Raw genomic sequence first — 57,671 nt, forward strand, 5'->3', positions numbered from 1 at the left:
TTTTTCTTGTCAGAGGTTGATATAAAATTACTATGAATCAAATCTTGGTCAAAATTAATATCTGCCATCAATAAGATATTGCCCTCGTTATCTATATAACTTCCTTGTTCCTTTATAGTGCCTCCACTTGTTTCTATCTCGTTGGTTGAGTCAAAGCTTAGATTTAATTCGGTTACCCCTATTTGCTCAAGAGTTTTAAGCTCATCCTGAGAAGTGACGCCATCAATATTGGTATCTTGCCAAACTCTTAATTCACTAAAACTGGCATCATCCTTATTGATCACACCATCAGAGTTAGTATCTAAATCTGCCAGTGCTGCAAAACCATGCTTAGCGATCGTTCCGTTAGTTAATACAGTCTGATCCCCGAACATTTCTTTGCCACTATTAATCATGCCATCATTATTGATATCTCTAACTAAAAACCCATCTTCACCCGATAACCAACCTGTAGCGGTTTTGATTCCATCACCATCGTTATCAAACATGACGCCTTGTTTATCATTTTCAGCAACGGTACCGATTACCCCATCTTTATTGAGATCTAACACTAGCGGATCGTAATACGCTACTTGATATTCTGATTCAAAATTACCATCTTGGTCTTTTTGCAAGTTTGGAAGAAGAGAATTCAGCAATATTGTGTTGCCACTGAGATTAAACATCGTTTGCTCAGTTAGCATATGAGAAAATGGCTCGTCTGAGTTCTTATCAGAATCTACTATAAACTGACCGCCTGCCCTTCTTTCTACGTTATAGCCTTCAGCGACTATCTTTGAGGTAAAGTTATCACTAGTGATGATGATGTTGTTTCCATTGTATTCCATATAGTTGCCAAGACCATCTTGCCACTTGACTATGATATCTGATTTATCATCATTGTCTCTTATAGATAATATTTTCCAGTCATTATCTAATAAATTATCATTTCCTAATAGAATTTGACCTTTTCTATCCGTGTCAATAATATAATTAGTTTTACCATCCTGAAGGGTGGCAAGATCAAAGTAATAAGTATCATCACCTTCTCCGCCGTAAAGATAGTCTTCACCTTGACCTGCTATTAGAAAGTCATCACCCTCATCACCATATAGCTTATCATCTCCTGAACCACCATAGATAACGTCAGCGCCTTGACCACCTCTAATAATGTCATCGCCAGACTCGCGACCAATTGGATTGTTATAGTCTGCATCATCTCCGTAAAGATTGTCTGCACCTGTGCCGCCTAAAATGTTGTCATTACCTCCACCACCGTAAACCGTATCGTTACCGCTACCGGCATCGATAATGTCATTGCCATGGAAGGCAAGATCCAATGTCTGTGAATCCCCTTCTATATAGTCATCACCGTCTCCGCCAAATATAGTATCAGAGCCACCATCTCCCCAAAGATAGTCGTTGCCCTTGCCACCCTTTATCGTATCATCATTATGGTATTGACCATTAATATCATCAGCGTCTCCTGAGATGATATCGTCACCATCTCCGCCATCGATATTATCTCGGCCACCGTCCCCACTTATCCTATCATTGCCATTGCCGCCATTAATTATATCATCGCCGTGCCATTGACCTGATATATCACTTTCAGCCCCATCACCACGAATATAGTCGTTGTCATTACCACCGTTTAGAGTATCAGCACCACCCATTCCATATATACTATCCTCTCCTTCACCGCCATCAATGACATCTACCCCGTGCCATTGTCCACTTACTTCTGCTTCTATAGCGTCGCCAACTAAAATGTCATCGCCACTGCCACCGTTGATAACATCATTGCCGCCTTGTCCCCATACTTTATCGTTTCCTTTTCCGGCTTCAATATTGTCATCTCCATGGAACTGTCCCGATATTATAGTTTCATCATAATCGCCCGAGATGATATCATTGCCCTCTCCACCATCTATTGAGTCATTCCCTCCTCCTCCGTAGATGTAATCTTCACCAGTACCACCTAATATCTTATCATTACCATGTTTAGGCGCATCTGCTGAATCATGGATAAAGAAGTCTATATCACCATGTAATATATCGTTATCCGCCCCACCGTCGATGAAGTCGTCGCCACCTTCGCCATAGATTACATCGTTGCCAGCACCACCTAAAACAGTATCATTTCCAAATATGGTTAAAGGATTGATATATAAGATATTTTCATTAAATTCACGATAGTTATAAATATAATTAGTTGTTGGGTTAATCATATTCTTAAATGCATCTTTGACTGATGCTATGTCTTCATGCTGGGTGTATAAATCACTGTCCGCGTAAATTACATCGTTGCCGTCATTACCTTCTATATAATCCGTCTTACTGCCGCCAAATATCCTATCATCACCGTCTCCGCCATATAAGCGGTCTTCGCCACTATATGAGGCACGCCACTCATGCATTAAATCTGTATATTCTTGAGAGCTATAATATTCAAGGAACGCTGTAATATCGACACTGGCTCCATAACCATTTTGATATATCTCACTGCTAATATTGATATTATCGCCTAATATTAAATCGTTATCTGCGCCACCATATATTTCATCTGACCCACCTTCTCCAATAAGAATATCATTTCCCGCGCCGCCAGAAATCATATCATCAGCATGATAAGCTAAATTAGTTGCTAGATACTCTGTGTTATATCGACTACTGGCTATCAAGCTACCATTCGCGAACATCTGATTATAGCTATAGGTGTGATCGTTGAGTAAAGCCTTATCCAATTCAGAATGTGCATTTTCGTAGGCTTCTCTACTTTGGAAGTCTCTATACATATCATGAGCATAACTCTCGCGTTGATACTCAGGGAGAAAAGTTTTGACCACAATTCCATCGCCATGGATTAAATCATTTCCCGCGCCGCCAGAAAGCTCATCAACATTGCCGCCTCCAGTAATACGATCATCCCCGTCACCGCCAGATATATAGTCATTTCCATAAAAGCCATATACGCTATCATTACCGGCACCGGCATCGACAAAGTTAGACCAATTACCTAATATTTTATTGTTACTATCATGTGCTAATGAGTTGACCAGCTTAAGGTTCGCTGGAGGTATGTTTGTGTAACCGTCATAAGGCTCTGGTAAGCTCCAAGACGCTAAAGGAGCGTTATCTACCCAAATATTATCATCTTTATTACCTCCAATAATGGTATCAGCACCGCTACCTGCTTCTACTTTAATCTGAATGTTCTGATCTCTAAACGTAATGAAATCACCTTTTTTGCCACCTTTGATGATGAGTTGTCCTGACCCTTCGTAATTAATCTGTGTTGACGAATGTATCAGATTAGGCATATCCATAATGACAGTGCCATCTGTTTTTCCTGTAGTTAGCACTGGCGCATAGTCGACAATATTGACAAGCGGTCTACCATCTGCTTGATCAAGCTCAATACCTAGGTCACCATCCTTCCAGTCCTTAACCGTTACCGAGCCTCCAACCCCATTTATTTCCCAAATTTTTAGGTCATAAGTACCTTCAGTCGCTGTATTGGCATTGCTGAGTCGTTGGATATAGAAGTCGCCTCCTGAGCTTTTGTAAAGATCCTCACTCATCATTTGAGACGCATCTACGATTTTACCTGACATTTTTATGACGCCTGCGCCGTCTGAATCATAGATAGTGTTAAAGCCGTAGCTTTTGTTACCGTCTGTAGGGTCAAATTGAATATCATAGGTGTCAAAGCCCTCATCACCTTGCAAAATGTCATTACCCATAGTACGAATTAAGGTATCATTATCACTGCCACCGATAAGTGTATCGTTACCTGAACCGCCATCTAGAATATCGTTATCTGCACCACCGTCTAGTGTGTCATGACCACGACCACCTTTCAAAACGTCATCGCCACTGCCGCCAAAGAGAGTGTCGTTGCCTTTTGTTTCGCCAAATCCTAAAACTCCATCATTTTCGTTTTCAGAATCACCATACAATATGTCATTACCGCTGCCGCCAAGTAGGATGTCATCGCCATCACCACCGATTAATGTATCATTTCCTTGATTGCCCTCTAGGTAGTCATTACCTTTGCCTGTACGGATTGTGTCATCGCCTCCGCCACCAAAAATGTAATCATCTCCTAGCCCACTATTGCTACGTAATACATCTAAATCAGAATTGTCTTCATCTGAACCAAAAATAATTGCATTTTGAGCCAATCCACCAGCATTTAAAGCAATACCACTGTCCAAATCTAGGAATGCTGGTCTAGCTCCATCAAGTTGCGCCTGCTTAGAGCTAAATAAAGCCTCCAGCATTTGTGCTCTTTTCTCAATATATACGTCTGTCATGCCATCTGGATTGTCCAAACTATATAAGCTGTTTTTTGCTGCTACCGTATCTGACACATCTACGCTGACGAATGACAAGGCGCTCAGCGCAGCACGGGTATTTTCACCTGCACTGTCTTTCCGCTTAGCAAGGGCGATAATTTCATCTAATTCAAGTTCGTACAATGAGGTGGTATCTAAAGGTAGTGCAGATCCGAAATAAGCACGAGCATTGTCTGCAAATGTCTCGTCTGTCGTGGGCACGGTTATATGATCCCCCAACTGTGCACCCATTAACATGTCTAAAAAGGCGTTTTTACCTAACTCGTCAATCATCTTGAATGCAGCTAATAGCTCAGGATTACTCGTACCTAGCCATGCATTATAAAATGCATCATTTAATTCACCCGAAGCAAGGAACGCAATATTTGTTTGTCCAAGAATTACAGCATCTGTGATTAATTGCTTTGAAGCATTTCCCGTTGGCTCAATTTCAGATAGAAGTAGATTTTTTGTAAATTCAGCTGCTCCTGCTTTAAATGCCGCATCAAAGGCAATTTTGGCATAGAGCACATCACGCCAGTCGTTCATACTATCTATTTGTTTCCGCTCTTCGCCAATACTCATTAGACGCCCTGTTTCATCACCGCCTAACGGACTAAACAATAATGCACCTGCCCAAGCAGCGTTTTTACCGCCCAACTCAGGATCAGTAGGATGTGGTGGAGCTGCGGTATCATCAGGGTCACGGGAAAATAAAACTTGACCAACCCCCGTGGCATCGGCGAATCCAATACGCTCTAAATCTGGTACGTCACCTCTTAACCACTTATCATCATCAGCCTCTCCCAATAGGTCTTTTAAAAGCTGCTGCGCTACTTGATTAGACGCGGCTTGCATTTGAGCATCATCGAACTTAACACCGTAGCGCAGCTCGCCTTGGGTATTACTATAGGCGCGAATCATTGCCGAATACATACCCCGTCCAGCATTGGCTTCAGCCGCTCCATCTAGCCATAATATAGTAGGGTTATTTTCAGGGATGGCATATTCTGTTACGAGCAATGTACGCAAATGACTGTAAATCTGCCAATAGCCAATCTCACCTTGAGCTGCCTGCACGCCCATGGCAGCAATAGCTTGAATATCATGTTCTCTTAGTGTCGTTATACGTTCGCTCATACTCTTATTCCTCTATCATCGTTGTGGGTTGTGTTGCAACAATCTCTAATTGACTGACAACGGCTTCTACAGCGATTGGACAAATCCGTTGCCATTCTTCTTGCCATTTAATTTGGTTATCACCTTTGTGCTCTATTCGGGTTAAGGCGCCAAATAAAATTCCATTCCAGATAAATGCACCTGCTTTATCTGGATCTGTCTTTGACTTTTCACAGACTTCGTCATAATTAGACGTTATCGCTATTCCTCGTTGATAAGCTAAATTATTGACTGAATGCATTCCGAAATACACACCATTACGAGCTTCAGGTGGCGCTACGTAATATTTTCTAGTCATAATGTCATATTCGATGTAACTGTGCTGCCATGTGTACTCAATCGTGAACGCATCAACGCCAACTTTTAGATAATTACTTGGTCCCTTAATGACTTTATTTCCAAGCTTAATGTAGTGATATTTTTTACCATTGAGCCAATCATTTTCTCTTTGCTCATTAGGAAGCCAATCATCTTCAACCATCGCGCGGCAACGCTCCCACTTACCGTTAAACTCAATCTCTTTGCCTCGTTCTGTCAAGGGCAGATGAGCCATTGGCATGGGGCGTGTTGTGGTGATCATCTCCTGACACTTAGCGATTCTGCGCGCTTCGCGCTCTTCTGGTGTACTGCCGTCACAGCTGCTAAGTAGCGACAGTCCTAGCAGTAGGATGGTCATGACTCTGAAATATCGTTTTTTTCTTATTATTGATGGCTTCATTGACTTGCCTTAGCTTTGATTCTTTTGATAGCTAGTATTGATAAAGGTATTAAAATTAGAATAAGCACTGAAGATAGTAATTATTTTTTTAGTTAGAAAGGTGGGATATACATCCGGATGCATGAAATAATTAAATTTATATTAATAAATGTTTACACTAATGTCTACTTTTTATTTTAATCTACATTGACTGGTGATAAAACCATTTAGGAATCGAATAGAATTATCGTTATTTATCAACGGTATTCTGATTCAAGATATGGTGGAATATTGCATTTACGTTAACAAAGAGACTGGGTCAAATAACTAACTTAAATAGGTTATACTTGGATAGTTTATATGTGAAATTGTGAAGTTTTGGTGTATGCCTCAGCAGCATAGAATATCGTTATCTGCACCACCGTCTAGTGTGTCTTGACCGCGACCACCTTTCAAAACGTCATCGCCACTGCCGCCAAAGAGAGTGTCGTTGCCTTTTGTTTCGCCAAATCCTAAAACTCCATCATTTTCGTTTTCAGAATCACCATACAATATGTCATTACCGCTGCCGCCAAGTAGGATGTCATCGCCATCACCACCGATTAATGTATCATTTCCTTGATTGCCCTCTAGGTAGTCATTACCTCTAAGCCCAAGTAGTTTGTCATTACCTGCACCGCCGAAAAGATAGTCTTGTTCGTTACCAAAGTTACCTTTGACTTCTAAAATATCACTGCCATCACCTCCAAAAATCACTTGTGGTGTATAACGTGTAATACCATTGTTTCCAGTACCAGCATCAATATAGGTATTTTCAATTTCAAAACCTGCTTCAATATCTATAAATCCTTTACGAATACTATGATTATCGGTACGCAGCTCTTGTAAATAGCTTTGGAGCATCTCTGCACGCTGCTGGATATATACGTCAGTCATGCCATCTGGATTGTCCAAACTATATAAGCTGTTTTTTGCTGCTACCGCATCTGACACATCTACGCTGACGAATGACAAGGCGCTCAGCGCAGCACGGGTATTTTCACCTGCACTGTCTTTCTGTTTAGCAAGGGCGATAATTTCATCTAATTCAAGTTCGTACAATGAGGTGGTATCTAAAGGTAGTGCAGATCCGAAATAAGCACGAGCATTGTCTGCAAATGTCTCGTCTGTCGTGGGCACGGTTATATGATCACCCAACTGTGCACCCATTAACATGTCTAAAAAGGCGTTTTTACCTAACTCGTCAATCATCTTGAATGCAGCTAATAGCTCAGGATTACTCGTACCTAGCCATGCATTATAAAATGCATGGCTAGGCTTGCCGTCTGCTTCGAAAAACGCTATGTTAGTAGCTGTTAAGATGTTCGCATCAACAGCTTTTTGTAAAAAATCCTCAATCAAAAATTGGTTTTGACCAGCAACAAATGCCGCATCAAAGGCAATTTTGGCATAGAGCACATCACGCCAGTCGTTCATACTATCTATTTGTTTCGGTTTGTCGCCAATACTCATTAGACGCCCTGTTTCATCACCGCCTAACGGACTAAACAATAATGCACCTGCCCAAGCTGCGTTTTTACCTATTGGATCAGGATTATTAGGTTCAGGTGGGGCTGCGGTATCATCAGGGTCACGGGAAAATAAAACTTGACCAACCCCCGTGGCATCGGCTGCCCCAATGCGCTCTAAATCTGGTACGTCACCTCTTAACCACTTATCATCATCAGCCTCTCCCAATAGGTCTTTTAAAAGCTGCTGCGCTACTTGATTAGAAGCGGCTTGCATCTGGGCATCATCGAACTTAACACCGTAGCGCAGCTCGCCTTGGGTATTACTATAGGCGCGAATCATTGCCGAATACATACCCCGTCCAGCATTGGCTTCAGCCGCTCCATCTAGCCATAATATAGTAGGGTTATTTTCAGGGATGGCATATTCTGTTACCAGCAATGTACGCAAATGACTGTAAATCTGCCAATAGCCAATCTCACCTTGAGCAGCCTGCACGCCCATGGCAGCAATAGCTTGAATATCATGTTCTCTTAGTGTCGTTATACGTTCGCTCATACTCTTATTCCTCTATCATCGTTGTGGGTTGTGTTGCAACAATCTCTAATTGACTAGTAACCGCTTCTACTGCTATTGGACAAATCCGTTGCCATTCTTCTTGCCATTTAATTTGGTTATCACCTTTGTGCTCTATTCGGGTTAAGGCGCCAAATAAAATTCCATTCCAGATAAATGCACCTACTTTATCTGGATCTGTCTTTGACTTTTCACAAACTTCATCATAATTAGACGTTATCGCTATTCCTCGCTGATAAGCTAAATTATTGACTGAATGCATCAAGAAATACACACCATTACGAGCTTCAGGTGGCGCTACGTAATATTTTCTAGTCATAATGTCGTATTCGATGTAACTGTGCTGCCATGTGTAGTCAATAATAAATGCATTAGTTGTAAGGTGATCCGCTGGTCCTTTGATGACTTGGTTTCCAAGCTTAATGTAGTGATACTTTTTAGTATTGTTCCATGCATCTATCTGTTCATTAGGAAGCCATCTATCTTCAACCATCGCGCGGCAACGCTCCCACTTACCGTTAAACTCAATCTCCTTGCCTCGTTCTGTCAAGGGCAGATGAGCCATTGGCATGGGGCGTGTTGTGGTGATCATCTCCTGACATTTAGCGATTCTGCGCGCTTCGATCTCTTCTGGTGTACCGATTTCAGCGCAGCTTGCAAGCCGGAATAAGAGGAACAGCAAAATCAGAAAGAACAGTAACCACAGAGTAAGTTTGATTTTAGCTTTGATAATCTGATTCCTTTAACGTTGTTACAGTTAGTTGGTGGCAGTTTATTCAATAATTTTAGACTAGACTCCCTCTTTATACGGGTCTTGCTTTTGTTGTTGCATACAGCCTCCTTGCCGTAGAATGGTCATGACTCTGAAATATCGTTTTTTTCTTATTATTGATGGCTTCATTGGGTTGCCTTAGCTTTGATTCTTTTGATAGCTAGTATTGATAAAGGTATTAAAATTAGAATAAGCACTGAAGATAGTAATTATTTTTTTAGTTAGAAAGGTGGGATATACATCCGGATGCATGAAATAATTAAATTTATATTAATAAATGTTTACACTAATGTCTACTTTTTATTTTAATCTACATTGACTGGTGATAAAACCATTCAGGAATCGAATAGAATTATCGTTATTTATCAACGGTATTCTGATTCAAGATATGGTGGAATATTGCATTTACGTTAACAAAGAGACTGGGTCAAATAACTAACTTAAATAGGTTATACTTGGATAGTTTATATGTGAACTTGTGAAGTTTTGGTGTATGCCTCAGCAGCATAGACTATCCTTATCTGCACCACTGTAAAGCTGCTGCGCTACTTGGTTAGAAGCTGCCTGCACACCCATAGCAGCAATAGCTTGAATGTCGTCTTCTCTTAGTGTCGTTATAGGTTCGCTCATACTCTTATTCCTTTATCATCGTTGTGGGTTGTGTTGCAACAATCTCTAATTGACTGACAACGGCTTCTACAGCAATTGGACAAATCCGTTGCCACTCTTCTTGCCATTTAATTTGGTTATCACCTTTGTGCTCTATTCGGGTTAAGGCGCCAAATAAAATTCCATTCCAGATAAATGTTGCTTTAACATCACTGACTGCTTTATTTGCGATATTATCGCAAGCAACATCGTAATTTGGTGCGCGAGATACCGCGTGTTGATAAGCTAAATTATTGACTGAATGCATCAAGAAATACACACCATTACGAGCTTCAGGTGGCGCTACGTAATATTTTCTAGTCATAATGTCATATTCGATGTAACTGTGCTGCCATGTGTAGTCAATAATAAATGCATTAGTTGTAAGGTGATCCGCTGGTCCTTTGATGACTTGGTTTCCAAGCTTGGTATAGTAATATTTTTTACCATTGAGCCAGCCATTTTCTCTTTGCTCATTAGGAAGCCATTTATCTTCAACCATCGCGCGACAACGCTCCCACTTACCGTTAAAATCAATCTCCTTGCCTCGTTCTGTCAAGGGCAGATGAGCCGTTGGCATGGGGCGTGTTGTGGTAATCATCTCCTGACATTTAGCGATTCTGCGCGCTTGATGCTCTTCTGGTGTACTGCCGTCACAGCTACTTAGTAGTAGTAACAGGGCAGAGAGTATTAGAGCATATGAAGTTTTGGTTATTTTGTGCCTCAGCAGCATAGACTATCCTTATCTGCACCACTGTAAAGCTGCTGCGCTACTTGGTTAGAAGCTGCCTGCACACCCATAGCAGCAATAGCAGCAATAGCTTGAATATCATGTTCTCTTAGTGTCGTTATAGGTTCGCTCATACTCTTATTCCTCTATCATCGTTGTGGGTTGTGTTGCAACAATCTCTAATTGACTAGTAACCGCTTCTACTGCTATCGGACAAATACGTTGCCATTCTTCTTGCCACTTAGTTTGATTATCCTTTATATACTCTATACGAGTTAGTGAACCAAATAGTATGCCGTTCCAGATAAATGCACCTACTTTATCTGGATCTGTCTTTGACTTTTCACAGACTTCATCATAATTAGACGTTATCGCTATTCCACTTTGATAAGCTAAATTATTGACTGAATGCATCAAGAAATACACACCATTACGAGCTTCAGGTGGCGCTACGTAATATTTTCTAGTCATAATGTCGTATTCGATGTAACTGTGCTGCCATGTGTAGTCAATAATAAATGCATTAGTTGTAAGGTGATCCGCTGGTCCTTTGATGACTTGGTTTCCAAGCTTAATGTAGTGATACTGTTTACCATTGAGCCAATTATTTTCCCTTTGCTCATTAGGAAGCCATTTATCTTCAACCATCGCGCGACAACGCTCCCACTTACCGTTAAAATCAATCTCCTTGCCTCGTTCTGTCAAGGGCAGATGAGCCGTTGGCATGGGGCGTGTTGTGGTAATCATCTCCTGACACTTAGCGATTCTGCGCGCTTGATGCTCTTCTGGTGTACCGATTTCAGCGCAGCTTGCAAGCCGGAATAAGAGGAACAGCAAAATTAGAAAGAACAGTAACCACAGAGTAAGTTTGATTTTAGCTTTGATAATCTGATTCCTTTAACGTTGTTACAGTTAGTTGGTGGCAGTTTATTCAATAATTTTAGACTAGACTCCCTCTTTATAAGGGTCTTGCTTTTGTTGTTGCATACAGCCTCCTTGCCGTAGAATGGTCATGACTCTGAAATATCGTTTTTTTCTTATTATTGATGGCTTCATTGACTTGCCTTAGCTTTGATTCTTTTGATAGCTAGTATTGATAAAGGTATTAAACTGAAAGACCACTTAACGCTCCCCCAACCCCTCTGACAGCGTTTTCGTAATAGGCTTCGTCAAATAAGACAATACCGTCCGCTCTCTTGCCTTAATGTCGACAGAAGCCGTCATTCCGGGTTTAATGACAATCTCATTTTGACGACCTTTAAATTCAGAATCATTAATGACGATCAGCACACGGTAATACGGCTCTTCTCCTTTGGACGTTTGCTCCATGAGCGTATCGGGGCTAATATAATTTACTGTCCCATTCATCGCCCCAAAGATTGAGTAATCATAGGCATCCAGCTTGACACTTGCCTTTTGACCTTTTTTAATATAGGCAATATCTGCCGTACTTACCTTGGCCTCTACGATTAAATCACTGCTGGTCGGCAGTATTTGCATGATAATCTCGCCAGGCTTTACCACACCGCCAATAGTCGTCACATTGATGTTTTTAACTATTCCTTCTGTTGGTGCCATTAACCGCTTTTCTTCTAGTACTTGAGTGCGGTCTCTGAGCTGCTCAATTTCAGCATCAAGCTCTTCTTGAGTTTTTGTCATTTCAGCTTGAGCGTCTTCGAAGTATTTATTGCGCTTATTGTTAATCTGAGCCTCAATATCGGCAACTTGTCGGCGCAGCTTAATGACATCGGCTTGGCTGACATCACCATATACCAGTAATGGCTCATTCATATTCAGCTCCTTTTTTGCCAGTACCAGTATCCTCTCAAGAGACGCCACTTCCTCATTGATTGCTTGACGACGGCGGTTGTAAAGCGCGGTTTGGTTTTGTATGTACTCAGGGTAGCCCTGAACGTCTTTTGAGAAGGTCAGGGCGCTTCCAAATACTTCGGCGTTTAATCGCGCCAATTTCGTTTTGAGTGCCGCAGCTTTAGCCGCCGAATTATCAAGCGCAGCTTTGGCGCGCTCTTCTTCTAAAGTAAGCAGTAGCTGACCTTGCTGAACCGCTTCCCCCTCAACCACTGCAAGCTCTGTTAACACGCCGCCCTCTGACGCCTGAATTTCTTGAGTGCGCGCACTGGCTATGACGGTAGCTTTGGCGCGGGTCACTTGATTGATTTTGGCAACCGACGCCCATATGATTAATACGACAATACCGATCAAAGCCATCCAAATACTCAATCTTGAGCGATTGACCTTGAGCGTTGTGGGTGTGTATCTATACTCTTGCATGTCGACTAATCTTAAGCCTCTATATTATTTTTAGTAGTTATAGAATGGATTTTTGAGCATTCATTCTCTATTTCGATATCATGTATGGTTGAGCTGAGTCTGATTCGGTGATGGGTACGGGGCCGTTGCGCTGTTCATTGGTCTTTTTTGGGGAGGCGTTTGATTTTGCTGTTCGTTTTGCATGAGCTTATTAAGAACGGCTTGTTTTGGGCCGTCGATAATAATGCGTTGGTTATCCATGATAATGAGCCTATCAACCAAGTCTAATAATGCGGTCTTATGGGTGGATATGATGAATGTTTGATTGTCTGTAAGCTCTTTTTGCAGCACTTGCAAACAGCGCTGTTCTTGCCGGTTATCCATTGATGCTGTAGGCTCATCAAGTAAAAATACGTTAGGCTTGGTGAGCAGTAGGCGGGTGAAAGCCACCAGCTGCTTTTGACCTCCAGATAAGCCGCGACCCCCTTCACTAATGGGCAAATCAAGACCGCTGGAGTGGCTTGAGACCAAGTTTATCAGTCCTGTTTTTACTAAAGCGTCTTGTAAGACATCATCATTCGGCGCTGCCATGCCAATGAGCAAGTTTTCTCTCAATGTTCCTTGAAACAGGCGGTGGTCTTGTTGTAAATAGCCCAAGCGTTCACTCAAGGTCTCGCGACTGATTTGATGAATATCTAGCCCATCAAGCAACAATCGCCCTTTTGTAGGAGCATAAAGCCCTGCAAGGACTTTTAGCAAAGTTGACTTTCCTGAGCCTATGGGACCCAATATTGCAATGCGCTCTCCGGCACGAATGGTTAACTGCTTGATATCAATGGCAGGTCTGTCATTGTTCTGATAATTAAATACCAACTCGTCGCACTGGTAAGAGCCCTTGATACGACTGGGCGATAAGGGATAGGCAACGCCTTGGTTGTCTTGCTCTAATGAGAATAACGATTCGATGTTGAGTTTGGCGGCTTTAGCATGAGAGTGTTGCACCAAAAGATTGGGGAGCGCCATCACAGGCGCTAATATTCTGCCACCTAAGATTGAGCAAGCAATGAGTCCGCCCATGGTCATATCACCTTTCATGACAACAAACGAGCCCACTATAACGATACCAACATAGCTGATTTGCTGAAGCATTTGCGTGGAGTACGTTAAGTTGTCATTGGTATGCTTCATGTCCAAGTCGTTTTTTATCGTGACATTCATCACATCAAGCCAACGGGATAAAAACTTCCAGCTGCCCGCCCCTGCTTTTATGGTTTCCACCCCCTCTACGGCTTCTACCAGTAGTCCTGTTTTGTAATATGACGCGCTAGCACCTTCAGCCGCTATTTTATCAATTCGCTTACGTGCGATTAGCCCCATCGATATGGCGATAACGGCGGCTATAACAGGCACAAGCGCAACATATGGTGAGCCGATAAGCGCAATTAAGCTGATAAAAATAAGGGTCATTGGCAAATCAACCAAACCAAACAGCGTGCTTGCGGTAAAGAAGCTGCGAATCTGCTCATACCCGCGAAGCTGAGCTGCCATCGAGCCCACAGAGCCTGGCATCTTATCGATGCGTACTTTTAACAGCCGCTGAAACACCTCCCGAGATAAGTTTTGATCGAGGCCGACGACCACTTTATCCATAATTCTTGAGCGCGAAAACTTCATAAACGCTTCAAATATAATGATTAAAAACACCCCACTTGCCAAAATAATCAATGTATATTCGCTGCGGGTAGGAATGACCCGATCATAGACCTGCATTGAAAACAAGGATACGGCTAATGCCAGCATATTTATTAAAAAAGTGGCAATTACAGCTTCAAATAAAATGCCTTTATAGTTCTTTAAATCAGTTTTAAGCAGTTCTGCAAAAGAGGAGGCTTGCTGTTTGAGTTGATTCTTTTTTAAACGAATGCGAATAATGGTGAATAGTTCATCCGTATGCGAGTGAACGCGGCTATGTTCTTGTCTAAAGCTCCAGTATCCTTGAGGTGTTTGACTGTCAATGACGCCCCAGCCCATGTCTGCCCGATAGGCTAATAACGGTAAAAAGGCGGCATCAGGCTGCTTTAGTACTTCTGGTGCGTCATCTATGCCTATGTCTTGTAACATGGCTATCACATCATTTAATCTGTGCGAGCTTTGATTGTGACTAAAAGCTAGGTTGTGATGGCGGTTAACCACGTCTTGAAGACGTATGTTATCTATTGGATAGCTTTGTTGACTAAGCAGGTGTTTAATGGCGTCAGCTAAGGTTTGGGTCAGCTCAATGGGGCTGATTTTTAGGTATTGCTCATTACCATCGACTGATTCAGACTTTATAGCGAGCACTTGTTCATTCATAATCTTGACCAACGATAGGATTAATCCTGCTATCTTCCATAGCTGTGGCTAACTGAGTGTCCATGGGCTCTTCAATCTCTTTTGGCACCTCATTAGGGTTTAGGCGCTGTCTTTTTTCAGTTTGCTTGCTAAGCCATGCCTTTACAGGATCAATGGGATTAAATAGTGTCACGGGCTCTCGGTTATGGGCAAATTGTTGCCAGTTCATAAGACCAAATTCCACTTGTAACTTATAAAATGTCCCGAGCATATCTGAACGGGTTTGTGCCAGCTGTATTTGATACTCATTGTGTTCGCGAACCGCATTTAACACCTCAAGCCATGATTTACGTCCTGCGATAAACTGCCTGCGATAAGAGCCCACCACAATTTGCGCCCCTGCGGTCGCAGCAACTAATGAGGTTTCTCGATTTTTAGCACTGATGAATTGTTGATACAGTATTTGAATCTCTTCTATCACGCGGCGGCGAGCAGTTTCTTGATTTTGAATGAGGCTGTCTACTTGGGCTTGTGAGGCACGAGCTAATGCAAGGTTAGAAAATCCGGCTCCTGGGTCATAGCTAAGCCCTATAGAAAACCCGCCAGAGGTTTCATTATCTTCAAGATAGTAACCGTGTTCGTATTGCGCATAAACCGTAGGATACTTTGATGCTTGTTGTGAAATGACTGCTTGCTTTGCAGACTCAATTTGAAAATGCTCTTTTACAACTGTAGGGTTATGAAAACCGGATTGATTAAAAGCCAACTGCTCAAAATGAGCGGACTGGCGTTTGGCTTGCTCCACTAACTCTTTAATATTAGGAACACCACCTTGAGGTAATGCTCGACCAATAATTTGCTCTAGTCTGGCTTTAGCAATTCGCTGCTGTTCTACCGCAGCTTGATAGGCGTTTTGCTCTTGTAAGATACGATTAGTCACCAAATCAAGCTCTATACGAGCTGATACCCCCTGACCGACACGGCGCTGCATCATCTGCTCAAACTCATTAAGCTCATCCAACCCTTTGAGATGAACAACTTGCTTAGCAATTGCTTGAATATAGCTTTGCCAAGCATCAATAGTGTTCTTTGCGACTTGGTTTTGCTGCTCATAAATACGCTCTGTCGCCGCTTTATCGTTAAAAACAGCCTGATTGACGTTTGCTGTCAGCTTACCGCCTGTCCATAAAGGCTGACGAATTCGAATTTGTGAAGTTAGGTTATTTTCACCATATCCGGCAGAAATACTTGGCGTGGGAAATAAATTAAGCTTTGCAGCTTTCACATTTTCAAGCGTTGCTTGTTGCTCAAATTTAGCCGACTCTATAGAAGGATAGGTTTGGATTGCCTGAGTGATTAAATCCTCCACTTTCATAGAGGGTTCAGCGCCATGACTATAGAACGCTATCCAAAGACAACTTAAAATGACGCCTTTGAAGACGCCATTTGGATAGAATTTGTTGTATTGATAAGGGAGCAGCATAATTTGCCAGTCTTTTCTAGAATTGAGGTTATTCGAATAATGGTCGAACAACTGTCAGTTTCCTATGATTTTTGGAAAGTATAAAGCAATCAGAAAGAAAAAAGAACCAACTATTGACTCAAATGGTAAAATAGTTGATAAACTCTTCTTGCTTTGACGATGAGGTCAAATTGATTAGTAAATTTACATATTGAATTTATTTTTTTAAATACAAATAGTATCTTTATACGACGACATCTTTGTTTGTCTAACATTGGGCGGCAACTGGCTTCTGTTAAGTTTAAGCTTGGCTAGAAGTACCAAAGTCTCTACTACTGCCCATTTTCTGTTCATCTTGTTATAAATTAAGAGGCGCAAAATAAAGTTGATAACATTTTTTAATTGAAAAAATAATTAAGTTAAACTGTAACTACTAGAAAATAGAGCTTACTCATAATGGTAGTATCAAAAAATAAAGTTCGATTATTAGCCGCCTTATTATTTTCTATAATATTTCATGCGGTAATTATTTCAATTCTCTATTTAGAATCAAAAAATGTTAAAAATGATGATAAAGGCATAAGAGTTAGTGGCTCAGAACCTAATATTGTTGATTTTCAGCAGTTAAATAACTCTAAAATTGATGAAAATACTGCAAAATTAGAAGTAAATACACAAGATACTGAGAATAAAGAAATTTCTGAAAGCAAGGAAAGCAATCCTTTGCAAGATAAGCTCATAACAGAATCACAGGTAGAAGTTGTAGAGAGCAAGACAGATAATAGTATCTCGACTGAAGTCAGCATAGATCCTAATATATCCACTAACATTAAAGGTCAGTCTACCTCTCAAGATATGGACAATCAGTTACAAACCCATTATTCAATCGAAAACGAAGTGACCGAAGATGAAAAAATATTAAGAGATGAAATAGAGCGAATAGATACGCAACTTAGTATTGTTATTCATGAGGTGAAGAAACGTAATCAGCAAAATATAGATCAAATGCGACAACAACAAAATTATACTGATGTTTACTAATATAGATTTCTCCCTGTCCTTCTCTATCAAAAAATTAGGGACGGTAGTAGATAAGTATTATTCTAGACTGCTATTACGAAGACAACCCGTTATAAACTAAGTAAAAAAGTGCAACGAAGGCTCTTAGTTTTTTTCGCAGCTAAAGTAACGACACGGACAGCCGCAGATTTGCTCCATATTCAGCCTAACACTGCTGTAATTTTTTATCATAAAATAAGAAACCCAACCCCCATCCAATCCCCCGCCAATCATATACGCCCCAGCGCCTGAAACAGGGTCTAAAATGGTGTAGCCCGTACCTTTCCAACCATTAAAGCTCATCTGAGTGTCATGAACCGTGACCGTCCTACCCGCATTAACCCCATTACGGATATCCGTCATCACTACATCGCTGTGATTGAGCTTTGGCAGTACTTCAGCGTAATTGGCTTTGGTAATGGTATAGATGGTCTGACCTTGCTGGGCAGCTAGAGTTAAGGCTTTGACTGCACTGATGCCATCGGCTTCTTTCTCAGGGGTGTCAGGGTCGTCAAATAGCTGCTCAGGAATTAAGTTTTCATTCAGACTATAGCTCGGTCCTCTTGAGAGGTTATAAGCGCTAAGCTTGTCTTTGTCGTTGTTTATCTCAACTGTGGTATGGGCAATTTTATCAATGTCCATGACCACCCCACCCATCTTTACCGCAAAGGGCAGACCAAAGCGATATTCAGGGGTGAGGTTGGTTGAGAATGTGCCATAGGTCAGGTAAGGATACTGAACGATGCCTGCTTGCAGGATAGCGCCTATATACTTAATACAGTTTACCTACATTATAAATTAAAGAAACAATAGCCATTACAAGTAAAGATAATAAATAATACTTTTCCCTGACCATAACCTTATTTTTAGGCTTAATTACAAAATACCTTTTAGGATTATTAGGGTTGTAGAAAAAATCTATTTGTTTTACTTCCTCACAAAAAGCTATTGTATCTTTTTCTGCATTAAAGAACCTTACGTCATAAGTAAAAAATCCTTCATATTCTTTATTATCTACTGTGTAATAAAAATTAAATTTAGGTAGGGTAACTTTATTTATACCTGTAAGAAGCGCTAATTGGTCTGTATATATAGAATATGTTATTTTAGTTACCTCTTGATAATGCCATAGTTTTTTAAAATTAAGATTATCATACGCTCTTTTATTAATAGTAATACTAAAAATGCTATTAATATGTAGTTAGCTATAAGAATACTCTCTTTTATTGATAATGTAATTAATAGCGAAAAAATTATACAAAATAATATATATTTCATTTGCTATCTCTTCTAGCTCTACAACCCTCACTGACAACTGCGTTTAGAGCGTAAGTAAACAATATGTCTGTAATTAATAGCATGGCAAAGGTTATCAATAGTCCCCAACCCGTGAATCCGATTAAAACTGCTATACGATCTAACATTGCTTGAGTTATGATTAAAAAAGTTATAAGCCCAAATACCCCAAACTTATTAGCACAGTCATCTGGAACACTCGTAATAGTTAGTAACGCCCGAATTATACCGAACTTATCACCTAGACGTTTTAAGAAATTAACAGTATTGGTATCTCTTACTATTTTAGCTAGAGCTTCAACGTAGCCTCGAAAGTTATCAAAAACCATCATTAAATAGCTAAGTGCAGCATTAATATTAATCCAACCCCCATCCAATCCCCCGCCAATCATATACGCCCCAGCGCCAGAAACAGGGTCTAAAATGGTGTAGCCCGTACCTTTCCAACCATTAAAGCTAATCTGAGTGTCATGAACCGTGACCGTCCTACCCGCATTAACCCCATTACGGATATCCGTCATCACCACATCGCTGTGATTGAGCTTCGGCAGTACTTCAGCGTAATTGGCTTGGGTAATGGTATAGATGGTCTGACCTTGCTGGGCAGCCAGAGTTAAGGCTTTGACTGCACTGATGCCATCGGCTTCTTTCTCAGGGGTGTCAGGGTCGTCAAATAGCTGCTCAGGAATTAAGTTTTCATTCAGACTATAGCTCGGTCCTCTTGAGAGGTTATAAGCGCTGAGCTTGTCTTTATCGTTGTTTATCTCAACTGTGGCATGGGCAATTTTATCAATGTCCATGACCACCCCACCCATCTTTACCGCAAAGGGCAGACCAAAGCGATATTCAGGGGTGAGGTTGGTTGAGAATGTGCCATAGGTCAGATAAGGATACTGAACGATGCCTGCTTGCTTTTGGGCGATGAGGTCTTGGGTGTCATTGACAGTATAGCATTTTTGTACAGCTGCTTATAAAGTCGCTCCTTTAATATAGCCAAATCACCCTAAAAATGTTATAAAATAAAACATCTTAACTAACACCTCAATTCATCATGACCTATTCCTTAGACTTTCGCAAACAAGTGCTTAAAAGCTTAGATAAAGGCATGACCTTTGCTGAAGCTGCCGTATTTTATGACATCAGCCCGACCACCATTCAAAAGTGGAAGAAGCGGCTTCACAGTAAAACCACTCGCAATGTCACCGCACGAAAGATACCCGATGATGCGTTGCGTAAAGACGTTGAGGACTATCCCGACAGCTATCATTACGAACGTGCTGCCCGCTTGAACTGCAGTGCCTCAGGGATTTGTGAGGCATTAAAGCGCTTGGGGATCAGCAAAAAAAAAGACCTTAGAACACCCAAACGCTTGCCCGATGAAAAGAGCTGAGTTTGAAGCCAAGCTTCAGTGCTTCAAAAAACAAGGCTTTCCAATTATTTATATGGACGAAAGTGGCTTTGAGCATGAAACGATAAGACCATATGGTTATGCACCGATAGGTAAGCCCTGTATCGATAGCGACAATTGGCAAGGCAAAAAACGTACCAACGTCATCGGAGCTTTATATCAAAAGGCCTTGTTTGCGCTAGAATTCATTGAAAAGAACGTCAATTGGCGGGTGATTTATGACTGGTGCAAGAACAAACTGATTCCAAGCCTTAAAACCAAATGTGTGATTGTTATGGATAACGCCTCCTTTCACAAAAACCGTCGCATTGCCAAACTGCTTAACCGTCATGGTCATCGTATTCTTTGGCTGCCGCCTTACAGTCCTGACTTAAATCTTATCGTAAACAAGTGGGCTCAAGTAAAATTCTTAAGACAAGGTTGGATAGAAAATGACTTATCTAAGCTGTTTTATGATATTCACTCAAACCATAACTCTTTTAAGTTGAAATGACGATATATAGACTTAACACTTGACGAAAAAAATAGTATCTTTCGGAAGCACTAAGTAATAAGAGTATTCAACATGATAGACTTTACTATTAAAAGATGCAATTCAGTTATAGGTGGTCTTAATTTTCAACTAGTATATAAGTTTGATGATGCTAAAGAAATTTATTTGGCAAAAATAGACTATTCATCTTCTATTATTTGCTCAGAATTTGCCTTTTCCATAATAGAGTATGTTTTCTCATCAAGCTTAACCTATTCAAGTGAAGCTAGATCTTTTTATCACTACGGTTTTCATGTTCATGATTTAGAAAATATCCTTCATGTTAATAACAAACTGAGTGCTTTTGAAGAACATTTACATGAGCTAAGAGAAACCCATTTCATATGGAAAAAATGTGAATTGTTAGATAAAGAAAGCAATATACAAGACATTAAAAATGGTGTCATTAAATTAGCATGGAGTACTGAAGAAATGCGAAATGAGCTTAACGAAAATATTTTAGATGCAAATTATAGGGAAAAAGTTCTAAAATTTATTGTAGATATAAAATCATTCTTATCCATGGCTCAGAACATGCCAAACTGTAAAGGAGTTTATGTGATTGGAGTATAAGCATGTAGATACCTGATAAAAATCAAGCTTAAAGGCTCTAATAATTCAATGCTTCAAAAAATTGATGATTTTAAGAACTATTTGTGTGATGGATAATATTTTTCGAAGATAAAGATTAAGTTTAAAAAATCACAAATAGACCTCTTGCAAAAGTCTTCTAACTTGCTTGGATATACCTCCAAACTAGGCTGACTTACCAAGTTTGTGGCTATAAGCAGTTACACAAAGTTCGAGAAAGTCTCATCGATAGAATTATAAGCTTACTGAGGGGGTATATAACCTTCCGGTATTGCCGACCATGTAAAGGATTCATCATCGTCATTTAATAAAATAATATCATTAGTTATTCCATCAATCGTACTATTCAGAGATTGTAAAGAGATTTTTAAAAACGTAAGATTACAAAGACCATTTGTATAGTCTTTACAGTCTAAGTTTTCTAAAGTTTTATCCACAAATTTATTAATATCATTAATCATCTGATTAGCATCTTCTTGCCAATCAAAACTATAATCTGCATCTAAAGAATTTAGATCATTGATTCCCTTGAGCTTAATTAGTTCATCCATAAGTTTACGAAGGCTAGTAAAGTCTAGATTTGAGGAGATAACTAGCTTTTGACTATTTGCCATTAGTTTTTCTTCCTACTGTAGTCTTAAATAAATTTTGAGCGCTATTAGTTTACCAGTTTTTGGTATCCAGTTTTGTCAGTATACATCAATTACAGTTCGAAGTCGGTATAGCGCACCGAGCACAATTTTTTGAAGATTCACTCTAGGGATTATATCTGACTATGATGATGTTCATAAAATTCTATTTTTGAGTACAGCTCACTGGAAGAGGTATCACTATAGTCAATATTATATAAAAGTAATATAGCGATGCTGGGATGAATTTTTTGTAGCCTCTGTGAGCTTGCGAACAGTAAGCAAAAAAAATTTATACCAGTTGAGCGTTTCTAAAAATTGTATCTTTTTTATTTTGGATTAACTATATAGAATCTAAAAACTTGACTACTTTATCAGGCAATAGAAACTTAAAATACTCATTAAAAGTGTGTGGTATGTTCGTATAATGAGAATGCCTTTCAAATACAGTATCCCATCCATTTTGACCCACTTCACGTTTAATATATTCCTTGCTATCTAAAACATGGGTTTTATAGCCAATGATTTGTAAGGGTAAGTCATAGTCTATTAGCGCAAATACTTTCTTTTCATTATCAAATATAAGAAACGGTGTATTTAGGTGTGATGATGAAAAATTCCAAATCATTTCCTCGTTGGTGTGAAAGCACTCACCAAAACAACCAAAGCTGGCATTGGTTGATGCTATAAAAATTGCACTTTTTAAGTTATCGTTAATTAATTGAGATATTATAGCTTCAGGTACTAGACCTTCTTCTATAGTCAGTTCACTTTAAAAGAGTTATGGTTTGGATGAATGTCATAAAACAGCTTTGATAAGTCATTTTCTATCCAACCTTGTCTTAAGAATTTTACTTGAGCCCACTTGTTTTCGATAAGATTTAAGTCAGGACTGTAAGGCGGCAGCCAAAGGATACGATGACCATGACGGTTGAGCAGTTTGGCAATGCGACGGTTTTTGTGAAAGGAGGCGTTATCCATAACAATCACACATTTGGTTTTAAGGCTTGGAATCAGTTTGTACTTGCACCAGTCATAAATCACCCGCCAATTGACGTTCTTTTCAATGAATTCTAGCGCAAACAAGGCCTTTTGATATAAAGCTCCGATGACGTTGGTACGTTTTTTGCCTTGCCAATTGTCGCTGTCGATACAGGGCTTACCTATCGGTGCATAACCATATGGTCTTATCGTTTCATGCTCAAAGCCACTTTCGTCCATATAAACGATGGGAAAGCCTTGCTGTTTGAAGCACTGAAGCTTGGCTTCAAACTCAGCTCTTTTCATCGGGCAAGCGTTTGGGTGTTCTAAGGTCTTTTTTTTTGCTGATTCCCAAGCGCTTTAATGCCTCACAAATCCCTGAGGCACTGCAGTTCAAGCGGGCAGCACGTTCGTAATGATAGCTGTCGGGATAGTCTTCAACGTCTTTACGCAACGCATCATCGGGTATCTTTCGCGCGGTGACATTGCGAGTGGTTTTACTGTGAAGCCGCTTCTTCCACTTTTGAATGGTGGTCGGGCTGATGTCATAAAATACGGCAGCTTCAGCAAAGGTCATGCCTTTATCTAAGCTTTTAAGCACTTGTTTGCGAAAGTCTAAGGAATAGGTCATGATTCATTGAGGTGTTAGTTAAGATGTTTTATTTTATAACATTTTTAGGGTGATTTGGCTATATTTCTTCCCCTAGCTCATAGGGAATACAAAAGTAATGGTAGCTATGAGTTAGCCTAGGCTTCATAGCATCAATCCCTAGGAATCCTTTAGTCCCTGTAATTAATAGATCATTAAATGGGTGAGTATTTGCTTCATCTACGGTTAATAACCTTCCACCAACTTCGCTCAGGTATTTTCTTTCTTGCACCCAAAACTTGCTGAAATACTCTTGGTCACTATTTTTTAAATAAAATGTCATTGCAGCTGTCCTAGTGGTCACAATTATCAAGGGTAATTTGATGTGCCCATGAAAAGCTCACTGCATGTACACAACTAAGTACACTGAATCTATCTCAGGGAGTAAGCTTATTGATATCATTAGCCCACAGCCAGATATTCAAATTCTCACTAGGTAGTCGAGCTTATCTAGTTTTGCTGTCCGGTTTTGTCAGCATACATCAAACCATTAAAGCTAATCTGCGTATCATATGCGATGACCGTTTTGCCTGTATCTAATCCCATCGTAATTGTAAAGTTATCAGTCATTATTCTTTAGAAACTTATATTTAGCACAAGTGTTAGCCAGATTAGCTATCACAATAAAAACCAATATTAAATAATTATTTCCTTTTAAAAAGTATGAAAAGTCGAAGTTATACATATATAGCATAGACCCCCCAAGCATCAGAAAAGATATATCAGATCTTATTTTTTCATTTAAAATTATATTTAAAATTATATTTAAAATAAGTTCCACTTGTAATGAAACTACTGATATTAGAAACGATTTAGTGGCGATACCTGAAACAGTAGCTATTGCTATTGCGACTAGTTGAGATGGAATATGAATTCTCATAGTTTAAGGACCTAAACAGCTATTAGCAGATGGAAGAGATCCCTCCCAAGTTGTATACATCCCTATCAATGCAAGAACCTCAGTAACTATATTAGAAACTTTACTGCTCTTTACAGCAATCCTACCGAAAAACAATGTTGCAGTAAGAGTTTGGGCGACACCTGAAAAAAAACAATCCCATTCTTTTTTATCCCATTCTTGCCAGTAAGCTATTATCAGTGTTCCTATCATAAAACCTAATACGAATGAAGCGAGTAATACCCACACTCTAGCAGGTATACCACCTTTACTATTCAGTGCTACTTCAAAACTTAGAGCCATTACACCTAAAAGGACTCCAAGAATTCCCCCGTTAATAAATCCCCCATCCAATCCCCCGCCAATCATATACGCCCCAGCGCCTGAAATAGGGTCTAAAATGGTGTAGCCCGTACCTTTCCAACCATTAAAGCTAATCTGAGTGTCATGAACCGTGACTGTCCTACCTGCATTAACCCCATTACGGATATCCGTCATCACCACATCGCTGTGATTGAGCTTGGGCAGTACTTCAGCGTAATTGGCTTTGGTAATGGTATAGATGGTCTGACCTTGCTGGGCGGCTAGAGTTAAGGCTTTGACTGCACTGATGCCATCAGCTTCTTTCTCGGGGGTGTCAGGGTCGTCAAATAGCTGCTCAGGAACTAAGTTTTCATTCAGGCTATAGCTCGGTCCTCTTGAAAGGTTATAAGCCTTGGGCTACTCTCTATTATTGTCGACTTCTATTAAAAATGAACCTGAATCATGTTAAGTTATGGTTCAGGTTTTGTGTGTGGCTTACAATTAGACATTTATTTATTATCGTTGATGGCAATCTGCATATCATCACCGTTGATAGTAGCGAGATGCATTTTGGCATTTAAAAAAGAGCATTTGTCCCATATACTATTCTCAAAAGTGACAGAATAAAACCTTGCATTATCAAAAACGCAATTATTAAAAGTTGCATTCTCTGAATATATATTGACAAAACCTGAACCCGAAAAGTCACAGTTAGTAAATGTTGCGTCAGTAAAAATAGCGTTTCTCAGTTCAGAGTTGCTTATATTGCTATTACTTATTGTCATATTTTCAAAACTGACTCTATGTAAATCCATATCGGATAGATACAAACCTTCATCTGTATCAAAATACAAAGTCTTCTCAGTACAGTTATCACTGTTATCAATATATTTTAAAATAATCATATATTTCCCCAATCTAATATATCTATCTTAATATCCCTGATAGGATACGCCAGTGGTATCTGACTTGGTGCAACGTTACCAGCTACTTTCGATACTTCTGACTTACAAAGCTTTCCTGTAACAAATCTATGGTTACCATCAACAATTATATTTCCATCAACTTTTATCGGAGGAATATTCTTTTCACCATTTTCGAATCTTTCAACATATCTCTGGATAGCAGGTAAGGATATACTTCTCTGAAGAGTTAGTTCAGTTGTGTGACTTAAAACTGCCCTTATATTAGTCTCATTTGCGAATAAACATTGAGATTTACAGTCACTGTTAGCATTCAAGGTATTTGCGTTAGCAGATGCAGGTAGTATCGCAATTAACGCTAATATTGCGGGTGCGACTATAGGCGTTGCTCCTCCCAAGCTAGCTGCTTCGGTACTCAGCAGTAAAGCAATTATCACTGCTATCCCAATAACTACTGCAATGTTAATTACCAGCTCTCTGTTGCATCTAAAGAATTTGTTTATTTGAATAATAGATAGCTTTACAATATGAGCAACTGTTGCCATGTACCCAATTAATGTTTCGGTTTCATTATCAATAAATCCAAAGTTCGGCATCAAAGTAGTAAAAGAAAATCCTATATCACGACTATCTTTAATTACAGTAGCTCCCCCATCCAATCCCCCGCCAATCATATACGCCCCAGCGCCTGAAACAGGGTCTAAAATGGTGTAGCCCGTACCTTTCCAACCATTAAAGCTCATCTGAGTGTCATGAACCGTGACCGTCCTACCTGCATTAACCCCATTACGGATATCCGTCATCACCACATCGCTGTGATTGAGCTTCGGCAGTACTTCAGCGTAATTGGCTTTGGTAATGGTATAGATGGTCTGACCTTGCTGGGCAGCTAGATTTAAGGCTTTGACTGCACTGATGCCATCGGCTTCTTTCTCATTGAACTGGCTATATATTACATTTATTTATTCTAAATATTTTTTCATTCTAAAGCTCCAAAGAAATGGAGCAAATATAGTAGAAACGATAGCTGAAAATAAAATTTGCAATATTTCGTAATTTTTAGGTATATTAAACGAAACAGCAAACATCTCAGATAATATGTAAAAAGAAAAAACACTACATATGGAAACTATTAAGTTTGAAAAGTGAAGATATAAAATCTTAATCTTATTTGTTTGGAAACTGTTGTATTTTAAGTAGACAGCATAAAATACTATAGCTAAAGACAATACTAAAAATATAGATGATAAATAATTTAATTTAATCATGGCATTTCTCTGCAACCAATATTATTTGCAGCTTCTGCTATAGAATTTGCAAGTGTATCACCTAAAAAATAGGCTATTATAGCGCCTATAGCTCCACCGCCCAAGAAAGATAATCCCGTATTAAGCGCAAATATCAAGCCATAGACGGTAATAACAGAAGGTATGTTTCTTACACAAGATAAATTTAATGATTTGTGAAATGACAAATACAGTAGATAGTTTCCAAGTGCCCAACCTAGAATATTTGCAATTTGACCAACATATGGAACAAATGATAAACCCAATAATGCTAATGAAATTATAAAAGCATTATCCTCAACGAATTTTAAAACCCCCCCCATCCAATCCCCCGCCAATCATATACGCCCCAGCACCTGAAACAGGGTCTAAAATGGTGTAGCCCGTACCTTTCCAACCATTAAAGCTCATCTGAGTGTCATGAACCGTGACCGTCCTACCCGCATTAACCCCATTACGGATATCCGTCATCACCACATCGCTGTGATTGAGCTTGGGCAGTACTTCAGCGTAATTGGCTTGGGTAATGGTATAGATGGTCTGACCTTGCTGGGCGGCTAGAGTTAAGGCTTTGACTGCACTGATGCCATCAGCTTCTTTCTCAGGAGTGTCAGGGTCGTCAAATAGCTGCTCAGGAACTAAGTTTTCATTCAGACTATAGCTCGGTCCTCTTGAGAGGTTATAAGCGCTGAGCTTATCTTTGTCGTTGTTTATCTCAACTGTGGTATGGGCAATTTTATCAATGTCCATGACCACCCCACCCATCTTTACCGCAAAGGGCAGACCAAAGCGATATTCAGGGGTGAGGTTGGTTGAGAATGTGCCATAGGTTAGATAAGGGTACTGAACGATGCCTGCTTGCAGGATAGCGCCTATATACTTAATACAGTTTACCTACATTATAAATTAAAGAAACAATAGCCATTACAAGTAAAAATAATAAATAGTATTTTTCCCTGACCATAACCTTATTTTTAGGCTTAATTACAAAATACCTTTTAGGATTATTAGGGTTGTAGAAAAAATCTATTTGTTTTACTTCCTCACAAAAAGCTATTGTATCTTTTTCTGCATTAAAGAACCTTACGTCATAAGTAAAAAATCCTTCATATTCTTTATTATCTACTGTGTAATAGAAATTAAATTTGGGTACAGCAGTTCCAGTTGTGAATGAAAATAAAACTAAGTATTTAGTATGTAAAGAGTAGCCTAATTTCGATGTTTTTTTCTTACACCAAAACCTCTTTATAGTAAAAATAACTATATTTTCCTTTATTAGGAGGTATATTAAGAAAGATATCAATATGTAATTAAATATAAGAAATTCAGATTTTATTGCTGATAAGAAAAGAGATATTGTGGTTATGCAAAATAACATATACTTCACTTATTTTCTCTCCTTACTGTGCATTTTTCACTAATTACTGAATTTATAATAATGGTAAATACTATATCTATAACTAATACTATAGAAAATCCTATTAAAAGTGCCCAACCTACGAATGGAAGAAAAAGCAGTAAACTGTTTATTATCGTTTGAAGCGCAATTAAAGAAGCCACTGATGCCAATACCTTAAAGTAATCAGTACAGTCAAAAGGGATACTCGTGAGAGTCAATAGTGATCGAATTACGATGAACTTATTAGCTAGACGTTTTAAAAAATTAACAGTATCAGTATCTCTTACTATTTTAGCTAGAGTTTCAACGTAGGTTCGAAAGTTATCAAAAACCATCATTAAATAGCTAAGTGCGGCATTAATATTAGTCCAGCCCCCATCCAATCCCCCGCCAATCATATACGCCCCAGCGCCTGAAATAGGGTCTAAAATGGTGTAGCCCGTACCTTTCCAACCATTAAAGCTAATCTGAGTGTCATGAACCGTGACCGTCCTACCTGCATTAACCCCATTACGGATATCCGTCATCACCACATCGCTGTGATTGAGCTTGGGCAGTACTTCAGCGTAATTGGCTTGGGTAATGGTATAGATGGTCTGACCTTGCTGGGCGGCTAGATTTAAGGCTTTGACTGCACTGATGCCATCAGCTTCTTTCTCGGGGGTGTCAGGGTCGTCAAATAGCTGCTCAGGAATTAAGTTTTCATTCAGGTTATAGTTTAGATTTTATAATTTCATTTTTTAAAGGTAAGCTAAAATAAAGCAATAAGTAAACTATTATAGCAACAGGAATAAATACAAGAACATTATTTAATATACTTACTCCTATCGCACCTAAAACTATCCCCGTGGTAAAACCTTTAAACATCCATATTTGATACTTAAAGGAATCAACAAGTTCATATCCACACTTTACACAAGGAAGCAATGATGAAGAACCAAGATTCTTAATATTAAATACTATTAAGAATTTGCTAGGCAATGGAGTTAAACATTGAGGACATTTTAGCATGCTATACTCTTTAATCTATTAGTCATCATGTTTGTAAGAATACTACCCATTGTAGCAATCATAATCGCAGCGAAAGCCCCACCTGTAACAATTGCAAGTACAGCGAATATCGCTATGATAGATAATAACGGGATTAGTATAGTAATACCATTTTGAAGGCTGCAATCTGAGAAAACACTATACACAGTAGTGATAACTGTAAAGAGCAGGCCTATTGCCCCTGTATAGAATTGATATCTTAATGGAAATTTTGTATGCATATCTATAGTAGCGTCAACAAGAGATGTTAGTGATAGCAACAAAAAACCGAAAAAATCAGTTATGCCAAACACATAGTCAGTAAACCCCCTATCCAATCCCCCGCCAATCATATACGCCCCAGCGCCTGAAACAGGGTCTAAAATGGTGTAGCCCGTACCTTTCCAACCATTAAAGCTAATCTGAGTGTCATGAACTGTCACTGTATTATTTCAAATATAAAAGTCATTCTTCTCGAGGAAAATTGTTTTTTTGTCTATTAAACCCTAATATAGGAGTAACTATGCAAATTACTAAATAAATAAGACCATATTCTAAGGTTAGTATTGTAAACAACCATGCTATTAACCCTCCTACTGAAGAACCCATTATTATTGCTTTATTGTTTATGTTTTTAAATTTAAGCTTATTTTGCGAATAAATAGCACTACGATAAGAAAGATAAATACCTAAGAATAGATATGACAAGGATATCAGCATATTATCGAACGAAATAAATAGTAGATTTTTCATTTAACAATCTCTAAAAGCATTTGGTACAAAGAATAATGAGGTAAGGGTTCCTAGAAAGTTTGCAACTAACTGAACAAATACACTAGCGCTAAAACCCATTCGTAAGTAAAAAACGCCTGCCGCTACTACTCCTAAATCATCAGATACCTTACAATCTTTATCACGCATATCTATATATGTAGCAATAATTAAAAATGTTGTAATAGTTATGATTAGGAAAGGAATAACAATAGATATAAAAAATGGCGTAACTATCCCCATTAATGTTGGGAATGATGCCATCAATCCTAATAAGGAGACAAAAGCGGTTAATGGAGTGCTATTACTATTAAGAAACTCAACCCAACCCCCATCCAATCCCCCGCCAATCATATACGCCCCAGCGCCTGAAATAGGGTCTAAAATGGTGTAGCCCGTACCTTTCCAACCATTAAAGCTAATCTGAGTGTCATGAACCGTGACCGTCCTACCTGCATTAACCCCATTACGGATATCCGTCATCACCACATCGCTGTGATTGAGCTTGGGCAGTACTTCAGCGTAATTGGCTTTGGTAACTATGTAACACACGCTTTTTCATAAAGGTAATCTGCTGAGAATATAGCGGTTTTATATAGCAAAATGCGAAAAAATTTGTGCAAAAATTATAAACATAATGGCTATAATTGCATACTGAAATCTAGGTTCAGGTCGATAGACTATAAACTGATTCGGGTTTTTTGGATTAACGTATACCGTTACTGACTTTATGTTATCTAAGAATTCTTGCATAGCTTTTTCATTTTTAAAATTATACTTATCCCATCGAAAGAAGATCTCTCCAAAAATATCTTTACCCTTATAATCAAAAATAAAAGAGATATAAGGTTCATGCAATTTCATAACTCCTGCTATCTCTACGAGTCTTTCTTTATAAATTATCTTTCTATCCAACTCATGAATAATCATTTTATCCCAAAACCTATCAAGTATGAATTTTGCAATCTTATTCTTAAGTGCTAAAATAAAGAAAACAGCAGATAATATATATAAGACTATTAACTCCAAAATTAATTTCCTATTTTTATGCGCAAGATGTCTCAATTGCTCGATTATTTAAATACGTAAAAAACATGTCAGCCACAATAGCCGCGAGAAACAATACAATAGGCCCCAAGAATAGACCTAGCCCAGCAAAAAAAGCTATTAGTATAATATTTAAAAATACAGTCCAAAATACTGCCATAGCAGCATTTAAACAGTCAGGAGGTATAGCTCCTATAGTCTGAACAACACGAGCTAAAACTAAAAACCTACCAAATTTTTTTGCAAAAAAAGTAATAACTTTTTTAAACTCATCTGTGTACTGAGCGACTGTTAATAACGCTATTAGACCTCTTGCAAAAGTATCCCAACTTGCTAGGATATCCGTAACTGACTCACAAAGAATGACCATATTATGCCCGATACCGCCAAACTCCTTAGCCAAAGCAATGCTAACTTCAAACGCTACACCGGTATAGAAAAAGCGACCTTTGAGCACATGCTTAAAGCCATGCAGGCGCATGAGACTCAGAAGACAAAATCTGGCAGACCAAGTGAGCTCAGTCTGGAAGAACAAATTTTACTGGCGCTAACCTACTGGCGGGAGTATCGAACACTTTATCATATTGGCATGGACTTTGGGGTTCACGAATCTTCAGCATGTCGCATCGTTCGTAAAGTTGAAGATATTCTTATCACGTCAGGTCAATTTGACTTACCGAAAAAACTGCCAAGCAGAACAGACGATGACATTAACTGGTCAGCGGTCATTGTCGATGCCACAGAAACCCCGATTGAGCGTCCAAAAAAAACCAAAAACAATACTACAGCGGCAAAAAGAAACGACACACCCTAAAGGCACAGCTCATCATTCATTGGCAAACGGGGACGATATTAGACGTTCAAACCTGCAAAGGCTCAGTTCACGACTTCAAGCTCTACAAAGACACTCGACCAGATTGGCTGCCGGATACGGCATATATCATGGCAGATGGCGGTTATCAAGGTCTTGCTAAATTGCATGACAATACGTTCACCCCGTTCAAAAAGCCTAAAGGGGGCAGTTTGATTAGTGAGGCCAAACACGCCAATCAGTACCTTGCTAAGTGTCGTATTTTAGTTGAGCACAAAATAGGATTGGTTAAGTTATTCAAGATGGTCGCTGAACGCTATCGCAACCGAAGACGACGCTATGATCTTCGGATGAAGTTATTCACAGGCATTGTCAACTTTGAGAATGCGCTTTAACTTTTGCAAGAGGTCTATTATACCTTCCCCAACATAAGCATAAAATTGCATCAATACACCAAGTGCATTGTTTAATTTAGTCCAACCCCTATCCAATCCCCCGCCAATCATATACGCCCCAGCACCTGAAACAGGGTCTAAAATGGTGTAGCCCGTACCTTTCCAACCATTAAAGCTAATCTGAGTGTCATGAACCGTGACCGTCCTACCTGCATTAACCCCATTACGGATATCCGTCATCACCACATCGCTGTGATTGAGCTTGGGCAGTACTTCAGCGTAATTGGCTTTGGTAATGGTATAGATAGTCTGACCTTGCTGGGCAGCTAGAGCTAAGGCTTTGACTGCACTGATGCCATCGGCTTCTTTCTCAGGAGTGTCAGGGTCGTCAAATAGCTGCTCAGGAATTAAGTTTTCATTCAGGTTATAGTTTAGATTTTATAATTTCATTTTTTAAAGGTAAGCTAAAATAAAGCAATAAGTAAACTATTATAGCAACAGGAATAAATACAAGAACATTATTTAATATACTTACTCCTATCGCACCTAAAACTATCCCCGTGGTAAAACCTTTAAACATCCATATTTGATACTTAAAGGAATCAACAAGTTCATATCCACACTTTACACAAGGAAGCAATGATGAAGAACCAAGATTCTTAATATTAAATACTATTAAGAATTTGCTAGGCAATGGAGTTAAACATTGAGGACATTTTAGCATGCTATACTCTTTAATCTATTAGTCATCATGTTTGTAAGAATACTACCCATTGTAGCAATCATAATCGCAGCGAAAGCCCCACCTGTAACAATTGCAAGTACAGCGAATATCGCTATGATAGATAATAACGGGATTAGTATAGTAATACCATTTTGAAGGCTGCAATCTGAGAAAACACTATACACAGTAGTGATAACTGTAAAGAGCAGGCCTATTGCCCCTGTATAGAATTGATATCTTAATGGAAATTTTGTATGCATATCTATAGTAGCGTCAACAAGAGATGTTAGTGATAGCAACAAAAAACCGAAAAAATCAGTTATGCCAAACACATAGTCAGTAAACCCCCCATCCAATCCCCCGCCAATCATATACGCCCCAGCGCCTGAAATAGGGTCTAAAATGGTGTAGCCCGTACCTTTCCAACCATTAAAGCTAATCTGAGTGTCATGAACCGTGACTGTCCTACCTGCATTAACCCCATTACGGATATCCGTCATCACCACATCGCTGTGATTGAGCTTGGGCAGTACTTCAGCGTAATTGGCTTTGGTAATGGTATAGATGGTCTGACCTTGCTGGGCGGCTAGAGTTAAGGCTTTGACTGCACTGATGCCATCGGCTTCTTTCTCGGGGGTGTCAGGGTCGTCAAATAGCTGCTCAGGAACTAAGTTTTCATTCAGGCTATAGCTCGGTCCTCTTGAAAGGTTATAAGCCTTGGGCTTATCTTTGTCGTTGTTTATCTCAACTGTGGTATGGGCAATTTTATCAATGTCCATGACCATCCCGCCCATCTTTACCGCAAAGGGCAGACCAAAGCGATATTCAGGGGTGAGGTTGGTTGAGAATGTGCCATAGGTTAGATAAGGATACTGAACGATGCCTGCTTGCAGGATAGCGCCTATATACTTAATACAGTTTACCTACATTATAAATTAAAGAAACAATAGCCATTACAAGTAAAAATAATAAATAATACTTTTCCCTGACCATAACCTTATTTTTAGGCTTAATTACAAAATACCTTTTAGGATTATTAGGGTTGTAGAAAAAATCTATTTGTTTTACTTCCTCACAAAAAGCTATTGTATCTTTTTCAGCATTAAAGAACCTTACGTCATAAGTAAAAGATCCTTTATATTCTTTATTATCTACTGTGTAATAAAAATTAAATTTAGGTAAAGTGGTCTCAGTTGTCGCTGTCAATAACGCTAAGTGGTCAGTATATAGAGAAAAACTTAGTTTTGACGTTTTTTTTGGATACCAAATAATCTTTACAAAAAAAATTCCAAAATACTCTTTTGTTGTTAAAAATAGTAAGAAAAATATTAAAATATAATTAGCTATAAGAATACCATATTCTATAGATACTATAAATAGTAATATAGTAGTTACGCAAAATGACATATATTTCATTTACTTTCTCTTCTAGCGCTACAACCTATATTAATTATTGAGTTTATACCCATAGTAAATAATATATCTGAGACTAATGCCATAGCAAAGACTATCAATAGTCCCCAACCCGTGAGTCCGATTAAAGTTGCTGAAGTTTCTAATAATACTTGGGCTATTATAAAAAGTGATACCAATATACTTACAGTAAGCGGATTAACACAGTCAGCAGGAAGGCTTGTGAGAGTTAATATGGCTCGGATTACACCGAACTTATTACCTAGGCGTTTTAAGAAATTAACAGTATCGGTATCTCTTACTATTTTAGCTAGAGTTTCAACGTAGCCTCGAAAGTTATCAAAAACCATCATTAAATAGCTAAGTGCGGCATTGATATTAATCCAACCCCCATCCAATCCACCGCCAATCATATACGCCCCAGCACCTGAAACAGGGTCTAAAATGGTGTAGCCCGTACCTTTCCAACCATTAAAGCTCATCTGAGTGTCATGAACCGTGACCGTCCTACCCGCATTAACCCCATTACGGATATCCGTCATCACTACATCGCTGTGATTGAGCTTGGGCAGTACTTCAGCGTAATTGGCTTTGGTAATGGTATAGATGGTCTGACCTTGCTGGGCAGCTAGAGTTAAGGCTTTGACTGCACTGATGCCATCGGCTTCTTTCTCAGGGGTGTCAGGGTCGTCAAATAGCTGCTCAGGAATTAAGTTTTCATTCAGACTATAGCTCGGTCCTCTTGAGAGGTTATAAGCGCTGAGCTTGTCTTTGTCGTTGTTTATCTCAACTGTGGTATGGGCAATTTTATCAATATCCATGACCACCCCGCCCATCTTTACCGCAAAGGGCAAGCCAAAGCGATATTCAGGGGTGAGGTTGGTTGAGAATGTGCCATAGGTCAGATAAGGGTACTGAACGATGCCTGCTTGCTTTTGGGCGATGAGGTCTTGGGTGTCATTAACGGCATAATAGCTTTGAACCCCTGCTTGCAGGATAGCACCTGTAAGGTCGTGCTTGGTGAGACCGTCTAGTGCAGCTTGGTTTTGAGACTGCTCAAATTGTTCGAGCTTGGCTTTGGTGGTCTCAAGAGTATTTTTGGTGATTTCTAGTTGCGCTTGGCTCAGCCCTTGTAAGTCATAGCCAATGGCGTGGTATTCGCCGGCGATGATTTCTTTATTCGTGCCGCCGTTCGAGCTTCTGCCAGGGCTTGTGATGTCTATTTTTCCGCTGATGCTGTCACCAAGCTTATAATTGCTGCCAGTAGCGATGATGTCATGACCTAAAGTAATTTCAGGGGTCATGTTGATGCTGGTCGGTAATCTGCTTGGCAGTGTGCCATTGGCATCTTTTGGTAAATAGCTCAGTAGCCGGTCTTCATCGGCTTGACTTGCAGGCTTAAAAGACAACGCTAAGGGTTTACCTTGCAATTTTGTGGTTGCAATTTTTACAGTTAAGGCAGGTGAGCTGAGTTCTGCATAGCCGCCATAACCGGCAAGGTTTTCATACAGCACCATCGTGAAGTAATGGCGCATGCTGTCGGGCAGTTCTTGATAGTCTGAAACGACTGTTTTGACTTGATACGGCAGTATGGGGCTTAGCATCGCGCTGTTGTAAGGCTTGATGGTGCTGGTGCCTAGCACGTCGCCCACAGTCGCGTCGCTATGGTTTTGCTTAATATACTGTTCAACTTGCGCTTGATAGTCTTCAATGGCTTGATTGACGGCGCCTTGGTTAAGATTACGAACGCTGCCTGCCGCTTCATCAATATCAGCACCGCTTTTAGCCTTTTCAATCAGAGCTTCGGCATCAAAGGGTACGGCTTTTGTTAAATCAATGCCTTCAGTGCGAATGTATGATTTATAACTGGCATCAAGTGGTATCCACTGGGTTTGGTTGGCGTTGTTAGCTGCGCCGCGACTTATCGCATTAATATTGGCTTCGACCCAAACGTGTTCCATCCGCAGATGAGTGGCAACGCTGCCGTTGGTCAGCGCAACGTTTGGGACGCCGCCTTGACCAAGCAGGTTTTGCGCTGCACTTATGTTATTGACGCCGCCGACCCAGTCCATCGCTTGTTTGGCTGGGATGTCAACGGTGCCGTAAACGTATCGGGCTGGTATTCCTGAGGCTCGCAGTAACGCAATGAGTAGACTTGCGGTATCAAAGGCGTTACCACGTTCGGTTTGCAGAGTATAGTCGCTGCCTTGGATGCTGCCATAAGTTGGAATATATTGAATGGTGTCATGTACCCATTTATAAATTTCAGCAGGGTTGTGATTCAATTCACTGGCTTTGTTTTTAATGGCTTGGGTGATTTGAATGTCAGGGGTTTCAGTCAAGTCAGCAGGTTGTACTTGAGCCGGCAGAGCATTGAGAACTGCCCAGTTGCCGGCGTCTGTTTGCCCTGAAAACCCTGTAACTTTGTTAAAGTTGGTATGAATAGCCGTTTGATTCAGTAGCATCTGCCCGACGCGGTATTCGGTATCGCGCCATTGATGCACGGCCGAAAAGGGCTGTTGATTGGCATTATAGTTGGCTTTTTGCAGTACAGCGGCATCTGATTCAGTAACGATAGGCTTGCGTACTTTACTGTCTGGCGTACCCCAAGGCAGGTTTTCTACGTCCGTTTGCTGCTTTTTGGGCTGCCATTCTTGCAGTTGGGCGTTAATGGCGGCCATGGCTTCTGCATTTTGGCTTTCTGTGGTGCTGCGGCGCAATTGAGCGAATAAGTTATTTAAGGTTTGGTGACGCGCGTTCATTTCAATAATGAGGTCGCGATGATTTACAAAGTCTTGTTTGGTAAAGCCACCTTGTTGCATGTGTTTGGTTTGAGCAGAGAGCTGAGCCATGAGGTTTTGCTGCTCGTCATTTAGCTGCTCTTGTAAACTTAGCAATTGCGATGTTGTGTTTTTTAAGGTTTCAGGATCAATCGTTTCAATGACTTCGCTATTTTCGGTAAAAATGTTTGTGATGCCATCCATCATTTTTTTGTAGATGCTTCTTCCTGCAAGCGTTTTTTGACGGTGCTGTTGATAGCTTTCTTGCTGCAACTGGTACTTGGCAGTGAGGTTAACGAGTTTATCGTAAGCATCATTACCAACAAGGCTTTGCTTTGCAGCAAGCGCGGCTTTGGCTTTATCATTTGCCATGGCAGCTTGTGCAGGTAAGGTTATGACGTTAAGCATTCCTGCTGTGCATAATATGCTTAGCGCTTTCGTCAATTTGGTTGCACAATCAGAAGTTGTAGTTTGCGGGTTTGGTCTAAAGAAGAGGGTCATAGTTATGCCTTAAAGACGATTACAATCATTATTTTTTAGATTTATCTACTTTTATTGTTTGCTGTTTGAGCTTGTGATATTTAGCTGCGAGCCAAATACCATTCTATTTGTAATGCTCTTAGCAGCTCATCTAGCTCGAAGCGTAACTGATGCAGCTCTGCTGAGTGGTCTCGTGTCTGCAGACGTGACAAGGTGTCTCCAAGTCGTGCAACTTCTTGTAGGGCTAATTGGTGATTGTTGTTGTTTCGATGCATCTTAATGATTTTAAGCTTAGTGGCTATATTGGCGTTTCCTCCTGTGTTTTGGCTGTTCGTTTGCCAATGAATCAAATACTCTTGAATGAGGTTAAGGCGCGCGTCAATATCTCTGACCAAATAGCGGGCTTCAAATTGCTCCATAATTGCGGCGTTCTGGCTGCCATTCGTGACGTCTGAGGCAGTCAGCCGAACAGGGTGCGCACCAGCAGTGTTTGGAAGCCTTATGGTAATTACGTCACTAATGCTTTGATTGGCTTTTAAAGCAATTTGGTAATTCACCACCTTGTCATTTTTGATGACATCATCAACACCGCCTTTATACCCGAGCCATTGACTGCCTGTAGGTAAATCTACACTGATTAAAATGCGCTTATCTATGCTGCTTGTATTTTCAAATGTAATAGGCAGACGTATGACTTCATTAGGAACATAATCTGCTTTGATTGTCTGGCGCCTTGAGGTTAGTATTTTTTGCAAAATACTGTCCCAATGAAGTTCTTGTGCGTTCACATGGCTTTGACTATCAGGATAAGGCGCGATGTTTGCTGAGGTGGCTAAATCTAGGCTGGTTATGACATCAAAGCTTGTCGCTATGGGCATACCGTTGCCGTAGCGCTGACTGACGATGGCAGGATAGTCGGTGCTTTGAGATGGGTTGAAGTTGCCTTGATGCTGATTACCGCCGTTATACTGACTGCTGACGGTTGCCCAAACTTGAGCTTTAGTAGGATCTGTGAGGAAGAATCGCTGCACCCAATGGCCGTTATTAGGTTTGTTCTTGTATTGCGTCGTCACGCTAAGCTTAGCGTTAGCAATGACATTGTCGCTAGGCGGCGCGACAAATTGGTCTATAAGCGTGAGCATATTGGAGCCAATGTTTAAGATGCCCTGACTTTTCACCCCTGCAAGGCTATAAAGCTCGTGATTAGCCGAACCGTTCATTGCACTGTCTATCAATAGATTGTCGCCACTGTAGGCAAGCTCAATGAGCTCTTGCTGAGCGTGGTAGTATAGGGGTCTGGTACTTCCAAGCAGCCAATATTGAGCATATTTGCCACTTTGCATTTCATTGGTGAACTGATCAGGAGTCGCGACCAGCTTATAAGGAATATTTATTCGGTCTAAATAAGGTGTTAATACGGCTGCACGCTCATCGAGGCAGCTTTCTTTATAGCCACCATAATGATTGCCATATTTAAACGTTTGGTTGTTGGCTTGCCATCCTGGTACGCAGTCATAATAAATCAGCAGCGTGTCGCTCAACTGCTTACGGTTATCAATGGTGACATGAATTGGGGGCTGCGTGAGTAATACTTGAGCTTGCGCTAAGCCCTTTTCTTCTTGACTAAATGTTGCTAACAAGACTGCCGTGATGCGTTCGCCATCCATACCAGAACTTGCCCAAGGCAAGCTGCCTGAGATGGTGTTGTCAGCGCCAATATTTACCGATGATAGTGCTAAGGTTTTAAATGGCTTTGGGTCATTTTCTTTAAATAAGGCAATGGATAATGGTACGTCTTTGAGTTGCTCTTTGCTTGAATTATTAATCGTCCATTGCCAGTTTACTGTATCACCGACTTCTATTTCAGCGGCGCCAGTTAGTGTTCCCGATACACCAAAGCCTGACTGCGCCGCTGAAAGCACGTTGAATGATTGGGTTAATATTTGTTCAGCTTGATTGCCATCACTGGCTGTTGTAGCGCTGGTAATCAGATAATCACCTGCAACGGCATCTACAAGAGGGATGCTAAAGTGTTGGTCTTTAATAGCGTTTGGTGCTAGTTCATGATGGCTATATGATTGCGTCCAAATGAGCTTTCCGCTTGGATCGGTAGCGGTCAGCGTTACCTCACGCTGTCCTGCCATAGCATTACTGGCAGTATTTATCAGTCGCGAGTGAACCTGAACTAGGTCAGTAGGAAGGTACTGTGTTTTATTAACCGACAATTGGCTATTGGTTTGAGCCGATAGCTCAACATCAGCGACAATGGCGAAATCTTTATCTACCGCCGCGACGATTTTGTCTTGATAAATCAGTTCAATACGCGCTTTGTAGTTTCCTGTGGGGCTTTGTTGAGTATTCCAAGTGTTTAAGATATTGGCACTGTTCACTGGGGGGTTGCCAATATTGGTAAGGGCAACATTTAAATCTACAGGATTATCATTAAACCGATGTATGAGGTTACCTGCGCTATCAACGATGCTGACACGAATACTCGGTGAGGTAGGAAAGCTGCCTAAGTTCGTGGGCGACGCTGTAATAGTCACTTTGTCATTGGCTGTATAGGCAGTCTTATTCGTACTCCCTGCAAGACTGAACGCCGTAAAATTGCCTGTGACGGCAATACGAGCCATGTTATTGCTACGGGTGTATTCTTGTATGACGCCGTGATCATAAGCGGGGTCTGTAGGAGTGACTGGGTTTGGAATACCTGTAGCACTTTCAATACCCGCCCCTGCATCGTTGGCAATGACGATAAGTTCGCCAAAGTCGGCAAGGCTGCCACTTTCAGGAGTGTAATCGATACTTAGGTCAACATAGCTGTCTGCGGCTAGTGAGTCTGTAAGAGTGACTTTGCCAATAAGTTGGGCTTGACCGTCGTTAGCGCCTTTAGGGAGTCTATAGAAGCTGATGGGAGTGCCTTTAGAAACCGGCTTTCCTCCAGCGTTACCAATACGAGCAGTAAAGCGGCTGGCAGCACTACTGCCGTTATCTTTAATTTGAAGATAAGAGGCGGTTATATCAGCAGCAGCTGTAACGTTGACTCCTGGAATCAAGTTAGCGCGATAGGTATTGTGTATGTCCCAGCTGTTAGGCTCAATTTTTGGTACAGATAAATCATCGTTGATGTTAGTGACATGATAGCTGTACTGATTCCAGATATTGCGGGTATCAGCCCAGTCTTTATTTTTGCTAGAGATCATGCGGATCCCATTGTATACCTTATTATCGTAAGACCTTCCATAGCTTGCTGATCCAAAAATAATATCTGCATGACCATCACCATCAGCATCTACAACAATGGGATATTCAATCCACGTCGCAGAGGTATGAGGTATCTCAAGTATTAAGTTGCCAGTTTCTGCATCAAGTATCATTAAACGAACTTCATCAGCATAGACTACTTCTTTTTTGCCATCATTATTAAAATCGAATAATGTTGATCCAGTAACTTGTGAAGACGTATCTTGTGTTTTGACTGACCATATTAGACTACCATCGGCATTAAAAGTATCATATGCATTTGCACCAGCAACTCCGATATCTGGTTTACCGTCACCATTGAAGTCTGCAACAGTCGGTGCTGGAGACTCAGAACCACTAGTCATTTTAATACGTCGTATTAGTTTGCCGTTTTGACCGTTATTAATATTGATGTAGCCTGCTGAAGTGGTGATAATTTCTGGATAACTATCATCATTTATATCAGCGATAGCAGCTGTACTTATAAATCTACTTCCTATTGATACTCCTTCCAAAGAAAATAGATGACTACCATCACTATCAAAAACATCTAATCCTGAAACTATTTGATTACCTGAACTGTCTTTTATAAGCTTTGCAATAACTGGAGGATAAAAAGCTTTAGTGTTTTTATTGCTAAAAATTGTCCACGTATCAGTCTCAAATGTATAATAGCCTGAGTTTGTCACCAAGTCAGAGAAGCCATCCTGATTGACATCTGCTATTTCAACTGGATTTGAGTTCATTCCTGCAGGAATAGATACTGTTCGAATAAGTTCTCCCTGATTATTTAAGATATCAATTTGGTTATTTGTTTTTCCTACTATAATCTCAGGTATTCCGTCATTATTTATATCGGCAGCTGACACAAAAGGATAATAATAGTTAGGTTGATAGCTACTGCGCTCCCATAAAACACTTCCGTCTCTACCATCTAATGCCGTTAGTACCCCATTTTCAGTGATATAAATAATAGCTGCAGCATCTCCAGCTCCTATAACGCCATCGCCATTTGTATCTAATAATGGTATTGCTATAGGTGAAGTATAATTTATCCCAGAACGCGGCTCTCCTTCTGGGTAGTTAGCACTTTTACCATGATGCCATGCCACCTCAGCCTCTAGCGTTCCTACAGGGGGCTTAATTTCAACACCATCACTTGTGAGCCTGACGTTATTATCCTCACTTTTTTCTGCAATTTGTTGCTCGCTATCGACCATAACGGCAATTGGTGCATCACGAAAATTCACCTTAGCATTGATCATAATATCAATCGCTTCGGTTGCGCCCTGAGTTAAAAACATTTTTGTTTTTAATTTGCCAACAATCTGTTCACCTTCATCGAACTGCCGATTGTTATTAGCATCGATAAACGCGATTACGCTCACATCTGTATTTAGTAAATCTGCATTTCCCTTGTTTTCAATGACTGCTTTTAGCGTTCCTGTTGTTATAAGACGCTGTTGGTCTGTTGATAAACTTGTACTGTCTATAGAAGCTAAAGTTAGATCTGGCAATACGACATCAGCAGATTTAGGGCGTAGGCGTATCTCTCCCATATCAACGTTGGTTGTGAAATCAGCTTGGCGGTTTATATGGCGAGTGGTGGGTAGATATAAAGCAGGGCTAATTTCAACGCGAACATTAGCGGCGCTTAAATTACTTGGAAGAGTGAATCTACCGCCGCTATCTGTCTTACCTGTATAAATCTTTTGGTCAGTATCATTATTAAATACCACGACAGGAGCATCTGCAATGGGATTATTGGTTTGCGAATCTACTACTGACCCTGATACCGCATAAGGATTAATGACTAAGCTTGGGGCATAATCAAGCGTGTTGTCATTATTTAAATCAAAAGTCTGACTGGACGAGCGGTAGGCTGGGTGCGATATTGTTAAACGCCATCTGCCAACTGGCAACTGCAACTCTAGCTTGTTAGCGATATTTAAATTATCACTGGGGACAAAAGACTGGGTTTGGACCACTTGATTGTTATCTAGTCTCTCTGCTACGACCTTAAACCCTTGGATGCTTTGCTTAGTTGTGGCATCGATTGGTGCAATGGTAAAGTTGCCAGTGAGATCAGGCAGTGGCTCACTGCTTGGATCATTTGGATCCGACAGCACCGTCTTTTTTAAAGTGATTATTCCCACATCATAAGTTGCGGCATCTTCAACTACAAAGTTAAAAGAGGTGTTTTGATATCCCTCTTTACTTAATCGCCAGATTTGTGTTCCAGCCTCCAAGCTGTTGATGCTGATTTTACCTGACGCATCTGTCGTCGCTGTTTGCTTGCTGTCTTCATTAGTAAAAACGACGCCAGCTAGAGGGTTTTCGTTATCATCTATTGCTTGAGCGACTAAGACTGCTTGCGGTTGGCTAGTGATTATCAGTTGAGGACTAAATAAGGTAACACCACCTGCTGGCGCTATACCGCTGCCTTGAACCGCTAAGTAGTTTTCGGCACGAATGTCTATTCCAAATCGCCCTTTTGAGACCTCTTGCTGCTCTTTTGTCAATGTAATCTGATAAGCACCTTGGCTATTAGTTTTCGTGACAATAGGCTCAAAATTACTTAGCTTTTTACCATCGGCATCAACAAGAACCAAAGTGACCATCGCATTTGCAATCAAGCTGTTTGACAGCTTATCCGTGACCGTTCCTTGTATCTGACCATTAGCAATGGCTGAGGCTCGGCTTAATTTAACCTGTCCTAAATTAACCTGCTCACCTTTACGCAAACGTAGAGTGAATTGAGCACTGGCATAACCTTCCTTACTAAGCGTAAATGTATAATTTCCTGCAGCTACGTTTTGTATAATGATATTGCCATCACTGTCGCTGATAATATTAATATCTTGAGCGCTGTTGGCACTGCTTGCAGTCAATGCTACCTCGCTTAAAGGTAATAAGGTCTCGGTATCTAATGTTGATAAACTGATGGCTGAGGTAATGGGATTAACAACTGGCTGCGACAGCTTGTTCAATGCCCGTAGCACTAAAGAGGTGACATAGACATCACCCTGCCAACTGCCATTTTCAGCCTGTAATGCTAATACGCGATTATTAAAATTGGTACGAAAGGCAGCTTGGTGATTACTGTCCTGGTAGGGATATAGACTTTCTGCAACTAACGCATCTAAAAACAATCCTTTTTCATTTTCTTGGGTAGACCAAGTCGCGGGGGCAGTTTGTCTAGAGCCAAGGTAATTCACCAAATTTTGTACATTGCTAATGTATTGACCTTGATTTTTTATATACGGTGTAAATGCTGACAGAACATAACTACTGGTATATAAGTTATCTAAATGAGAAATTTTGTAAGCACCATCTTGGTGCTGCTGAGTTGCAAGGTAGCTTAGAGCTTTGTTGATACGAGACTGCCAAAGCTTAAGAGTGGTTGCATCAAGATCGGACAGATAATTGGTTTCAGATAAAGCAATTAATACAAAAGCGGTGTCAAGCGGATTAGATTGCCAATCGCTCATATGACCAAAGCCGCCATCGATATTTTGATTATCTGTCAGCTTTTGCCATGCAGGATGCAATGTCTTTTCTTGGTGATAAGCCAATAAAGCAAGACGTACTAGACCTTCTGTACTAGATTCAACAGTTAGTGCTGAGGTTAAGTCAGTAGATTTTATTTGAGACTGCAGTAGCTTAAGAGTTTGGCTCATTTCTTGCTCAGTTTGCAGAGAGTGAGCTATAGCGCTACTAGGACTTTGAGATTGAGACATTAACCACTTCTGCCCCTTATCAGTGTCAGCATATGCCATGCTTGTGGCAAATGAAGAAACTATTCCAATACTGGCGGTTGACAGTGTGATTAACGTATTCAATCTCATGATTATTTACCGTTACTATATAATATGTTACAGAAATATTAATAATTGTATCTTGCGAACGATAAATGTATCTGACAATAAAGTCAACATTAATTTAATTTAAAAAAATAGGGTATACCGAAAATTCATAAAAAATATTAATAAATCTACTTTGTGATTTTAAATAATCTACTAAACTGTGATTAAACTATTTTTTAGTTAAAAATTAAAGCTGTTAGTTATATGTTGAATGGCGTAAAACGAATGAATTCTATTGAGATTAATTTATGAAGTTGTATGCACTAGCGTTTACGCTACCTTTATTAACGGCTTGTATGAGCATGAAAAATGTTAATGAGCTACCAAGCGAGCTGATTTATCAACCGCCAGTTTCAGGTGCCACAGCGACGATTATGGGTAAGATGGAACCGCGACATACGGCTCTTGTCGGCGACCGTATTGCCTATATTATTGATATTGATGGCAAGCGCGTTCCTAAAGGCAAAAAGGAAGCGTATAGCGCAACTTGGGATAAGGTTTATCCCATCACAGTGGGTGAACACACATTAACCGTTACTTACCGTATGGCAGGGCATTATACTCAGCCGACTAAGCTTACCTTTAATGCTGAGGCGAATAAAAACTATCAATTAGACTTCGTTACTGATATCGGTACGGCGTGGATGAGTAAAGACAGCTATGCTGATATTTGGATTAAAGATAAAGCTACAGGAAAACCTGTGACGGAGGTGGTAAGGACTGCACCACCAACTGCACCACGGACTATCTCTTATCCGATTATTATTAATAATTGATTGGAAGTTGTTACTTTAGATATTAGACCTCTTGCATGACTCACTACTTGGCATTGAAACTTCTTTATTTGAAGTCAATGAGAGGGCGCTTTTATACGAGGTCTATTATAAGCTAATAATACCATGTTGATATTTATCTATCTGGATCTAAAGACTCATGTATATATACATTATTAACTGGCTCAAATATATCTGAGATTTCTATATCTTCACGCAACATCATAGTAAAAGTAAAGCTCTCATCTGATGATCTCAATGAACTACCTGTACTAACTTCAAAAAAATGAATTGAGCATAAATCTCTTACCCAGCATCTAAGCAAAAAAGTTAAATCGTCTTCATTTAAATAGCTAATATTCAATTTTGCCAATGCGTGTAGCCTTGTTTCAACATCTTCTAAACCGTAAAAATATTTTTCATTAAGATTTTTTAAATCATATATATTTATACAAGATGCTAGTAAACTTATACCATATTTTTCCTGAGGAGTTATTGAACCATCAATATAAAACATTCTTAGAAATTCTATAAAATTGTTTTCAATAGATAGATACACATTGATATTTTCAAATCCAAAATTTTCGATAAAGTTAGAAATATCTGTCCATTCTGCTTCGCTAATTTCTTGGCTATCTTTAAATCTTGATACTCCGTAAAACTTAAAATTCATTAGTCTGCTACCCTATTTAAATGTATATCATAACTCCCAGCTCTTTGAAATGCCTTGCTAGATTTACTTTTAGCTGCTGCAAGAGCTGAAGCTTGATCGTTGAAACCCTTAAATACATCACCACTATGACTAGTGTTTGATCTGATTAAAAACTTAGGCTTACCTTTATTGTTAACAAATATTTTTGTTTTCTCAATTGTCTTAGCTTCATAACCTTTTTTGCTGACTATATCTAATAACTCACTGTATTGGTATGGATTTGTAGCTACGCCTCTCTTTTTTACTATCATGTCAATTTTAACTTGACGTAGAGGGATATCGAAACCAGTTATCAGACTGACTAAAGCCTCTGCATCGGCCACAGTTAATTGACCATCAGCTAAAGTTACGAAATTGTCATATGTATCAATCCCTTCTTTTTTAAAAGCATTTTTTAGATCTCTGAGATTTATTTTTCCATTTTTAGCCGCTATTTCTACTGTTTTTTTACCAATTTTTAAAACAGCTACTACAATTTTAGCTACTGAATTATTTTCAACTGCGATATGAGCACTATTAGCTGCTGTATTAACATCAACGTTAGTCAATAATGCCACTGACCCTGCAAGTAATTTAGCCGTATCGATGATTTTTTGTCTTTGTATATCACTTAAAGCATTTGGATCATCAACTAAATAATCTCCCAGCATCTCACCAACTGCTGCTCCAATAGCCCCAGCATCACAGCTTTGTTGTTTGGCACTAGCAGCCACGCAGCCAACACCAGCGGCTGCTAATTTGTGCGCCAGATTATCGGCAAAATTATTAGTGTCGAAATCTTTAACAAAGCCACTATAAGCCTCAGCAGCAAATACATCGACTAGCGAGTTACGTAAACCATTTTTCAAAGCTTATGCCATTGATAGCAGCATCAGCAACCGCTTTTGTAAAACCATTACCGATAGCACTAGACAGCTTTTGTTCAAAAGTGTCATTAACACTACTACTAAAACCTAACTTAGTACCTAACCCAGCCGTTAACGCAGAAGTTGCCACATTACGAATGGCAGCGCTGCTGGCTAACTGCTTAAGCGTTTTGCTAATATCTCCTTGGTTATTGATGAGGGTGACGGCAGCTTGAGACGCTAAAGAACTGAATGCTACAGGAAAACCTGTGACGGAGGTGGTACGGACCACGCCACCAACTGCACCACAGACTATTTCTTATCCGATTATTATTAATAATCGGTGATCGATCTAAAACATGCAAATAACTCTGGTCATTTACCAGAGTTATTTGCATGTTTTAGATTTCGAACTTTCATACAGGTTATTTGTGATTTTCTTAAACTCAACTCTTATTTGAGAACGAAATTATCCGTTGCTCAAGCGGTTCTTAAAAGTCAGCAACCTTTCAAAGCATCAAAGCTAGGCTCTTAATTTCGCTTTTTCTTATAGTATCTACGAAGTAAAACTTTTAACTTGTTCTTCTTAATTGTACTTACATATTTTAATACGGATGTGTATATAGGTATTCATTTGAAAGAATGTAGAGTTTTAGAGTCTAAAACTCTACCAATTTCTTTAGGTAATAGGAATTCATAATAATTTTTAAAAATATAAGATAATTTATTGTAATGATTATATCTGCCAAATATATTGTTCCAGCCACTTTGACCAACTCTGTTTTTAATATAATGATTATTATCTATTATATTTTTTCTATAACCGATAATTTGTAAAGGTAAGTCGTAATCTATTAAGGCAAAAAATTCTTTATTATCATCAAAAATTAAGAAAGGTGTGTTTAAATGTGGCGATGAAAAATTCCAAATTATTTTTTCATCTATATAGTTACATTCTCCGAAGCAACAAAGCTCGGCATCTGTAGATGCAATATAGAATTTTCCTGATAGGTTTTCATTTATTAGATCAGAAATAACTTTTTCTGATAAGAGGTTGCTTTCCCCATCTATTTCCTCATCTAGCTCATAAGGAATGCAAAAGTAATTGTAATCAGTATTTAAATAAGGTTTAGCATCATTAATCCCTCTATTTAACAAATCGTTAAATGGATGATTATTTGCTTCATCCACCGTTAGTAACTTTGCATCAACTTCAGTGAGATATTTTCTCTCTTGCCTCCAAAACTCACTGAAGTATTCTTGATCACTGTTCTTTAAATAATACATTAATTAGTATCTCCTTTGTATTTTGGTTTTTTACCTCCAGGTTTAGTAATTGACCAACCTGGTTTACCAGTACTAGTTCTGCTTGGATATGTATCAATTTTAGTTCCATCTGGTAAAATAGTTGTAGTGCTGCCATCCTTACGTTTGTTTTGTTTTGCACCTTCGATATTACTTAAGTCCTTAATTAAGTCTTCCTGAGTACCAGGATAATTATAGCCTTTGCCACCTTGATCAGATGCGGATGCGCCTTCTAAAACATCATCTAAATTATCATTACCTGTTTTCGGACCATCAGAAGACAATATAGCCTTCATAAAGTTTTGTACGTTTTTGGTGCCCGTTTTTATTCCATCTCCAGCTGAATCAATAGTATTACCTATTAATTTTTTCCCCTGTGGAGTCATCAGATAAACAGCTCCTGACGCACCTACAATTATAGCACCGCAAGCTACTACAGCGGGTCCACACACTCCTGCTGCTGCTACTTGTAGAGCATTATTTTTAACTGCAATTCTAGAGCCTTGAGCAGCATCATTAACATCCAGTCCATAAACACCAGCTATTGAAGCAACAATTAAGGTTGATGTATCGAGAATAATCTGTTCATCCGCAGCACTAACAAAGCTTATTAACTCATTTTTGTCATTAAGCATGTACTGACGCTTGGAGTTAGTCATGTAAATGCCAATAGCTTCTCCTAGTGCCGCACCCATTGCCCTTGAACCACAGTCTTTACTCGTTACTTGCCCTGCTATGCATCCTGCCATACCATGAACGATACTTCTAGATAGACCATCGACAAATTTACTATCTGAGAAATCAAGACCACCAATCTGTCCAGCAACCTGAGTAGCCCCCATATCTACAAAAGCGTTTATCAAATTATTTTTTAGTGCGTCTTGGAAACTAGTACCACCAATAGCTGACTCAATAGTTGCATTGCTTGCCCCTTTAACAACGCCTTGAATAAGCTCATTAGCGAAATTACTATTAGTCATATTCGAAATATTCAGATTAGCTGTCAATCCAGCCGTTAACGCAGCAGTTGCCATATTGCGAATGGCAGCGCTGCTGGCTAACTGCTTCAGTGTTTTACTAATATTTCCTTGGTTATTGATGAGGGTGACGGCAGCTTGAGACGCTAAAGAACTGAATGCTACAGGAAAACCTGTGACGGAGGTGGTACGGACCACACCACCAACTGCACCACGGACTATTTCTTATCCGATTATTATTAATAATAGATGATTGTGATAAAAGTTTTAAAAATAACTTTAGTACGTAGTTAGAGTTATTGATATGATTTTAATAATAAAAATGTATGCAAGCTATTCATTAACTTCATCCAATCTAAAAATATTTTTCAAAGGCACGCTGCAATTCTAAATGAGGTAACTTTTTCAAAATGATTAATCTTTTAGATGATATATAATATACACATTTAAAAAAACGTGGTCATTTTTAGACTAGAAGAAAGATTTTCAATCACGTTATTACTTTTTGGAAAAAATATCCACGTATCAAAACTTACAGCGGTAACATCGTCAAATGCATGAATTACATTTCCAATAGTTGTTTCCAAAATTGGATGTGATTCATCGTTCCAGATTACTAGACATTTCTCAGTTAAGCCAAAATCTACTTGAGTCTTGATTTCTTGAATAGACGATAACGAAACTTTATTATCGATCTTGTCCCAATCAATTCTACCGTTACCACTAGTCTGTATTGGAAAGGAGCTAATAAAATGATCTATTACTTCTTTAGTCTCTTCATCTTTTAATACTCTAACTTCTTTAAGAGCTTCTAGAGCTTCATCAAATAATATACTCATATAGATTACCTATTAAGTTGTTTAAGATATTTGGTAAAATCGGCTTCTTTACCACCTTCAATCGGTATAGCGTATTTTTTAGCTTTATCACCTTTACCTAATCTAAAATCCTCTACATTAATATGCATGCCCTTAATATCATCATAATCTAAACGCCATCTTACTTTTCCATCTAAAGATTCACGTCCTACAACCTGACCATATCCTTTACTTGTTTTTAATCTACCAATCACTGGTTTTGAGCTTCCCATTGGTGCTACTTCTTCTATTAAATTAAATGCTTTGTTTCTCGCCTGTTCAAATGATTTAACTGAAGGTAAAACTTTTTCAATACAGCTATTATGCACCCAAACACCTAACTCACCAACATGATAAGTGTGGAATTCTGCTACCTCAAAATTATAAACAGTGCCTGTTTTATTAAGTTTGGTCTGACTAACTACTGTTAATACCGCTTGATTATCACGATTAACTAGCATCATGCCTGTTTGTAATAGTGAAGCTGGTAACCATCCCGTATCTACTACCCAAAACGGATGCTCTTCAGTCGTTTGATAGGTTTCAAGCTTACCATGGTTGTCTTTAACGACTACTTCATAAATTTCTTTGTCATCAAAACTGACGATATTAACAACTGGGCGATAGCCATATTCTAACGTTTCTTCGTGACGTGACCAAACAAGATCGCCTTGCCTAATAGTCTCAATGCCTTTTAGGCCATCAATCGTTTCAACAAGCGTACCAGCGACAAAACAGGCTTTATTTTTTACTTTGATGAAAGTAGATAAATCACTGAGTTTACCTGATTTAAGCAAGAGAGCACCACCGCCCGCACCTATGATCATACCAATTTCACGATAGCTTGTACCATTTTTTACGGCCTTAACTACTGCCTCTACAGTATCAATAGGAAGTACAGCGGAAATCATCGCCTTCATTCTCAAAGCATCTGCCTCACTAATCTGTACTTTATTAGCAGAGTCAAGGTTATGATTATTTTTTACAGCTTGATTAGCACTGTTTGCTGCTGTATTAACATCCACATTGAACATGAGCGCAATAGTTCCGGCTGTTAATGTAGCTATATCTTCAGTTCTTTTCAATTGAGCAGCCGATGCAATACCCAACTTAGTAAGCAACTCATCTTCTTCGCTAGTAACAAGTTGTGCTACCATCTCACCAACCGCTGCACCAACTGCGCCTGCACTACAGCTTTGTTGTTTGGCGCTAGCAGTCGCACAACCAACTCCTGCTGCTGCTAACTTATGAGCAAAATTATTAACAAAATCATCGCCTTCAAAATCTTTCACAAAGCTACTAAACGTCTCAGCAGCAAACACATCAACTAGCGAGTTACGTAAACCATTTTTCAAAGCCTCTTCAAAGCTTATGCCATTGATAGCAGCATCAGCAACCGCTTGTGTCAGTCCCGTACCAACGCCATTTGCAAGCTTTTGACCAAAAGCATCTGTCGGGCTACTTCCAAGATTAAATTTAGCGCTTAATCCTGCAGTCAACGCAGAAGTTGCCACATTACGAATGGCAGCGCTGCTGGCTAACTGCTTAAGCGTTTTGCTAATATCTCCTTGGTTATTGATGAGGGTGACGGCAGCTTGAGATGCTAAAGAACTGAATGCTGCACTTCCTGCCGCTGAGGTGATACCAAAAGAAGAAGCACTAAGAGCGCCAGTTCCACCTGTCGCCATACCAACGGCAATCGCAATCAGTGCCGCAGCCCCTGGCGTCAGTCCCTCTTGCGTATAGTCCCAGTTTTGTTGAATTAAATTAACCTGCTGCCAGTTGATATCATTGGTCTTATCCAGTGCTGCCAGATACTCATATCCTAGTTGTTTAGACAGATTAAGGGCAATCTTACCCAGCTCTTCTGGACTTTTTTGAATATCAAGCTTGGCTTGGTTGTTACCGCTAATATTTACACTGACAGGAACATTGATAACAACGCCGTTGGGTGTGGTCATCGTTGGGGTTTGATTGAATTTAGGTAAAGTGCCTGTGGTAACAACATCCCCTTTGTCCACCGTTTTTTGCCAAACGGTGCTTTCTTTTTCCTGATTATGGGTGGTGGTGATTTGAGTGGTGATGGTGTCTAAAATGATTTTTGCTTTTGCATCAGCATATTTGCCAACACCCACTTGAATGTCATCTGGGTTTAAAGTGTCAAATACCGTCCCTTGTAATAAGGTGTTACCTCCAGATTTGGTATAGGCTTTACCACCTATGAGCTTTGCTGGCAGTTGAATCAGCTCTTGTCTTGTGTCATTAGTATGATCTTTATTATAGCGAACCCCTAAAAAGCTAGATTTCTTTTTAATGTCCGTGCTATTTTCATTAAGATTTTCTATTGCATATAGGTTCAGCGCTTTGCCTGCGGTTATTTCAACGCGACCTGTCGGCGCTGCTGTAAGTGCTGAGCCATAAATATTGATGTTGCCATCTGAAGTCAGTTTGATATTTTTTGCGGCAATGTCGGTGGTGATGGCATTGCTATTGTTAGAGGTGGTCGTAGTGGTGGTGACTTTCTTTTTACCGTACCATTTACGTGAAGTGCTGGTGGTTTGCGATCCATCCATAAACGCTGTTTGTGATGCCTCTAAATTAATATCACCACGAGCAGCATCAATATAAACACCGCCATTGCTTGATTGCAGCTCTGCACTATTTAAAATAACTGCATTATTATTCATTGTGGCGGTAGTTGCTGGTCTTTCACCTTGGGCTGATATTTTAATGTCATTTTTTGCAGTCAGGGTGGGCTGCTTAATCAGTTGGTGATAGGAGTAGTTCGGACCGGTCACAACGCCTTTACTTATATTGCCTTGTTGATAGATGTCAGCAAGCCCTGTAATACGGATACTGTCATAATTGGTGCCAATGGTTATGTCGTTGATGTCTTTAGTTTCTGTAGGCGTAAGATTACCTTGCGCCAAGATATTAATACCGCCATTGTTACTGGTAATATCAGCGCCTTCAATCAATACGCCTTGTTTGGCAGTGATATTAATATCTTTACCGGCGGTAAGGGTGGCAGCTTTGTGCTCAAAGCCGGTTGATGCTTTTTTAGAGGTTTCAAGAATTACTTTAAGATCTGCTATTTGGGAATTAAACTGATTGATTACATCTCTGCTTTGAATAGCAGTTTTATATTCAGGAGTGTTTACGAACTTGTTTTGTACGGCTACATAGTAATCCATCAGCGGCTCGTTTCTTTGATTTAAAGCCATAATAATATTTTTAATATTACTATCTGATTGTTGCAATGTTTTTATTTGAGGCTCATAGCGTTTAAGCTCAGCATTAACGCTTGCAATTTGTTGTTCGATAATTCTTAATTTATTAGGCGACACATAATTACTAAAACTATTTTTAACGCCCTTTAGCTCGACACTACCAACAGTTGCCGCAATATTAATACCACCAGTCGGCACAGGCTTCCCTGCAATCAATGTCGGTTTATTGTTGGCATCTTTTTTAACGGACAATAAATCACTGCCCTCAATTAACACCTCTTTACCGCTTAGACTGATGTCACCGCCAGCAGTTAATTTGACCACTTGCTCAGAGCCAAATCCTTGCTTTCCTGAATAACCTTTAAGATGCAATTTGCCACCACGAGCGGCTAAGGTTGCATCACCCATTGCATTAAGCGTCAGGTTTTTAGGGTCAATTACTAAGTTGCCCGCAGCGCTGCTAATAACTAAATCGCCATTTAAGGTATTTGCCGCTTTTCCATCACTTAGTTTGGCGTTATTTTTTGCAAGTTTTGCGCTCCCTGTCGCATTGATGTTGGTATTACTGTTAAAACCAAGGCTGTTGGCTGAATTGATAATGACAGCGCCGCCAGTGATATTTGTGTTTTTATAGGCCTGCGCTGAACGGCTATCTATTGACATAATTTCATCAGCCTGCAAGGTGGTATCACCAGCAATATGCTGCAAACTACTGCTCCATTTTGGAGCTTCCACTGTTCCTAAGTTTCTAGCGTAGCGTTCACCATTGGTTATCAGCTGATTGTTGCTATTTATTATTAGGTGTTTGCCTGAGCTGATTTCACTGTTATTCAGGCGCATCAGGTTGCCCGACTTTAACGTGCTGCTGCCAGTTGATAGTGTTTTGGTATTGATAACATTTAAATGATTAGCCGCATCGATAACCATACCGTTAGCGGCATTGCCAGTGGCAGATAGCTCAGTATTAACTAAACTGATGTCGCCATCGCCATAGGAATTAACAATACCTTTGTCACTTTTATCTGTCTTGGCGGTGGTGGTCTTGAGAGAAATGCCTTGAGCTTGAATTTGACTATTGCTAAGGGCTAGTCCCAGATTACTATTGATAGTGATATTGCCAGTACTTTTTAATTGACTGTTAGCAATCGTTGATGCCCCTTTGGATGCTAAATTGGTATTGCTGATTAGCGGCTGGCTCTTAGTGATGGTGATCAGATTATCAACATTTAAGTCTTTTTCAGTCTCGATGGCAATGTTGTCTGAGGTAAAGCGACTGCCAGCGATACCAATGTTGCCAGTGGCAGCTAACACAGTGCTGTTGGCATTGGTGATGAGGGCATTTACGTTTAACCCAGCTTGGTTGGCAACGGCAGCTACTGCGCCTTTTTCACTGCTCAGAATACTGTTGGTAATCGTAATGTCTTGACCTTGAGTGCTTATCGTGATGCCATCATTCGCTCTGAGGCTGCTATTGAGTATGTTTGCTTTTTTGCTTGCAATAGTCAGCTGTTTTCCGACACTGATAGGGAGGGTATTATTTTTGATGTCTGCCAGCTCATTGGCTTGTATCGCCGCTTCACCAGTAGCGGTAATATTGCCACTACTGTCAATAACAGCATTGCGACCAGCTTGTACAGCAAGGTTATTGGAGGTGATACGGCTGCCTGTTTTAATTGATGTATCACGTCCTGAACTGATGGTTAGGTTTTTTTGGGCTTGAAGCTGACTGTTATTTTGGATGATGGTATCGGCTGCAACGTTGGTATCGTTTTTCCCTGAACCAAGATACAAATCACCGCGACTGGTCACACTCGCATTATCAATAACGGTGCCGTTTTTAGAATAAACTGTCAGTTGGGCGTTGCCTGCTGAGGTTTTGCTATTGCTGTTTAAATATGCGCTGCGGTCAGCCTCTATAGAAATGCCGCCATTTGAGCTGACGATACTTTGAGTATCAAGATAAGTATCCTGCCCTGAATGCAAGTAAATATTGGCTTGTTTGTCAGTATTTAAATTTCGAACGTCCGAGCTGTTTGATATTTTTAAGTTGCCAGTTGCGTCTATGCGCACCACATTGGGCATGAGCTGCGTTGCTCCGGCATTATTTTTTTTCACAATGCCGCTACTTACCACAATGTCTTTATCGGCTTGTAAGTCAATCATGCCGTAACTGCTAACTGTACCGCTATGATGGATACTGCCGGTGGTTCCTGTTGAGCTGAGACTAACTAAACTCGTTTGTGCTTTGGTCGTTTCAATATTGCCTAAGTTTTCAATTTTTCCTGAGTTGGTCAAGATGATTTGTTGATTGGCCTTGATGTTGCCTGCATTTTTAACACCTAAGCCATTTTCCGTGCCAATAAGGTGAATAGATCCTGCATAGATACCACCAAGGTCGCTGACGTCTACCGCTAAAGTAGGTCGAACCCCTGATCCTGCAATTTTTGTGGCTTCTGCTGTATCGTAATCAACGCTGTTACTGCCACTAACGATGGTAACATCTTGATTGGCATGAATTTGACCGTTAATAGTGACGGCTCTTGCTAAGACATCAACGTAATCGGCTTGGTTTTTGTTGATGCCATTATAAAGTGCGCCGCCCAAAGCGCTATTGGCTGCTGAATTATCAAATTGAACGTGACCTTGCTTAACATCAAAGCCAGTCAAGTTTCCGGTACTATCTATCTTAGGAGTACCTGTGGTCAGTGTTGCCCGATTGGCGTTAATGAATCCGCCACCTTGGATTTGAAGCCCTGAGGGGCTGGCGATGATCACATCGGCACGCTGTCCGGCAACTTCAAGATTACCTTGAAATTTGACCGGCGCATTACTACGAACTTCGTTTAAAATCGTGTTGGCAGCAGCTTGAGCAAGGTATTGGTTTCCGGAAATAGACCCTGCTAAATGGGTATTTGCAGTGCCTATGCTGTTATTGAGTACGGCGCCATTGGTGCCAATATCAAATTGGTTATACGTGTTGTGAGATAAGCCGTTACTATTTGGAGTGCGGATGTTAATAATGGGAGTGCCATTAGGCGCTTTTAATAAGGCTGCTCGCTGATTGATAGGCACATTAGTGGCGGTGTTTTGTATTTGACTATTGGCTGCTTGAGATTGGGTATAAATCATGCTTTGACAGCATAATACGGCTATGACCAAACGATGATAACTATACTTTTTTTCTGATTGGGAGGTAGCTTTTGCTTTTGAGGACTTTCTACCGTTGTCATTTCCTGCGGATTTATTTTGACTTTTGGTAATCTCGCTGACTACCATCATCATGCCGCGGGCTTTATTAAAAATTACTCGATAACATTGTTTGTTCATATTGACAGTTAGCCTTAGCTGTTATGAGGCGTCATTAAATTAAACAATTGTAACTAATTGACGGCTGATACTTGGTATGATGTCAATATTCGTAATGGATGACTGCGGCAGTCGAAAATTTTCTAAGCTGGTCTCAATATCTTTTAAATTGATCGTATCGCCTTGCGATAAGGTGAGGGCATTATGAACATTTATTTTTGGATGACTGTCCTTGGCATGCCATACCCTGTGAAGCCGTCCAGGTGTGATTGTAACGACAAGTATGCCTTATTATTTTGTTCTTAAGTTTTAATTATTTTTTACTGTGCTAGAGCGTGTCATCAATTAAGCCAGACCACGCAAGAAATTAAGTGAATAGCACTGAGGAAATGACTGACTAACTTATCATAACGAGTGGCAATCGCACGGTGCTGCTTAATCTTGGCAAAGAAGTTCTCGATCAGATGACTGTCTTCATAAAGTTCTTTATCAAAGTCTCTTGTCTTCAGTCGGTAGCACTTAGGCGGTATGAGGGCATTGCCTTATACTGATTTAATCGGTTCAATGACGCGAGCATCAGTATCATAAGCGCTATCGGCAAGCTAAGTTTGACTGATACTGACATCAAGCAGTTCATCATTGTTTATTTCATGAATTGA

At 39.8% G+C, this 57,671-nt stretch carries 49 protein-coding genes and 2 pseudogenes (1 of these 51 cut by a window edge); 8 read left to right on the plus strand and 43 right to left on the minus strand.

The window, feature by feature from the left end; translation table 11 throughout:
* The 11 genes from ACZ5XY_RS11135 to ACZ5XY_RS11185 all read right to left on the minus strand — a co-directional run.
* Positions 1-5,459 carry the 5' portion of a calcium-binding protein gene (locus ACZ5XY_RS11135; protein WP_464741670.1) on the minus strand. The gene continues 4,798 nt to the left of window position 1, outside the view, so 5,459 of the gene's 10,257 nt are visible here — the first part of the coding sequence; it begins with the start codon at positions 5,457-5,459; its stop codon lies off the left edge, out of view.
* A 4-nt stretch (positions 5,460-5,463) separates the two neighbouring features.
* Positions 5,464-6,216: a hypothetical protein gene (locus tag ACZ5XY_RS11140; protein ID WP_464741672.1), complete on the minus strand. Its 753-nt coding sequence runs from the start codon at positions 6,214-6,216 to the stop codon at positions 5,464-5,466.
* Positions 6,217-6,585: 369 nt separating this feature from the next.
* Positions 6,586-8,262 (minus strand): calcium-binding protein, encoded by a 1,677-nt coding sequence (locus ACZ5XY_RS11145; protein WP_464741674.1) that lies wholly within the window; start codon positions 8,260-8,262, stop codon positions 6,586-6,588.
* A 4-nt stretch (positions 8,263-8,266) separates the two neighbouring features.
* Positions 8,267-8,872: a hypothetical protein gene (locus ACZ5XY_RS11150; protein ID WP_464741676.1), complete on the minus strand. Its 606-nt coding sequence runs from the start codon at positions 8,870-8,872 to the stop codon at positions 8,267-8,269.
* 678 nt (positions 8,873-9,550) lie between these two features.
* Complete coding sequence (locus tag ACZ5XY_RS11155; RefSeq protein WP_464740211.1) at positions 9,551-9,682, minus strand: hypothetical protein; 132 nt, start codon at positions 9,680-9,682, stop codon at positions 9,551-9,553.
* 4 nt (positions 9,683-9,686) lie between these two features.
* Entirely contained in the window at positions 9,687-10,301 is a 615-nt protein-coding gene (locus ACZ5XY_RS11160; protein WP_464741678.1) for a hypothetical protein, read from the minus strand.
* A gap of 122 nt (positions 10,302-10,423) precedes the next feature.
* On the minus strand, positions 10,424-10,564 hold the full coding sequence (locus ACZ5XY_RS11165; RefSeq protein ID WP_464741680.1) for a hypothetical protein: 141 nt from the start codon (positions 10,562-10,564) through the stop codon (positions 10,424-10,426).
* Between the two features lie 4 nt (positions 10,565-10,568).
* The gene (locus ACZ5XY_RS11170) at positions 10,569-11,177 is read right to left on the minus strand and encodes a hypothetical protein (protein WP_464741682.1); all 609 of its coding nucleotides are present in this window, start codon (positions 11,175-11,177) and stop codon (positions 10,569-10,571) included.
* 375 nt (positions 11,178-11,552) lie between these two features.
* Positions 11,553-12,722, minus strand: coding sequence for a secretion protein (locus ACZ5XY_RS11175; RefSeq protein WP_464741684.1), 1,170 nt, complete (start codon positions 12,720-12,722; stop codon positions 11,553-11,555).
* A gap of 78 nt (positions 12,723-12,800) precedes the next feature.
* Positions 12,801-15,053 (minus strand): type I secretion system permease/ATPase, encoded by a 2,253-nt coding sequence (locus ACZ5XY_RS11180; RefSeq protein WP_464741686.1) that lies wholly within the window; start codon positions 15,051-15,053, stop codon positions 12,801-12,803.
* Positions 15,046-16,566, minus strand: coding sequence for a TolC family protein (locus tag ACZ5XY_RS11185; protein WP_464741688.1), 1,521 nt, complete (start codon positions 16,564-16,566; stop codon positions 15,046-15,048). The genes ACZ5XY_RS11180 and ACZ5XY_RS11185 overlap by 8 nt, the downstream gene beginning before the upstream one ends.
* A gap of 384 nt (positions 16,567-16,950) precedes the next feature.
* On the opposite strand from ACZ5XY_RS11185, the gene ACZ5XY_RS11190 reads away from it, so the two are divergent.
* Together ACZ5XY_RS11190 and ACZ5XY_RS11195 are read left to right on the plus strand one after the other, a co-directional pair.
* On the plus strand, positions 16,951-17,535 hold the full coding sequence (locus ACZ5XY_RS11190; protein WP_464741690.1) for a hypothetical protein: 585 nt from the start codon (positions 16,951-16,953) through the stop codon (positions 17,533-17,535).
* Positions 17,536-17,607: 72 nt separating this feature from the next.
* Positions 17,608-17,754 (plus strand): annotated as a pseudogene (locus tag ACZ5XY_RS11195) (IS1595 family transposase); the annotation flags it as partial.
* 1,073 nt (positions 17,755-18,827) lie between these two features.
* On the opposite strand, the gene ACZ5XY_RS11200 reads toward ACZ5XY_RS11195, so the two are convergent.
* Positions 18,828-19,649, minus strand: coding sequence for a hypothetical protein (locus ACZ5XY_RS11200; protein ID WP_464741692.1), 822 nt, complete (start codon positions 19,647-19,649; stop codon positions 18,828-18,830).
* Between the two features lie 251 nt (positions 19,650-19,900).
* On the opposite strand from ACZ5XY_RS11200, the gene ACZ5XY_RS11205 reads away from it, so the two are divergent.
* The 3 genes from ACZ5XY_RS11205 (at position 19,901) to ACZ5XY_RS11215 (ending at position 21,362) form a co-directional block, all read left to right on the plus strand.
* On the plus strand, positions 19,901-20,239 hold the full coding sequence (locus tag ACZ5XY_RS11205; protein WP_464741096.1) for an IS630 transposase-related protein: 339 nt from the start codon (positions 19,901-19,903) through the stop codon (positions 20,237-20,239).
* Positions 20,226-20,750 carry an IS630 family transposase gene (locus ACZ5XY_RS11210; RefSeq protein WP_464741694.1) on the plus strand — a complete coding sequence of 175 codons (525 nt, stop codon included), beginning with the start codon at positions 20,226-20,228 and terminating at the stop codon, positions 20,748-20,750. Before ACZ5XY_RS11205 ends, ACZ5XY_RS11210 begins: the two co-directional genes overlap by 14 nt.
* A gap of 72 nt (positions 20,751-20,822) precedes the next feature.
* Positions 20,823-21,362: a hypothetical protein gene (locus ACZ5XY_RS11215; RefSeq protein ID WP_464741696.1), complete on the plus strand. Its 540-nt coding sequence runs from the start codon at positions 20,823-20,825 to the stop codon at positions 21,360-21,362.
* A gap of 260 nt (positions 21,363-21,622) precedes the next feature.
* On the opposite strand, the gene ACZ5XY_RS11220 is transcribed toward ACZ5XY_RS11215, so the two are convergent.
* The 16 genes from ACZ5XY_RS11220 to ACZ5XY_RS11295 form a co-directional block, all read right to left on the minus strand.
* On the minus strand, positions 21,623-21,994 hold the full coding sequence (locus ACZ5XY_RS11220; protein ID WP_464741698.1) for a hypothetical protein: 372 nt from the start codon (positions 21,992-21,994) through the stop codon (positions 21,623-21,625).
* A gap of 777 nt (positions 21,995-22,771) precedes the next feature.
* Positions 22,772-23,296 (minus strand): IS630 family transposase, encoded by a 525-nt coding sequence (locus tag ACZ5XY_RS11225; protein ID WP_464741094.1) that lies wholly within the window; start codon positions 23,294-23,296, stop codon positions 22,772-22,774.
* Entirely contained in the window at positions 23,283-23,621 is a 339-nt protein-coding gene (locus ACZ5XY_RS11230; protein ID WP_464741096.1) for an IS630 transposase-related protein, read from the minus strand. The genes ACZ5XY_RS11225 and ACZ5XY_RS11230 overlap by 14 nt, the downstream gene beginning before the upstream one ends.
* Before the next feature lie 58 nt (positions 23,622-23,679).
* Complete coding sequence (locus ACZ5XY_RS11235; RefSeq protein ID WP_464741700.1) at positions 23,680-23,922, minus strand: hypothetical protein; 243 nt, start codon at positions 23,920-23,922, stop codon at positions 23,680-23,682.
* A 600-nt stretch (positions 23,923-24,522) separates the two neighbouring features.
* Positions 24,523-25,035: a hypothetical protein gene (locus tag ACZ5XY_RS11240; RefSeq protein ID WP_464741702.1), complete on the minus strand. Its 513-nt coding sequence runs from the start codon at positions 25,033-25,035 to the stop codon at positions 24,523-24,525.
* 314 nt (positions 25,036-25,349) lie between these two features.
* Positions 25,350-25,745 (minus strand): pentapeptide repeat-containing protein, encoded by a 396-nt coding sequence (locus tag ACZ5XY_RS11245; RefSeq protein ID WP_464741704.1) that lies wholly within the window; start codon positions 25,743-25,745, stop codon positions 25,350-25,352.
* Positions 25,742-26,566, minus strand: a complete 825-nt coding sequence (locus ACZ5XY_RS11250) for a hypothetical protein (protein ID WP_464741706.1) — start codon at positions 26,564-26,566, stop codon at positions 25,742-25,744. The genes ACZ5XY_RS11245 and ACZ5XY_RS11250 overlap by 4 nt, the downstream gene beginning before the upstream one ends.
* 461 nt (positions 26,567-27,027) lie before the next feature.
* The gene (locus ACZ5XY_RS11255; protein ID WP_464741708.1) at positions 27,028-27,372 is read right to left on the minus strand and encodes a hypothetical protein; all 345 of its coding nucleotides are present in this window, start codon (positions 27,370-27,372) and stop codon (positions 27,028-27,030) included.
* Entirely contained in the window at positions 27,347-27,799 is a 453-nt protein-coding gene (locus ACZ5XY_RS11260) for a hypothetical protein (protein WP_464741710.1), read from the minus strand. The genes ACZ5XY_RS11255 and ACZ5XY_RS11260 overlap by 26 nt, the downstream gene beginning before the upstream one ends.
* Positions 27,800-27,929: 130 nt before the next feature.
* Positions 27,930-28,436: a hypothetical protein gene (locus ACZ5XY_RS11265; protein ID WP_464741712.1), complete on the minus strand. Its 507-nt coding sequence runs from the start codon at positions 28,434-28,436 to the stop codon at positions 27,930-27,932.
* Entirely contained in the window at positions 28,433-28,975 is a 543-nt protein-coding gene (locus ACZ5XY_RS11270) for a hypothetical protein (protein ID WP_464741714.1), read from the minus strand. Before ACZ5XY_RS11270 ends, ACZ5XY_RS11265 begins: the two co-directional genes overlap by 4 nt.
* A 184-nt stretch (positions 28,976-29,159) precedes the next feature.
* Positions 29,160-29,459: a hypothetical protein gene (locus ACZ5XY_RS11275; protein WP_464741716.1), complete on the minus strand. Its 300-nt coding sequence runs from the start codon at positions 29,457-29,459 to the stop codon at positions 29,160-29,162.
* Positions 29,453-29,920, minus strand: a complete 468-nt coding sequence (locus tag ACZ5XY_RS11280) for a hypothetical protein (protein WP_464741718.1) — start codon at positions 29,918-29,920, stop codon at positions 29,453-29,455. Before ACZ5XY_RS11280 ends, ACZ5XY_RS11275 begins: the two co-directional genes overlap by 7 nt.
* A gap of 310 nt (positions 29,921-30,230) precedes the next feature.
* Positions 30,231-30,731 carry a hypothetical protein gene (locus tag ACZ5XY_RS11285; RefSeq protein WP_464741720.1) on the minus strand — a complete coding sequence of 167 codons (501 nt, stop codon included), beginning with the start codon at positions 30,729-30,731 and terminating at the stop codon, positions 30,231-30,233.
* A 108-nt stretch (positions 30,732-30,839) separates the two neighbouring features.
* On the minus strand, positions 30,840-31,277 hold the full coding sequence (locus tag ACZ5XY_RS11290) for a hypothetical protein (RefSeq protein WP_464741722.1): 438 nt from the start codon (positions 31,275-31,277) through the stop codon (positions 30,840-30,842).
* Positions 31,278-31,293: 16 nt separating this feature from the next.
* Positions 31,294-31,665, minus strand: coding sequence for a hypothetical protein (locus tag ACZ5XY_RS11295; protein WP_464741724.1), 372 nt, complete (start codon positions 31,663-31,665; stop codon positions 31,294-31,296).
* Between the two features lie 3 nt (positions 31,666-31,668).
* Between ACZ5XY_RS11295 and ACZ5XY_RS11300 the strand changes: the two genes are divergently transcribed.
* Both ACZ5XY_RS11300 and ACZ5XY_RS11305 read left to right on the plus strand, forming a co-directional pair.
* Positions 31,669-32,109, plus strand: a complete 441-nt coding sequence (locus tag ACZ5XY_RS11300) for a transposase family protein (protein WP_464740915.1) — start codon at positions 31,669-31,671, stop codon at positions 32,107-32,109.
* Positions 32,110-32,117: 8 nt separating this feature from the next.
* Positions 32,118-32,501, plus strand: a pseudogene (locus tag ACZ5XY_RS11305) (transposase family protein); the annotation flags it as partial.
* Here ACZ5XY_RS11305 and ACZ5XY_RS11310 read toward each other — a convergent pair.
* The 6 genes from ACZ5XY_RS11310 to ACZ5XY_RS11335 form a co-directional block, all read right to left on the minus strand.
* Positions 32,463-32,741 (minus strand): hypothetical protein, encoded by a 279-nt coding sequence (locus tag ACZ5XY_RS11310; RefSeq protein ID WP_464741726.1) that lies wholly within the window; start codon positions 32,739-32,741, stop codon positions 32,463-32,465. The pseudogene ACZ5XY_RS11305 and the gene ACZ5XY_RS11310 sit on opposite strands and share 39 nt — an antisense overlap.
* A 184-nt stretch (positions 32,742-32,925) precedes the next feature.
* On the minus strand, positions 32,926-33,225 hold the full coding sequence (locus ACZ5XY_RS11315; RefSeq protein ID WP_464741716.1) for a hypothetical protein: 300 nt from the start codon (positions 33,223-33,225) through the stop codon (positions 32,926-32,928).
* Positions 33,219-34,010 (minus strand): hypothetical protein, encoded by a 792-nt coding sequence (locus ACZ5XY_RS11320; RefSeq protein WP_464741728.1) that lies wholly within the window; start codon positions 34,008-34,010, stop codon positions 33,219-33,221. The genes ACZ5XY_RS11315 and ACZ5XY_RS11320 overlap by 7 nt, the downstream gene beginning before the upstream one ends.
* 124 nt (positions 34,011-34,134) lie before the next feature.
* Positions 34,135-34,641 carry a hypothetical protein gene (locus ACZ5XY_RS11325; RefSeq protein WP_464741730.1) on the minus strand — a complete coding sequence of 169 codons (507 nt, stop codon included), beginning with the start codon at positions 34,639-34,641 and terminating at the stop codon, positions 34,135-34,137.
* On the minus strand, positions 34,638-37,826 hold the full coding sequence (locus tag ACZ5XY_RS11330) for a transglutaminase-like domain-containing protein (protein WP_464741732.1): 3,189 nt from the start codon (positions 37,824-37,826) through the stop codon (positions 34,638-34,640). Before ACZ5XY_RS11330 ends, ACZ5XY_RS11325 begins: the two co-directional genes overlap by 4 nt.
* 173 nt (positions 37,827-37,999) lie before the next feature.
* Positions 38,000-44,989, minus strand: a complete 6,990-nt coding sequence (locus ACZ5XY_RS11335; protein WP_464741734.1) for a carboxypeptidase regulatory-like domain-containing protein — start codon at positions 44,987-44,989, stop codon at positions 38,000-38,002.
* Between the two features lie 266 nt (positions 44,990-45,255).
* On the opposite strand from ACZ5XY_RS11335, the gene ACZ5XY_RS11340 reads away from it, so the two are divergent.
* A complete protein-coding gene (locus ACZ5XY_RS11340) occupies positions 45,256-45,783 on the plus strand; it encodes a hypothetical protein (protein ID WP_464741736.1) in 528 nt (175 codons plus the stop codon).
* A 133-nt stretch (positions 45,784-45,916) separates the two neighbouring features.
* Here ACZ5XY_RS11340 and ACZ5XY_RS11345 read toward each other — a convergent pair whose 3' ends face one another.
* From ACZ5XY_RS11345 to ACZ5XY_RS11385, 9 genes are all read right to left on the minus strand, one after another.
* Entirely contained in the window at positions 45,917-46,453 is a 537-nt protein-coding gene (locus tag ACZ5XY_RS11345) for a hypothetical protein (protein ID WP_464741738.1), read from the minus strand.
* The gene (locus ACZ5XY_RS11350) at positions 46,453-47,340 is read right to left on the minus strand and encodes a VENN motif pre-toxin domain-containing protein (protein ID WP_464741740.1); all 888 of its coding nucleotides are present in this window, start codon (positions 47,338-47,340) and stop codon (positions 46,453-46,455) included. The genes ACZ5XY_RS11345 and ACZ5XY_RS11350 overlap by 1 nt, the downstream gene beginning before the upstream one ends.
* The gene (locus ACZ5XY_RS11355; RefSeq protein WP_464741742.1) at positions 47,321-47,629 is read right to left on the minus strand and encodes a DUF637 domain-containing protein; all 309 of its coding nucleotides are present in this window, start codon (positions 47,627-47,629) and stop codon (positions 47,321-47,323) included. Before ACZ5XY_RS11355 ends, ACZ5XY_RS11350 begins: the two co-directional genes overlap by 20 nt.
* A 338-nt stretch (positions 47,630-47,967) precedes the next feature.
* On the minus strand, positions 47,968-48,624 hold the full coding sequence (locus tag ACZ5XY_RS11360) for a hypothetical protein (protein ID WP_464741744.1): 657 nt from the start codon (positions 48,622-48,624) through the stop codon (positions 47,968-47,970).
* Positions 48,624-49,817 carry a DUF637 domain-containing protein gene (locus ACZ5XY_RS11365; RefSeq protein WP_464741746.1) on the minus strand — a complete coding sequence of 398 codons (1,194 nt, stop codon included), beginning with the start codon at positions 49,815-49,817 and terminating at the stop codon, positions 48,624-48,626. Before ACZ5XY_RS11365 ends, ACZ5XY_RS11360 begins: the two co-directional genes overlap by 1 nt.
* 248 nt (positions 49,818-50,065) lie before the next feature.
* The gene (locus tag ACZ5XY_RS11370) at positions 50,066-50,458 is read right to left on the minus strand and encodes a CDI toxin immunity protein (RefSeq protein WP_464741748.1); all 393 of its coding nucleotides are present in this window, start codon (positions 50,456-50,458) and stop codon (positions 50,066-50,068) included.
* A 5-nt stretch (positions 50,459-50,463) separates the two neighbouring features.
* Positions 50,464-56,988, minus strand: a complete 6,525-nt coding sequence (locus ACZ5XY_RS11375; RefSeq protein ID WP_464741750.1) for a two-partner secretion domain-containing protein — start codon at positions 56,986-56,988, stop codon at positions 50,464-50,466.
* 84 nt (positions 56,989-57,072) lie between these two features.
* Complete coding sequence (locus tag ACZ5XY_RS11380) at positions 57,073-57,297, minus strand: POTRA domain-containing protein (RefSeq protein WP_464743883.1); 225 nt, start codon at positions 57,295-57,297, stop codon at positions 57,073-57,075.
* Between the two features lie 56 nt (positions 57,298-57,353).
* Entirely contained in the window at positions 57,354-57,542 is a 189-nt protein-coding gene (locus ACZ5XY_RS11385) for a transposase (protein ID WP_464743885.1), read from the minus strand.
* Between the last annotated feature and the right edge of the window lie 129 nt (positions 57,543-57,671).

Source organism: Psychrobacter sp. GTC18467 (assembly GCF_055397455.1).

Excerpts from the sequence above, each read along its gene's own strand:
- ACZ5XY_RS11315 (WP_464741716.1), bottom strand. The coding sequence starts at position 33,225 with ATGCTAAAATGTCCTCAATGTTTAACTCCATTGCCTAGCAAATTCTTA.
- ACZ5XY_RS11190 (WP_464741690.1), top strand. The coding sequence starts at position 16,951 with ATGGTAGTATCAAAAAATAAAGTTCGATTATTAGCCGCCTTATTATTT.
- ACZ5XY_RS11200 (WP_464741692.1), bottom strand. The coding sequence starts at position 19,649 with ATGGACATTGATAAAATTGCCCATGCCACAGTTGAGATAAACAACGAT.
- ACZ5XY_RS11240 (WP_464741702.1), bottom strand. The coding sequence starts at position 25,035 with ATGACGGATATCCGTAATGGGGTTAATGCAGGTAGGACAGTCACGGTT.
- ACZ5XY_RS11235 (WP_464741700.1), bottom strand. The coding sequence starts at position 23,922 with ATGACATTTTATTTAAAAAATAGTGACCAAGAGTATTTCAGCAAGTTT.
- ACZ5XY_RS11165 (WP_464741680.1), bottom strand. The coding sequence starts at position 10,564 with ATGAGCGAACCTATAACGACACTAAGAGAACATGATATTCAAGCTATT.
- ACZ5XY_RS11210 (WP_464741694.1), top strand. The coding sequence starts at position 20,226 with ATGAAAAGAGCTGAGTTTGAAGCCAAGCTTCAGTGCTTCAAAAAACAA.
- ACZ5XY_RS11310 (WP_464741726.1), bottom strand. The coding sequence starts at position 32,741 with ATGACGGATATCCGTAATGGGGTTAATGCAGGTAGGACGGTCACGGTT.
- ACZ5XY_RS11150 (WP_464741676.1), bottom strand. The coding sequence starts at position 8,872 with ATGATCACCACAACACGCCCCATGCCAATGGCTCATCTGCCCTTGACA.
- ACZ5XY_RS11360 (WP_464741744.1), bottom strand. The coding sequence starts at position 48,624 with ATGTATTATTTAAAGAACAGTGATCAAGAATACTTCAGTGAGTTTTGG.
- ACZ5XY_RS11325 (WP_464741730.1), bottom strand. The coding sequence starts at position 34,641 with ATGAAATATATGTCATTTTGCGTAACTACTATATTACTATTTATAGTA.
- ACZ5XY_RS11230 (WP_464741096.1), bottom strand. The coding sequence starts at position 23,621 with ATGACCTATTCCTTAGACTTTCGCAAACAAGTGCTTAAAAGCTTAGAT.
- ACZ5XY_RS11275 (WP_464741716.1), bottom strand. The coding sequence starts at position 29,459 with ATGCTAAAATGTCCTCAATGTTTAACTCCATTGCCTAGCAAATTCTTA.
- ACZ5XY_RS11145 (WP_464741674.1), bottom strand. The coding sequence starts at position 8,262 with ATGAGCGAACGTATAACGACACTAAGAGAACATGATATTCAAGCTATT.
- ACZ5XY_RS11160 (WP_464741678.1), bottom strand. The coding sequence starts at position 10,301 with ATGATTACCACAACACGCCCCATGCCAACGGCTCATCTGCCCTTGACA.
- ACZ5XY_RS11245 (WP_464741704.1), bottom strand. The coding sequence starts at position 25,745 with ATGATTATTTTAAAATATATTGATAACAGTGATAACTGTACTGAGAAG.
- ACZ5XY_RS11270 (WP_464741714.1), bottom strand. The coding sequence starts at position 28,975 with ATGACGGATATCCGTAATGGGGTTAATGCAGGTAGGACGGTCACGGTT.
- ACZ5XY_RS11175 (WP_464741684.1), bottom strand. The coding sequence starts at position 12,722 with ATGCAAGAGTATAGATACACACCCACAACGCTCAAGGTCAATCGCTCA.
- ACZ5XY_RS11370 (WP_464741748.1), bottom strand. The coding sequence starts at position 50,458 with ATGAGTATATTATTTGATGAAGCTCTAGAAGCTCTTAAAGAAGTTAGA.
- ACZ5XY_RS11205 (WP_464741096.1), top strand. The coding sequence starts at position 19,901 with ATGACCTATTCCTTAGACTTTCGCAAACAAGTGCTTAAAAGCTTAGAT.
- ACZ5XY_RS11375 (WP_464741750.1), bottom strand. The coding sequence starts at position 56,988 with ATGATGATGGTAGTCAGCGAGATTACCAAAAGTCAAAATAAATCCGCA.
- ACZ5XY_RS11295 (WP_464741724.1), bottom strand. The coding sequence starts at position 31,665 with ATGGTCATTCTTTGTGAGTCAGTTACGGATATCCTAGCAAGTTGGGAT.
- ACZ5XY_RS11345 (WP_464741738.1), bottom strand. The coding sequence starts at position 46,453 with ATGAATTTTAAGTTTTACGGAGTATCAAGATTTAAAGATAGCCAAGAA.
- ACZ5XY_RS11300 (WP_464740915.1), top strand. The coding sequence starts at position 31,669 with ATGCCCGATACCGCCAAACTCCTTAGCCAAAGCAATGCTAACTTCAAA.
- ACZ5XY_RS11285 (WP_464741720.1), bottom strand. The coding sequence starts at position 30,731 with ATGACGGATATCCGTAATGGGGTTAATGCAGGTAGGACGGTCACGGTT.
- ACZ5XY_RS11140 (WP_464741672.1), bottom strand. The coding sequence starts at position 6,216 with ATGAAGCCATCAATAATAAGAAAAAAACGATATTTCAGAGTCATGACC.
- ACZ5XY_RS11320 (WP_464741728.1), bottom strand. The coding sequence starts at position 34,010 with ATGGTCATGGACATTGATAAAATTGCCCATACCACAGTTGAGATAAAC.
- ACZ5XY_RS11215 (WP_464741696.1), top strand. The coding sequence starts at position 20,823 with ATGATAGACTTTACTATTAAAAGATGCAATTCAGTTATAGGTGGTCTT.
- ACZ5XY_RS11250 (WP_464741706.1), bottom strand. The coding sequence starts at position 26,566 with ATGACGGATATCCGTAATGGGGTTAATGCAGGTAGGACGGTCACGGTT.
- ACZ5XY_RS11255 (WP_464741708.1), bottom strand. The coding sequence starts at position 27,372 with ATGGGGGGGGTTTTAAAATTCGTTGAGGATAATGCTTTTATAATTTCA.
- ACZ5XY_RS11225 (WP_464741094.1), bottom strand. The coding sequence starts at position 23,296 with ATGAAAAGAGCTGAGTTTGAAGCCAAGCTTCAGTGCTTCAAACAGCAA.
- ACZ5XY_RS11335 (WP_464741734.1), bottom strand. The coding sequence starts at position 44,989 with ATGAGATTGAATACGTTAATCACACTGTCAACCGCCAGTATTGGAATA.
- ACZ5XY_RS11260 (WP_464741710.1), bottom strand. The coding sequence starts at position 27,799 with ATGGACATTGATAAAATTGCCCATACCACAGTTGAGATAAACAACGAC.
- ACZ5XY_RS11170 (WP_464741682.1), bottom strand. The coding sequence starts at position 11,177 with ATGATTACCACAACACGCCCCATGCCAACGGCTCATCTGCCCTTGACA.
- ACZ5XY_RS11220 (WP_464741698.1), bottom strand. The coding sequence starts at position 21,994 with ATGGCAAATAGTCAAAAGCTAGTTATCTCCTCAAATCTAGACTTTACT.
- ACZ5XY_RS11155 (WP_464740211.1), bottom strand. The coding sequence starts at position 9,682 with ATGAGCGAACCTATAACGACACTAAGAGAAGACGACATTCAAGCTATT.
- ACZ5XY_RS11330 (WP_464741732.1), bottom strand. The coding sequence starts at position 37,826 with ATGCTTAACGTCATAACCTTACCTGCACAAGCTGCCATGGCAAATGAT.
- ACZ5XY_RS11340 (WP_464741736.1), top strand. The coding sequence starts at position 45,256 with ATGAAGTTGTATGCACTAGCGTTTACGCTACCTTTATTAACGGCTTGT.
- ACZ5XY_RS11180 (WP_464741686.1), bottom strand. The coding sequence starts at position 15,053 with ATGAATGAACAAGTGCTCGCTATAAAGTCTGAATCAGTCGATGGTAAT.